Source organism: Aquitalea magnusonii, assembly GCF_003202035.1.
Classification (GTDB): Bacteria; Pseudomonadota; Gammaproteobacteria; order Burkholderiales; family Chromobacteriaceae; genus Aquitalea; species Aquitalea magnusonii.
The window spans coordinates 9,114-65,096 of the sequence record NZ_QJKC01000001.1 but is presented as its reverse complement, the minus strand read 5'-3'; the positions used below and the strand labels follow the sequence as shown (position 1 = coordinate 65,096).

Sequence of the window (55,983 nt, the reverse complement as noted above, 5' to 3'; positions counted from 1 at the left end):
GCAGCAAGGCTTGCTCGGCCTGCGCCGCCTGCCATTGCTGGCGGGCATGCTGGCTGGCTTGCAAAGCCTGCTGCCAGTGGCGGGCGGCGGCTTCGGCCTGCAGCAGTTGCTGCTGCAGCTGTTCCTGCTGCTGCAAGGCTGCCTGGGCAGCCTGTGCCAGTGACGCCGGCTGCTGCCATGCCTCTGGCTGCAGCGCCAGCGCGGTGGCCAGCGGCTGCCACTGTTGCCATTGCTGTTGCTGACTGTCCTGTTGTGCCTGCCATTGCTGTTGCAGGCTGTCCAGCTGCTGCTGCAGGGCAGCCAGTTCGCCACTGGCTTGCTGGCCCTGTGCCTGCAGCGCGTCCAGCGCCTGTTGCTTGTCCAGCACCGCCTGGCGTGCTGCCGTGGCATCCAGCGCCTGATAGTGCTGCACCAGCGGATGGCTGGCAGAACCGCACAGCGGGCAAGGCTGACCCGGCTGCAACAGTGCGCGCTGGGCTTCCAGATCCTGAATGCGCAGCTCCAGTTCCAGCAGGCGCTGCTTGTCGGCCAGTTGCTCCTGCAGTTCACGATACTGACTGCGCAGCGTGGCCAGCGCCGCCGTGCGCTGCGGCAGCAGCGCCTGTTGCTGCGCCTGTTGCTGCTGCAAGCGCTGTGCGGCCTGCCAGCCTTGCTGCAGCTGCCCGGCCAGCAAGATGGCTTGCTGCCACTGCTGGCTGTCTTGCTGGGCAGCCTGCCATTGCTGGCGCAGGCTGGCGACATCCAGCCGCTGGCTGGCGGCAGCGGCGGTCTGCTCGGCCTGCTGTGCCTGCAGGAAGGCGGCCTCGGCTTGCTGACAGACCAGGGTCTGCGCCTGCAGGCGCTGCTGCCCGTCGGCCACTGCCGCAGCCAGCTGGCTGCATTGTTGCCTGGCCTGTGCGCTGTCCTGCAGGCTGCGGGCATGCCGGGCAAACTGGCTGCGCCAGAGCGGCAGAGATTCCCCCAGCCGCGCAAGTTGTGGCTGGGCCTGTTGCCGTGCCTGCCACTGCTGCCCTTGCTGGCGTATCTGCTGCTGTTGCGCAAGCAGTGCCGCCAGCTGCTGACGGGCCAGCGCCAGCCCCTGCCCGTTGAGCTGCTGCCATTGCTGCCAGCTGTGTTGATAGCGCGCATTCAATGCCTGCAAGGCGGCCTCACCGGCAGCCAGCCGCTGCTGCTGGTTTTGCCAGTGCTGATGCATGGGCGCGATGCGCTGGGCCGGCTCGCTGGCGGCCAGTTGCTGCAATTGCGGCGCAGCCTGGGCAAGGGCGGCTTGCGCCTGTTCCAGTTGCTGGCTGGCCGCCTGCTGTTGCTGCTGTGCCTGCGCCAGTTGCTGCCGCCATTGCAGGGCCTGGCCAAGCTGTTGCTGCTGACCGGCCAGCCTGTGCTGTTGTTGCTGCAGCGCGGTCAGCTCTTGCTGCATGGCGCTGCGCTGCGCCTCGTCCAGCAGCTCTACCCCACCGGCCTGTGCCTGCAATTGCTGCAGCGCCTGGCGGCTGTCACGCGCCTGCTCGAACACCCGCTGGGAAATCTGGCCGTACAGCTCGGTGCCGGTCAGTTCTTCCAGCAGTTCGGCGCGTTCATTGGGGCTGGCATTGAGAAATGCCGCAAAGCCCCCCTGCGCCAGCAGCATGGACTTGGTAAAACGGGCGAAATCCAGCCCGGTGATGGCGGCAATGCGCTTCAGCTTCTCGCTGCTATGGGTCGTGATGATGGTGCCATCGGCCTCGGCCAGCTCCACCCGCGCCGCTTGCAGGGTGCCGTCCGCCTTGTCGCGCGCGCGGCGCTGGCTCCAGAAGGCGCGATAAGCCTTGCCCTTGACCTCGAACTCCACCTCGGCCAGGCAGTCGGCAGTGTGGCGGGTCATGATGTCGTTGCTGCTGGCGGAAATGGTCTTCAGCCGTGGGGTTTCGTGGTAGAGCGCCAGGCAGATGGCGTCCAGCAGCGTGGATTTGCCGGCGCCGGTAGGGCCGGTAATGGCAAACAGGCCGTTGTCGCGAAACGGCGGCCGGGTAAAGTCGATCTTCCATTCGCCCTTGAGCGAATTGAGGTTTTTCAGGCGCAGGGTAAGGATTTTCATGCCTGCTCCTCCTGCAGGGCCATCAGCACCTGCTGATAGCGCTGGCGCAGCTGCGCGGCCAGTGCATCATCCATTTCTTCCAGTTCCAGCCGGCGCTCGAACACCTCTTGCGGGCTCAGTTCGTCCAGCGTGCTGCGTTCGACCTGCAGCGTGGCGGATTGCTGGCTGCGGGCGCGGCGCAGGCGCAGCAGCTCGGCTGGCTGCCCGTCCAGCATGCCCTGGATGCGGGTTTGCAGATCGGACAGATAATCATCGCCTTCCACCACCACTTCCAGCCACAGCACCTGTCCCTGGTCGATGGCCGCGATGGCGGCGGGAATGCTGCGCTGCAGCTGGGCCAGCGTGCCACGCAGGCTGCACAGCGGTTGAAAACACGGCACGGCCAGCGGGCTGATGCCGGTAATGGCGGCGCCGGCCAGCTCCAGCAGCAGCATCTGCTTGCTTTGCCCCAGCTCATCAAAACTCAGCGCCAGCGGTGAGCCGCTATAGCGGACATGCGCCTGGCCAGCCACCATTTGCGGGCGGTGAATATGGCCCAGCGCGATATAGTCGAACGGCGGAAAGACATTGGTGGGGAAGGCGTCCAGCGCCCCGACATAGATCTCGCGCACCGATTCGCTGCTGCTGGCCCCCACCGTGGTGAGGTGGCCAGTGGCGAGAATGGGCAGTGGCAAACCGAGGCGGCTGCGCTCTTGCACGGCCAGCTGATACAGCGCCTGATAATGCGCGGCAATGGCCTGCTGCAGGCCCTGCTGTTTTTCCTCGGCACTCTGGCCGGCCTGGCTTTGCAGCACATCACGGGCGCGGATGAAGGGTACGGCGCACAGCAAGGCTGCGGGCTGGCCGTCCTGATCACACAATGTCAGCAACTGCCGCGAGATATCGTCCGCCACCGCCGGCACCACGGTGCAGCCCAGGTAGGCCAGCAGCGGCCGGCTTTCTTCCAGCGTGGCCACCGAGTCGTGATTGCCGCCCAGCAATACCAGCTGGCAGCCTGCCTCGTGCAGGCGCACCACCAGCTGGTTGTACAGTTCCCGCGCATAGCTGGGTGGTGCGCCGGTATCGAAGATGTCACCGGCCAGCAGCACCGCATCGATGGCCTGCTGCGTCACCTGCAATAGCAGCCAGTCGATCAGGGCCTGATGTTCCGCCTGCCGGCTACGGCCCATGAAATGCTGGCCCAGATGCCAGTCCGAAGTATGAAGAATGCGCATGCCATCACTCGTCAAGAGAAGTAGCGCGCATTCTAGCAAGCCCGGCGCAGCCCTGCCTGTCCGGGCTGGGCGGCAAACCGCGCGATAGTGCGTAAAATGGCAGGATGAAACCACTGCCACGCTATCTGCTGGCGAGCCTGCTCGCCGTCCAGCTGTCCTGCCTGCCGGCACAGGCCGCCGCCACGCCCGCCTCCAGCCAGACCGAAGCCGCCTTTGCACCGGACCCGGCTGCGCTGGAGCTGGTGTTGAAAGCAGTGCAGAGCGCCCGCCGCTCGATTCATGTGGCCGCCTATGTCTTTACCAGCAAGCCGCTGGCACAGGCGCTGCTCGCGGCTCAGCGTGCCGGCATCGAAGTGGCGGTGGTGGCCGACAGCAAGGAAAACACTGGTCGTTACAGCGCCACCCGATTTCTGGCCGATCAGGGCGTGGCCGTACGGCTGAATGCGCGCTATGCCATCTTCCACAATAAATTCATGATCATCGACGCCACCCATGTACAGACCGGCAGTTTCAACTACTCTGCCGCGGCAGCCAGCAAGAATGCCGAAAACGTACTGGTTGTGTGGAATGCGCCGGAGCTGGCGGCACGCTACGAGCAGCAATGGCAAAGACTATGGCAGGAAGCAGCAGCACTGCCCGATGCCACGCGCGCTGAGTAGCCCGGCGTCCGGTGAAAGCATGCGCCGTCCTGGCGGCTAGGCGGCCGTGGCCGCCAGAATCGCCGCCGCATCAGCGACCTGGCAGTACTCGCCATGCAGATTGGCCAGGCTCATCTCATGCACCTCGCCCGCCGTGCGCCAGCGGCCCGACCAGTCGGCACGGCCAAACGTGAAGCAGGCATCCTCTACCAGATAGACGGTAAAACCCAGATTGCCGGCCATGCGCACCGTCGCTTCCACCGAATTGCTGGTGGCCACGCCCAGCACCACCAGAGTTGAGCAGCCCATGGCGGCAAGCTGTGCTTGCAGATCGGTACCGATAAAGGCGGAATTGGTCTGTTTGGCCAGCACCCACTCACCCGGCAAGGGGGCTACTTCCGGCTTGAAGGCATGGCCGGGCTGACCGGGGCGGTAAGTCGATCCGGCTGCCAGTGAATCGTGGCGGACATGGCATAGCGGGCGTCGCTGGCTGCGCCAGTGCGCCAGCAACTGCGCGGCCACGGTTTCGGCTTGCGGATTATTGCGCTCGCCCCAGCTGGGGTGATCCACCGCCTGCTGCATGTCGATCAGCAGCAATACGGTATTGGCGGGAAGTGGCTGCAAGGTGGTGGCAGACATGACTATTTGGCAAAAAAATAATGCATCAGCATAGCAGGACGCCCACTGCCTGTATTTGCCTGGCAGTAAAATGCAAACAACCCACCGGACCTGAGTCGGGTGGGTTGTTGTCTGCCTGTCTGGCAGTCAGCAGCTTTTACAAGCCGCTGCTACAGACATGACAATCAGCAATTACAGCGGCTGAATGTTGGTGGCAGCCGGGCCTTTTTGACCCATTGCCTTGGTGTAGCTAACTTTCTGGCCATCATGCAGCGACTTGAAGCCGTCTACCTTGATTTCGGAGAAGTGAGCGAACAGGTCATCACCGCCGGCGTCCGGAGTGATGAAACCAAAGCCTTTAGCGTCATTGAAGAATTTAACGGTGCCGGTTTCCATAATACATCCCTAACAAAATAAAATTTAAACTGGGCAAAAGCCCGGAAACAAGAAATTCAAGCAATCGACATTTGAACAATTAGGCAACTCTTTTGGAGGGACGCACACTGTAACGAAATAGGCACAAAACTTGAAATCTTGCAGGACCGTTATACGCACCTTGTTCCATGCGGTCAAACAATATCTGTCAAATCAGCAAAATAATTTTTATCCCACTCATGGCATATTCATATTCATGACAAAAATATTGATGTGCCGAATAAAAACCGCATGGGCAAACAAGCCGCACAAGCATTGCTCATGAACAAGGCGGCAGTGCGGATCAAGAGCGCACAGCCAGCGCCTGCTGCGACTGCAATGCCGCCTGCAGGAATTCCAGCCAGGCCCGCAGCTTGGCCTGCTGCGGCTGTGCCGGCGGATACAGCGCATAAATGTCGGCCGGTTCCGACTGCCAGTCCGGCAGCACGCGCTGCAACTGCCCGCTGCGCAACAGCTCGCCCACATCCCACCACGAGCGCAATACCAGGCCCAGCCCCTGCATCGCCCACTGCACTGCTGTTTCGCCATCATTGCTGGACAAGGGGCCGCGCACCTTGACCGTTTCTTCCCGCTCACCCTGCTGCAGCACCCAGCTGCCGTGCGTGTCGTGATTCTCGCGGATCACGATGCAATCATGCCGCAGCAAGTCACGCGGCTGGGTGATCGGCGGACGCCCGGCCAGATAAGCCGGCGCCGCACACAATACCCGGCGGTTACGCAGCAGCAGGCTGGCATGCAGGCGCGCATCCGGCGGCTGGCCAAAGCGGATGGCCACATCAAAGCCTTCCTGTCGCCGCGGCGGACGGTCGCTCAGCTGCAGCTCGACTTCCAGCCGCGGGTATTGGCGGGCAAAGTCGGCCAGCAAGGGCGCGATATGGCGGCGGCCAAAGCCGAAACTGGCATTGACGCGCAGCAGGCCATGCGGCTGATTGGGGTCGCCCCGCACCCGCCCTTCCAGCTCGGCAATTTCAGCCAGCAGGCGACGTGCCTCGGCCAGATACAGCTGCCCGGCCTCGGTCAATTGCAGTGAGCGGGTGGTCCGCCGCAGCAGCACGATACCCAGGCGCGCCTCCAGCTCTTGCAGACGGCGGCTGATCACCGGCGGCGTGACACCCAGCTGCCGGGCAGTCGCCACCATGCTGCCGCACTGGTTCAGCTGCAGGAAGAATTCCAGATCAGACACCGCATTCATTATTGCACTCAGCTTAATAATGGTTTAGTTGAAACTGAATTATAGCCGCCAATTCACCTAGTAAACTGTGACACCGACAATCAAAGATGGAGCATGTGATGCTGGGGCAAATACTGGAAGCACTGGCCCTTGGCGGCCTGCTTGGCGGCATCGGCGGCCTGCTGGGCATCGGCGGCGGCATCCTCGCCATACCGGTCCTGGTCATGCTGTATGGCATGAACCAGGCTCTGGCGCAGGGTACGGCACTGGTGATGATGACGCCCAATGTGCTGATCGGCTTCTGGCGCTACCGCCAGCGCAATCCCTTTCCCCTGCATACCGCACTACTGATCGGCCTGTGCGCGGTGATCAGCACCTATCCGGCGGCCCGGCTTGCCGTCGGCATGGACAGCGGCCTGCTCAAGCAGTGCTTTGCGGGATTCTTGCTCTTGCTGGCGGTTTACTTCCTGCTCGACAGCCGCTTGCGCCAGGCTGCCGGACGCCCCGCCTGGCCTGAAGCGCTATTACCGCTGGTAGGCGTGATCGGCGGGCTGTTTGCCGGCCTGTTCAGCGTGGGCGCCGGCATCGTCGCCGCACCGATCCTGGTCAAGGGCTTTGGCAAAAAGCAGGCCGTCGCCCAGGGGCTGGCACTGGCGCTGGTGGTGCCAGGTGCGGTGGTGGCGCTGTGGACTTACGGCCGCGCCGGCCATATCGACTGGCAGCTCGGCCTGCCCATGGCCCTGGGTGGCGTATGCACGGTGTCGCACGGCGTGGCATGGGCGCACCGGCTGCCGGAAAGCCGGCTGAAACAACTGTTTGCGCTGATGTTGCTGCTCACCGCGCTGCTGATGTCGCGGCACGGGTGAGCAACTTGTCGTAAAAGCGCTTTTGTTTTGCCGGACGGATCTCTATCATCCGTCCATCCTTTCTGCATGGCCGCCATCATGATTACCCTGCACCACCTCAACAATTCCCGCTCGCAACGCATCATCTGGCTGCTGGAAGAGTTGCAGCTGCCCTACCAGATCAAGCACTACCAGCGCGACCCGCGCAGCATGCTGGCCCCGGCCGCCCTGAAGGCCGTGCATCCGCTGGGCAAATCGCCGGTGATCAGCGACGACGATATCGTGGTGGCCGAATCTGGCGCCATCATTGAATACCTGGTGGAAAAATATGGCGCCGGCCGTCTGAAACCGGCAGCCGACAGCAAGGCACTGCTGGACTATCGCTACTGGCTGCACTATGCCGAAGGCTCGGCCATGCCGCCGCTGCTGATGAACCTGGTGTTTTCCCGGCTGGACCAGCCCCCCATGCCCGCCCTGCTGCGCCCACTGGCGCGGCTGATTGCCAGGGGGGTGCGCAGCAATTACCTGAATCCGCAGCTGCAGCTGCATTTCGACCATATCGAACAGCAGCTGGCGCAAAACAGCTGGTTTGCCGGCAAGGACTTCTCCGCGGCCGACATCCAGATGAGCTTTCCGCTGGAAGCCGCCAGTCACAGCGGCATCCTGAGCGCCCGTCACCCGCACATCCACGCCTTCCTGTCGGCCATCCATGCCCGCCCGGCCTATCAGGCCGCGCTGCGCCAGGGCGGCCCCTACGACTTTGCCTGAACAGCGCAGCGCAAAAACGGCAAGGCGGGGGCTTGACGAAAAAATCCGGCTTGGCTATCATGCCGCTCTCTTTTGGAGGGGTTACCCCAGCGGTCAACGGGTCCGGACTGTAAATCCGGCGGCTCAGCCTTCGAAGGTTCGAATCCTTCTCCCTCCACCAGTTTTCATGCAAAAGGCCCGACACCGTGTTCGGGCCTTTTGTCATGGGTCCGCACCAGCCGCGCTCACACCACCGGAAAAGCAGCCATGGCCAGCAAAAACAGCAAGCACGACAAACCGCGCAGCAAGGCAGCGGCACGCACGCCCGAGCAGAAAAGATGGCTGCGCGCCGAGGAAGCCTGCCGCCACGCCATGGACCAGCTGTTTGCCATGCAGCGTGCCGAGCGCTTTGCCGACAACGAACTGGCCGGCAAATACGCGGTGATGGCGGGGATTCACTATCGCAAGATCCGCAATGGCAAGGTACTGGGCGCGGCCGACTTCAATGCCGCAGTAGAAGTCAGCACCGCCACCCGCCGCTGCCTGCAGCAGCTGGATGCCACCCTCAGCTTCAGCGCCCTGCAAGACGGCCCCGCCCTGCTGGCGGTGCTGCAACAGATCGACGGCGTACTGGCTGACTATCGCCAGCTGAAAGGCGGCAAGGACTAGCCCCTGCCGGCATAAGCATCAATGCAGATGGCGCGCCAGCATGGCCTGCAACTGGCCGCCGGCCTCCAGCCTGAGCAGTGCCCGATCCAGCTGCTCACGCAGCCTTTCCGCACCGGCCATTTGCCGGGAAATCATGAAATGCACCCGTACCGGGCTGCCACCAGGCAGCGGCCGCATCGCCAGCGGTGCAGCACCCGCAGCCACCCCCAGTTTTTGCAAGCCTTGCCACACCTCGCGGTACTCGACAAAGCCACGACAATGCCCAGCCTGCAGCTTGCGTAGCAGATCGGGATAATTGGCCGACCCGGCATCCACCTGCGCCGGACTCAAACCAAAAGCACGATAATTGAAACCGTTCAGGCCACACCAGGGCAGCCTGGTCGCAGCAGGCAGCGGGGTCTGCAAGGTCAGCTGCACCGGCTGCAGTTGCAAATACGAACGCGTGAACAAAAACCGCTGCGCGCGCTCTGGCGAATAGCTGGCCGCCATCACCAATTGCACCTGCCGCCCCTGCTCGGCAGCGGCAAGACAGCGGGCAAAGGGCATCAATCTGACCTCCACCCCAACCCGGTCGGCCAGGGCTGCACGCAGCACATCCGGCGAATAGCCCTGTACTGCGTCGCTGCCCGGCTGGCGATAGGACGAAGGCGGCCACTGATTGTCGCCACCACAAGCCACCACGGCTGCCCGCGCTGGCAAGGGCAGCATCGCCATGACCATCAGCAGCCCACCGCACCACCTGCTTGTTCGCCCCATCCGCCTCCCACTGGTCGGCCACGACAGCCGCCATCATCAAACTGCCATCCGAAACCCCAACAATACCATCATGGCAACTGGCTTTTCGAGTGGGGGCGGCCATGTTAGGCTGCCGCATGCCTCAAGCACTCTATGCCTTTCTGGCGGCACAGCACATTCACTACCAGCGCTTCGACCATGCGCCGGTTTTCAACTGTGCCGAAGCCAGCGCCATCATCCCCGACCTGCCGGGTGCGGAAACCAAGAACCTGTTTCTCAAGGCCGGCAAGAGCGGGCGCTATCTGCTGATCTGCCTGCCGGCCGCGCAGCGGCTCGACCTCAAAGCCTGTGCCGAGCAACTGCAGATCAAGGGACTGGGCTTTGCCTCGCCCGCGCGGCTACAGCAGGCACTGGGACTGACACCGGGCGCGGTCAGCCTGCTGGCCGTCATTAACGACCAGGCCAGCGTGGTGGATGTGATCATCGACCCGATCCTGCTGCAACAGCCGGCCATACTATGCCACCCGCTGCACAACAGCAGCACACTGGCCGTGGACAGGGACGATCTGCTGCGCTTTTTGCAGCTGACCGGTCATCCGCCACGCCTGCTGGCCCTGCCACTACTGCCATCCGACTGATGCACACGTAAAAAAGGCTGCAACGGGCGGCGTGAGCCACACTTCCCGTTACAGCCTTTTGCGGCACTGGCCGCGCTCAGTGCCGTAGAATCAGACGCCTGCCTCGTGCGCCTGCACATCAGCATGGTAGCTGGAGCGCACCATGGCACCGACTGCAGCGTGGGCAAAGCCCATTTCATAGGCTTTTTCTTCAAACATCTTGAAGGTGTCGGGGTGGACGTAGCGCAATACCGGCAGATGGCCATCGGACGGTTGCAGGTACTGGCCAATGGTCAGCATGTCCACATTGTGGGCGCGCAGGTCGCGCATCACTTCGAGGATTTCCTCGTCGGTCTCGCCCAGGCCCACCATCAGGCCGGATTTGGTGCGCACTTGCGGGTTCTTGGCCTTGTAGTCCTTGAGCAACTGCAAGGAATGCGCGTAATCGGCACCGGGACGGGCCTGCTTGTACAGGCGCGGCACGGTTTCCAGATTGTGGTTCATCACATCCGGCGGCGTGATGGTGAGAATGTCCACCGCGATATCCAGCCGGCCGCGGAAGTCCGGCACCAGGGTTTCGATCTGGGTATCCGGCGAAGCAGCACGCACGGCGCTGATGCAGTCGGCAAAATGCTGGGCACCGCCGTCGCGCAGGTCGTCACGGTCCACCGAGGTCACCACCACATACTTCAGGCGCATGGCGGCCACGCTCTCGGCCAGGTGCTTGGGCTCGTTTTCGTCCAGCGGATTGGGACGGCCATGCCCCACGTCGCAGAAGGGGCAGCGACGGGTGCAGATGTCACCCATGATCATGAAGGTGGCGGTACCCTTGCTGAAGCACTCGCCGATATTCGGGCAGGTGGCTTCTTCGCACACGGTATGCAGCTTCTGATCACGCAGAATCTGTTTGATTTCGTGAAAACGCTGGCCGGTGGGCAGCTTGGCGCGAATCCATTCCGGCTTTTTCAGCTTTTCATCCAGCGGCACGATCTTGATGGGAATGCGTGCGGTTTTGGCGGCGCCTTTATGCTTGACCCCTGCCTCGTTGTCCAACTTCATGCTGTCTCCTTCACCACGGTCAGGTGTTTTTCCAGCTGGGGCAGCAGCAGCTCGGCTACTTGCGCCAGGGTTTTATCCACCCCCAAATCCTTCATTTGCGTCACCCGCAGGCCTTCATAGCCGCAGGGATTGATCCAGCTGAACGGGGTCAGGTCCATGTCCACATTCAGTGACAGGCCGTGATACACCGCTCCGTTCTTGATGCGCAAGCCCAGCGAGGCAATCTTGGCACCATCCACATACACGCCGGGGGCATTGACGTCGCCATTGGCGCTAATGCCCTGTTCGGCCAGCATGTCGATGACCGACTGCTCGATGCGTCGCACCAGTTCGCGCACGCCAATATGCATGCGCTTGAAATCGATCAGCAGATACACCACCAGCTGGCCGGGGCCATGATAGGTAACCTGGCCACCGCGATCGGTCTTCACCACCGGAATATCAGTCAGCCGCAGCAAATGCTCCGGCTTGCCGGCCAGGCCCTGGGTATACACCGGATGGTGCTCCACCACCCACAGCTCGTCCGGGGTTTCGGCGCTACGGCTATCGGTAAAGGACTGCATGGTGCGCCAGGTCGGTTCGTAATCCACCAGACCCAAATGCTTGATCAGACGCTGCACGCGCGAGGCTCCTGTTGGGTTTAAAGCACCATCTTGACCATGGGGTGGCCAGTGAGCGACAGATAGATATTGTCCAGCTGCTGGCGCGAAGTGGCGTTCACGGTAATGGTCAGCGCATAGAAACGTCCACCCGAGCTTTCCCGCAGCGTGACATCGTGCTCGGCCAGATCCGGCGCATGCACCCGCACCACTTCGGTCATGGTGAGGACAAATTCATCGTGACGCTCACCCATCACCTTCAGGGGAAAGCGACAGGGAAATTCAATGATTTCCTGCTTTTCAGTGCTGTTTTCAGCCATGTTCCACTCGATTCTGCAAAGGCAAAAGGCCCGCATCACCCGATGCAGGCCATTGCCCGGCCCCGTCACACGGGGCGGTCAATCAAAAGCCGGATTACTTCCAGCCCAGCATCAGCTTGATGCTGTCCCACAGGCGGCTGAAGAAGCCACCCTCTTCCACGGTTTGCAAGGCAACCACCGGACGCTCCAGCAGCGGCTTGCCATCCAGGCTCACCACCAGCTTGCCTACGGTCTGGCCGGCCTTGATCGGCGCGATCAAGGGCTGCATGGTGGACAGGTCGGCCTTCAGCTGAGCGGCCTGGCCCTTGACCACGGTGGCGTAAACATCCTGACTGAAACCAACCGGCACCGACTTGGCCGCGCCCTTGTACACCGGAACATCGGAAACCGGCTTGGCTGCCGAGTAAAGTTTGGGCGTATCGAAAAACTGCAAGCCGTAGTTAAGCAACTTCGAGCTTTCCACCGCACGCGCTTCCGGGCTGGCGGTCCCCACCACCACCGAAATCACCCGCCGGCCGTCGCGATGGCTGGAGGTGATCATATTGTAGCCTGCGGTATCGGTGTAGCCGGTTTTCATGCCGTCGACGTTGGGGTCGCGGTACAGCAGCAGGTTACGGTTGGGCTGGGTGATGTTGTTATAGGTGAAAGACTTGATGGAGTACGTGGGATAGAACTCCGGAAAATCACGGATCAGCGCGGCGGACAGGATGGCCAGATCATGCACCGTGGTGTAGTGATCGGCATGCGGCAGGCCGGTGGCATTGCGGAACTGGGTGTTCTTCATGCCCAGTTTCTGCGCCTGCTGGGTCATCAGCTGGGCGAACACGTCTTCACTGCCGGCAATGGCTTCAGCCAGGGTGACGCAGGCATCGTTGCCGGACTGCACGATCATGCCCTTGATCAGGTCATCCACCTTCACCGGCACTTTCGGGTCGAGGAACATGCGCGAACCGTCGGTTTTCCAGCCACGGCTGGACACGGTCAGCATCTGGTCCAGCGTCAGGCGCTTTTCCTTGACTGCCTTGAAAGTGAGATAGGCGGTCATCAGCTTGGTCAGCGAGGCCGGCTCGACACGTGCGTCCGGGCCCTGTGCAGCCAGCACCTGGCCGCTATTGAAATCGACCAGATAATAGGCCTTGCCGGCAATTTCCGGCACCGGCGGTACAAAGGCAGCAGTGGCAGAGGCAGCAACGGGCAGGGCAAGCGTGGCAGCAAGCAGAATTCGGGAGATGGTGGTTTTCATTGAGATCGACAACTGGGTGAGGGCTACAAACAATAGCCGTTGATTATACACGCCCACGCTGCTGCGTTGACCGTAAATGGCCGGTTTTTGCAGCAGTGCATGGCCTGTCGCCAATGTGGTTGCGGCAATGCAGCATGAAAATGGCGACACGGCTTCCCGCCGGCTTGGAGTTCCTGCTACTCTGACAGTTCAATAAGAAAGAACGACAAGGACATCGGCATCACCATGCAAGACAAGCAAGACTATCTGGAGCGCATCCTCACCTCGCGCGTCTATGACGTCGCGGTGGAAACCCCGCTGGAAACGGCGAACAATCTCAGCCGCCGCACCGGCAACACCATTCTGCTGAAACGCGAAGACCTGCAGCCGGTGTTCTCCTTCAAGCTGCGCGGCGCTTACAACAAGATGGCCAAGCTGACCCCCGCGCAGCTGGCCAACGGCGTGATTACCGCCAGCGCCGGCAACCACGCCCAGGGCGTGGCGCTGTCGGCCAAGAAAATCGGCTGTGAAGCCATTATCGTGATGCCGGTCACCACCCCGCAGGTGAAGATTGACGGCGTGACCAGCCGTGGCGGCAAGGTGGTCCTGCATGGCGAATCGTTCAGCGACGCCTATCAGCACGCCATGCAGCTGGTGGCCGAAACCGGCAAAACCTATATCCCGCCGTTTGACGACCCGGACGTGATCGCCGGCCAGGGCACCATCGGCATGGAAATCCTGCGCCAGCACCCCGGCCATATCGATGCCGTGTTCGTGGCGATTGGTGGTGGCGGTCTGGCAGCTGGCGTGGCCAGCTTCATCAAGCGCCTGAAACCGGAAATCAAGATCATCGGCGTGCAGCCGGTGGATTCGGACGCCATGAAGCAGTCCATCGAAAAAGGCGAGCGTGTCGAGCTGAAAGATGTGGGCCTGTTTGCCGATGGCGTGGCGGTGAAGCTGGTGGGCGAAGAAACCTTCCGCATCTGCCGCGAGCTGCTGGACGAAATCATGCTGGTGGATTCGGACGCCATGTGCGCCGCCATCAAGGATATTTTCGAAGACACCCGCTCCATCGTGGAACCGGCCGGAGCGCTGGCCGTGGCGGCCGCCAAGGCTTATATCGAGCGCGAAGGCTGTACCGGTCAGACCCTGGTGGCCATCAACTGTGGCGCCAACATGAACTTCGACCGCCTGCGCCATGTTTCGGAACGCTCCGAACTGGGCGAGCGCCGCGAAGCCATCATCGCCGTCACCATTCCGGAAAAACCGGGCAGCTTCAAGCAGTTCTGTGCGGTGATCGGCAACCGCAACATCACCGAATTCAACTACCGCTTTGCCGACCCCGGCACCGCCCATGTGTTTGTCGGGGTGCAGATCAGCGGCAAGCAGGATTCGGAACGCATCATCGCCGAACTCAAGGCCAATAATCTGGACGGTCTGGACCTGACCGACAACGAACTGGCCAAGCTGCACATCCGCCACCTGGTGGGCGGCCACGCCCCGCAACTGAAGGACGAGCGCGTGCTGCGCTTTGAATTCCCGGAACGTCCGGGCGCGCTGATGCGCTTCCTGGAGGGCATGCGTACCCACTGGAACATCAGCCTGTTCCACTACCGCAACCACGGTGCCGATTATGGCCGCGTGCTGGTTGGCATCCAGGTTCCCGCCAGCGACAATGCCGAGTTCCAGCACTTTCTGGATGGCCTGGCCTATCCCTATGTGGAAGAGACGGATAATCCGGCCTACAAGCTGTTCCTGGGCAAGACCATCCGCTAAACTCTGCCGGCCAGCCAGCACGGCTGGCCGCAGAACTTCCCGTACAGGCAACCCACATGATCAAGGCAGTACTGTTTGACCTCGACGGCACCCTGGCCGATACCGCGCGCGACCTGGGCGCCGCCCTCAACCGCTTGCTGGCCGAGGAAGGCCTGCCGCCACAACCCTATGCCGCCATCCGGCCACTGGCCAGCCATGGCGCACGCGGGCTGGTGAGCCTGGGTTTTGGCATTGATCGCCAACATCCGCGTTTCGAAGAATACCGCCTGCGCTTTCTCGATCACTACGAGCACAGCTTTGCCGACGAAACCGTGCTGTTTGACGGCATCAACCACATGCTGGACGGCATCACCGCCAAGGGTCTCACCTGGGGCATCATCACCAACAAGCCGATGCGCTTTACCGACCGACTGGTGCCGGCCCTGCCCTTTAGCAGCCGCCCGGCGGTCACCGTCAGTGGCGATACCGTCGGCGTGCCGAAGCCGGACCCTGCGCCCATGCTGCATGCCGCCAGCCAGATTGGCATCGACCCGGCACATTGCCTGTATGTGGGCGATGCCGAGCGTGACATCCAGGCCGGCCGCGTGGTGGGCATGAAAACCGTGCTGGCCAACTGGGGCTATATCTCGGAACAGGACCAGCCGGAGCAATGGGGTGCCGACATCAGCATCAACCATCCGCTGGAATTGCTGCAACACTTGTAAAGCGACCTGGACTGCGCCGTATAAAAAAACTGCCGCCAGAATACTCTGGCGGCAGTTTCATGTCAGGCAGGCTGTACCAACAAGCCGGATGTGCGTTCAGAAGGGGTAAACCACTTCTGCCGGCTTGAATTCGCAAGGCTTGTCGGACGGTGCCGCATCATGCATTTCAGCCTTGCTGTCGGAAATCTTCTTCCAGGAACCGCCCAGGCTACAGGCAAAATCCTGTCCCAGTTCCAGCTCACCAAACGTCGATGGCAGTACCGGTTCTTCGCAGTGCGGGCACAGATTGGCCGCGGGGCCTGTCAGCTGTGCCCGGCTGGATACCTTGTCGCACCAGCAACATTTGATTTGATCTTCAGTCATCTTCACTTCCCGTTACCTAAGCTTGCCATGTCGAAATGACGCGAATGCAGCCGGCCATTATACCCTGTCTGGGCCAAACCGCCGAATGAGGGTGAAGCGACTCATGCCGCGCAGCGCGTCAGCCCGGCGTGATGCAGGCTGGCTGCGGGTCGGGCGTAGTAAAAACCCTGCAGCAGATCAGCCCCGCCCTGCCATGCCATGCCATGCGGTGCTGGGCCTCGGTCTCGATGCCTTCGCACACCACCTGGCCGCCCAGGTCGTGAATGATGTCGATCAGCTTGGGAAACACCATGCGCGCCCGCTCATTCAGCGCCGGCTGCGTCAGCAGGCTGCGATCCAGCTTGACCAAATCGGGCGTCAACTGCCACAGCCGGTCAAAATTGGAATGTCCGGCACCGAAATCGTCGATGGCAATGCGAAACCCTTTGCGTTTGTAACTGTGGATGGCCGCATCCAGCAGTTGCAGATCGGCAATTTCCGATTCGACGATTTCCAGCACCACCTGTTGCGCTTGCAAGCCGCAATAGCCCAGCAGGGTTTCGAAAGTGGAACCATGCCGGCCACTGGCAATGCTCAGCAGATGCTGGCCATGCACATTGAGAAACAGCAGCTCGCCCGGCTCGGCCTGGGCGGCAAAATTCAGCGCATGGATCACCCGGCTCAAGCGGTCGAGATAGACAAACTCTTCGGCGCAACCGGCCTGGGCAAAAAAGTGTTCCACCGCCAGCGGCTGGCCGGCCTTGTCGCTTACCCGCAGCAAGGCTTCATGCGCCACCGGCCGCAGGCCGCCGCCCTGGCGCTGCATGATGGGCTGGAACACGCTGTCCAGCCGCAACCCGCCATACAGGGCAAAGGTGCCGTGATCGGAAAACTTGAGTGTAGGCCGCTGTCTGGCCACGGCAGGTGGCCATTGATGGAAATAGCCAAGCAAACGATTCAACTGCATTGCACATCCCATTCTGTCTGGATAAGCCCTGGCACGGGAAGATCCGCCGGCTTGCAGGCTGAACGCGGGGCCTGCCTAGCAGCCGTCATCCAGCCGCTGCAATACGGCAGCCCCCTGCCCGGTGGGCAGGAAAGTGGCAAAGCCATGGCGGGCGTAATTGGCGCGTAGCGCGGCCAGCCGTGCTGGCTGTGCCGCATAGGTGGCCGGCAACAGAAAGCCGATGCGCGGCGCCGGCCCGGCCAGCCGGTCGACAATCTGGCGAAACACCCGGCCATGCTCCTGGCTGACCGCCTCCAGCAACAAGGCGGATACCGGCAGGATCAGCCCCTGCCCGCCATAGCCGGCTTGCAGGTAGTTGAGCAAATGCAGGCTGCGGATAAAGCGGTCCAGCACTACCGGCGTTTCACTGACGCGGGTCAACCGTGTCAGCGCCTCGTCCGCCATGATCTCGCCACCCGGCGCAACAGCCTGCAGCCGCGCCAGCATACCCAGCGACTGGCCGGCGCCATCGCAGGCCGGCTCAAACTGGCTGGACAGGCGCACCTTGATGAATTCACCCACCACCTGCCCATCCGCCGTGCTCCATAGCGGAAATTCCATGAAGTAATCGGCATGGACAGTGTGTAAAAAACGGGTGAGCAATGCATTCATGACAAGCCCGACCATCTGCAGGCAATACCGGATGAAAGATGAAAGAGAACGCCGCCCTGGCTCCTGCCAGCAATGGCCACCCGCACGCGATAGCAGGCCAACAGGCATTTGCGCACTGCAGGCATCACTCTAGCCCGACAGCAGCGGATTGATAAATGCCCATTGCTGATATCGCTATTCGCCACACAGATAAGCCGCTGGCGACCAGCCGGTATTGATATGGCACAAACCAGGGGAAAGTTGCACTGGACCGCAAGAAATGCCCACCAGATACTAGGCAGCGTTAATCCTCCTCCATCCTTATGGAACTTGCGCCCACCCCTTGCCGGGTGGGCGATTTTTATTCCCCCGCCGCCCTGACTCGCTGCCACAGCAGCCCGCCCCCTCCGCGCAGCGGCGGCATGCCCGCGACCCGTCCTGTCAGACAGCTGCCGACGCCTCCCTGCCAGCAATCCGCCTTGCCCGCATACAAACCATCTTGATAACAGCTTTAAACAAATTTGGAGTAATCTGCCAAGACATGACCACCATGCGCCTGTGCGGCGGGCTGGTGGGTAGTGATGGGCAGCGCGGCACTGCGGCAATTTTTGAACAGAAGCTTATTTATGCAATAACAACGACTCGATATACTGCATAAAACAGCTTAATTGATGTCACTTTTTATAGCTTTAATTTAAAACGACGTCATATGCAGAAAGAAACAACGTGATTGACCTTACGCCCTCCTCCTGGTTGACGCAGCGCTTTGGCACGGACAGCCCGCGCTGGAGACTGCCGCCGGACTCCAACGCGCTTTATCTTTCCGATGCCGACGACCGGATGATCGTCGCCATCGCCCTGAGCAATGCCCAGGCCGAAGACGTGCGCAAACTGGAAGGCTCCACCGCCACCGTGGCCATCGAAACCCAGCTGGAAGGCATACCGCTGGGCCTGATCCTGATTGGCCGCCGCACCGACCATGACGAATGGCGCGGCGTGGCCACCTGGTGCAATGACACCGCCGCCGTGCGACGCGAGATGGAGCGCGGGCTGAATTTCTCCGAACAGGTCATTTCCGAAGTCAGCTCGCTGATCGTGATCGTGGACGACCAGGGCAATATCAAGCGCTTCAACCGCGAATGCGAACGGCTGTCCGGCAAGACCGAGGCCGAAGTCATGGGCAAGAACGCGCTGGAACTGTTTTTCTCGGCGGAAGAGTCGGAAAAGATCCGCGCCAATCTCACCACCTTTTTCCGCAGCATGCACAGCTGGGAAACCGAGCGCCACATCCTGACCAAGGATGGTCCGCGCCTGATCTGGTGGCGCAACCGGCTGGTGCGCAATGCCACGGTGGACCAGTGGTTTCTGGTCTGCTCCGGCACCGACATCACCGAGCAGCGCCGTGCACAGGCACGGCTGGAGGAACAGGCCAGCACCGACAGCACCACCGGCCTGCCCAATCGCCATGCCATCCAGAGCATCATCAATCTGGCCGTTGCCACCAGGCCGGTCAAACCCTTCGACCTGCTGTTCCTCGACCTGGACAACTTCAAGAACATCAACGATCACTATGGCCATGCCATCGGTGACCTGCTGATTGCCCGGGTCGGCCAGGCGCTGCGCGAGCAGATCGGCCCTGGCGACGTACTGGCACGCTTTGGCGGCGATGAATTCTTGCTGCTGCTCTACGATGCCACCCCGGAAAAAACCGCCAGCGTATGCCGCCAGATCCGCACGCTGATGGAAACGCCGTTTACCCTGCAACACATCCAGGTGTATTCCGGCTGCTCCATCGGCGTGGCCAGCTTTCCGGCCGACGGCGAGAGCCTGAGCGAGCTGGTGCGCAACGCCGATACCGCCATGTATGCCGCCAAGGCCGCCAACAAGGGCGGCGTGATGCATTTTTCGCGGGAGATGAACAACCACCTGCAGGAAAGCATGTGGCTGGATGGCGGCTTGCGCCAGGCGCTGCAGGAAGGCCAGTTCAGCCTGCACTACCAGCCGCAGGTCTGCCTGCGCAGCCGGCGCGCCACCTCGGTGGAGGCGCTGATCCGCTGGCAATCGAGCGAGCGCGGCATGGTGCCGCCGCTGAGCTTCATCCGCTATGCCGAAGATTCCGGCCTGATCAAGCCGATTGGCCGCTGGGTGATCCGCGAAGCCATGGCCCAGGCCAGGCGCTGGAGCAGCCTGCCGCAGCCGCTGCGCATTTCGGTCAATCTGTCGGCCCGCCAGCTGGGCGACCCCGAGCTGCTGTCCGACTTCATGGCCGCCATGCAGCAGCACGGTTTTAAGCGCTCGCCGCTGGATATCGAGCTGACCGAATCCTGCATCGCCTCGGACGAGGGGCGTACCATCGAGATCATGAGCGCGCTGCGTGCGCTGGGTGTCAACATCCACCTGGACGACTTCGGCACCGGCTATTCCTCGCTGTCGCAGCTGACCCGGCTGCCCTTGCAAGTCATCAAGATGGATCAAAGCTTTATCCGGGCCATTCCGGCTGATGCCCGTTCCATGGCACTGCTGCGCTCCATGGTGGCGGTGGCGCAGCAGCTGGATTTCCAGATCGTGGCCGAGGGGGTGGAAACCGACAGCCAGCTGGACTTCATCAGTGAGATAGGCGTCGACCTGGCCCAGGGCTATCATTTTGCCCGCCCCATGCCTGCCGACCAGCTGGAGCAATGGCTGCAGCAGCATGGCAAACCCTGAAGCGGGCCTGCCATGCCACTGGCTCAGCTGCCGCTACTCAGGCGCGAGCGCGCTTGTTCTGCAGCTGAACCAGTCTTTCCATATAGGCAATATCCTTGTCCTCCACTGACAGCGCGGTATCCACCCAGTCCTGGGTGATGTCCATCAACTCTTCGCGGTGGATGGGAAACACCCGGTGACGGGTGCGCAGCATGGCACGGATGCCGTTCAGCCTGGGCTGCAGGGTGTCGATGAAGGTTCTGGCAGCCATCACCCCCTCGCCCGGCTCGAACAGCTGGTCGGCCAGCCCCACTTCATGGTGCCAGGGCGCTCGCGGCGCCTCGCCCGAGGCAATCAGCTGCTCGGCCACCCTTTGCCCTGCCTTGCGCCCGACAAAGGAATAAGCCCCCATGCCGGGGAAAAGATTGAAGGAAATCTCGGGAAATCCCATTTTGGCATCCCGCTGCGCCAGCAGGAAATGATGGGCCAGCGCCGCCTCGAAACCACCGCCCAGGGCACTGCCCTCCACCAGCGCCAGGGTGATGACATTGCGGCCAAAGCCGCCGTCCAGATGGCACAGGATATCAATGCAACGGGTGGCATAGCTGGACAGCACAGCGCGCTGGCGCTGGCGTATTGCCTGGGAAAACAGGCTCAGATCACCGCCGGTGTTATACATGTGCGGCACGGTTGAGCCGGAAATGAAAAAATCAATCGGCAGCTTGCTGTCGCGCACCGCGCGGAACACCGCCTCCACATCGTCCAGCAAGGCCGGGTTGAAACTGGGGCGCGGGTGGGTATGCATCATCAGCCAGACAATGCGGCGGCTGCTTTCGTAGTAGGCGGTCAGTTGCGATGTGTGACCAGCTTCGGTAAAAATCTGGCAGTCTTTGTGGAATGCATCAGTCATGTCGGCTCCTTCATGAGCGTGGTGGAAAATCGATGGAACGTTTGATTTTCCAGCTTTGCCGCCAGCATAAACAGTGACCTCGGTTCATTCCATATGTTTTGAAAAATTTCAGCCATTTCGATTTATTTAAAGAAAACAACTGAAAATGCTGATTTTTGCCTATTCCTCCAGCTTTCCACCCATCATGATATTTATGCTGTTTTTTTCAAAAACCAGCTTGAACGCCAGACCGGCCACCGTGGCAGCTGGCGCTCATCACCCCTGAGCGGCAAGGCCAAGCCATGATCAGTGAAGAAATCACCCTGCGCAAACTGCAGATCCTGGCCGCCTTTGTGGCCAGTGGCAGCCTGGCACGCACTGCCGAACGCATGCAGATGAGTACCGTCAGCGTGCACCGCGCCCTGCATTCGCTGGAAGACGCCATGCGCTGCCCCCTGTTCCGCAACGAAGGCCGCCGGCTGATTGCCTTGCCCGCGGCGCTGGCACTGGCCGAGGCAGCCGAGGACGCCGGACGGACCCTGGAAGCCGGCATCCGCAAAGCGCGGGAAAAAGCCGGTTTTGGCGCGGCCCAGCTGAAAATCGGCGCCATGTACTCGCTGACGGTGGAACTGATTCCGCGGCTGGTGATGGGGGTCAAGCTGCGCCGGCCGGAACTGGCCATCGAGTTGCAGCTGGGCTCCAACGCCCAGTTGCTGGACAAGCTGCAAGCCCAGGATGTGGACGCCTTGCTGATGTCGCTGCCAGCCGATGGCAACCTGCCGGGCTTGCTGGCGGTACCGCTGTTCGAAGACCAGCTGTTTCTTGCCTCCTCGCTGGCCGGCCCGGCACCGGCAGCCGCCATGGCCGATCTGGCCGCCTGCCGCCATGAAAAATTCGTCGCCCTCAGCGACGGTTTTGCCACCAGCCGCGACTTCCAGCGCCTGTTCGAGCAAGCCGGTTACCAGCCGGATGTGGTGATGCGGGTGGATGACATTTTCTCGCTGATGAACCTGGTGGCCGCCGGCGTGGGCCTCAGCTTGCTGCCCGGCCGGGTCAGCTCGCTGTTTGCCGGGCGCATCCGCTTCACCCCGCTGACCCCGGAGTGGCGCTGCACCCAGCATATCGGCCTGTTGCTGCAGGAATGCCGCGAGCGTGACCCCAACCTGCTGGCCTTGCTGGCCGAAGCGCGCATGCTGGGACAGCAGATATCGGCCAGTGGCCTTGCCGCCAAACCATTAGCCTCAGGCTAACAATTCGACAGCCAGCTTGATTGATGGCCAGCCTGCCAGCGCCTACCTTGCAGACATTCTCATCTGCGATATGGAGCACCCATGCTGGCAGCCTCACCCCCCTCCCCGGTCTGGAATCGCCGCCGTAATGAAAAGCGCCGCCGCATCGAGCTGGCCAGCCACCTGGCCAGCGGCCGCATCCTGCCCACCGACCAGCTGACGGCTGCGCTGGAAATCCTGATCGCCCCCGGCGACCGCGTGGTGCTGGAAGGCAATAACCAGAAACAGGCCGACTTCCTGTCGCGCAGCCTGGCCCGCACCAATCCGGCCCGGCTGCACGATCTGCACATGATCATCCCCAGTGTGGGCCGGCCCGAGCATCTGGATATTTTCGAAAGCGGCATTGCCCGCAAGCTGGACTTTTCCTTCTCCGGCCCGCAAAGCCTGCGTATCGGCCAGCTGCTACAGGATGGCTGTCTGGAAATCGGTGCCATCCATACTTATGTCGAGCTGTATGCGCGGCTGTTTGTCGACCTCACCCCCAATGTCGCGCTGGTGGCCGCCTATCAGGCCGACCGCCACGGCAATCTCTACACCGGCCCCAGCACCGAGGACACCCCGGCGCTGGTGGAAGCCACCGCCTTTCGCGACGGCATCGTCATTGCCCAGGTCAATGAAATTGTCGACGACCCGTCCGAACTCACCCGCGTGGACATTCCAGCCGACTGGGTGGATTTCGTGGTACTGGCCGACCGCCCCTTCTTTATCGAACCGCTGTTCACCCGCGACCCGCGCCTGATCAAGCCGGTACACGTGCTGATGGCCATGATGGCCATTCGCGGCATCTACGAGCGGCACCAGGTGCAATCGCTCAACCACGGCCTGGGCTTCAATACTGCCGCCATCGAACTGCTGCTGCCCACCTACGGCGAGCAACTGGGACTGAAAGGCAAGATCTGCCGCCACTGGACGCTGAACCCGCATCCGACGCTGATCCCGGCCATCGAAAGCGGCTGGGTGGACAGCGTGCACTGCTTTGGCGGCGAACTGGGCATGGAAGCCTATGTGGCGGCCCGCTCCGATGTGTTCTTTACCGGCCGGGACGGCTCGCTGCGCTCCAACCGCGCCTTCTGCCAGATGGCCGGACAGTACGCGGTGGACATGTTCATCGGCTCCACCCTGCAAATGGATGGCGACGGCCACTCCTCCACCGTCACCCATGGCCGGCTGTCCGGCTTTGGCGGCGCACCCAATATGGGCCACGACCCGCATGGCCGGCGCCATGCCAGCCCGGCCTGGCTGGACCTGATCCAGACCGACAGCCTGCTGGCCCGTGGCCGCAAGCTGGTGGTGCAAATGGTGGAAACCTTCCAGGGCAACGGCCAGCCCACCATCGTGGAAAGCCTGGACGCGGTGGAAGTGGCGCGCAACAGCGGCATGCCGCTGGCTCCGGTGATGATTTACGGCGACGACGTCAGCCATGTGCTGACCGAAGAAGGCATTGCCTATCTGTACAAGGCCGAATCACTGGAACAGCGCCGGCAGATGATTGCCGCCGTGGCCGGCATCACCCCCATCGGCCTGCGCCACGACCCGGCCAGCACCGCCGCCCTGCGCCAGGCCGGACTGGTGGCCCTGCCGGAAGACCTGGGCATCCGCCGCAGCGAGGCCAGCCGTTCGCTGCTGGCCGCCAAGAGCATGGCCGAGCTGGTGAGCTGGTCGGACGGGCTGTACCAGCCGCCGGCCCGCTTCCGGAGCTGGTAATGCGGCGCGCCCTCGCACCCGATCCGGCCGGGCAACTGGCCAGCCAGCTGGCGGCACTGGCCTGCCAGTCGCTGCTGGATGAAGCCCGGCTGGCACCCAAGCCCGGACTGGTGGACAGCCGTGGCAATGGCGCCCACAGCGACCTCAACCTGGAACTGATGTGCCGCTCGGCCCGCGCCTTGCAGCCGGCCTTTTTCGCCATGGCCAATGCCGCCTGGCGGCAAACACCATCGACCACCCTGCGCGAACAGCTGGGCAGCCTGGGCCGCAGCGGCGAACAGGCCATGCTGCAGGCCAGTGGCGGCGTCAACACCCATCGCGGCGCCATCTGGGCCATCGGCCTGCTGGTGGCGGCTGCCGCCATGGATGCCAGCCAGCTGCAGGCGGCTGCGGTATGCCAGCGCGCCGCCGCACTGGCCAGGCTGCCGGACCGCCTGCTGCCGGCACAGCCGCGCAAGGGCGAGCTGGCCTGCCAGCGCTACGGCGTGGGCGGTGCCCGTGGCGAAGCGCAGCAGGGCTTTCCACACATCACCCGGCTGGCCCTGCCCGCCTTGCAGGCCAGCCGCGCGCGCGGCGACGGCGAAGTGAATGCCCGGCTCAATGCCCTGCTGGCCATCATGAGCCGGCTGGACGACACCTGCCTGCTGTCGCGTGGCGGCATGCCGGGGCTGACCCTGGTGCAGGCCGGGGCAGCAAAGGTACTAGCTGCCGGTGGCGTGGCCACCCTGCCCGGCCGCCGCCGGCTTTATCAACTGGAAAAAGACATGCTGGCGCAGCGCCTGTCACCGGGTGGCGCGGCCGACCTGCTGGCCGCCACCCTGCTGCTGGACCGGCTGCCCGCCATGGCCGCCAACTGACACCTAGCAATGAAGGAGGAATCATGGAAAAACTGCACCTGGACTACCCGGCCGGTGCGCCGGCCACCCGCCGTGTGCTGGCCGGCGTGGTGGCCTCAGGCGACCTGGAAGTGCTGATCACACCAGCCGCCGCAGGGCTCTGCCACATCGTGATACACAGCGCCGCCGATGGCAGTGCCGCGCGCTGGCGCGCCCAGCTCGACCGCTTGTTTGCCAACGGCAAGGCTGCTGCCATGCAGATGGAAATCAATGATTTTGCGGCCACCCCCGGCGTGATCAGCCTGCGGCTGGCCCAGGCCCTGGAGGAACTGTCCGCATGAGCCATCAACAAGACATCGCCCGCCTGCTGCAAGGTCACAGCTTTATCGAGCTGAGCGCCCGCGAACGCGCCCACAGCCTGCTGGATGCCGGCAGCAGCCGCGAACTGGCCGGTCCATTTGACCGGCAATACTCACCCTGGCTGGGGGCGCAGGGCATCGTGGCCCAGGCCGATGACGGCGTGGTCATCTGCAAGGGCCTGCTGGATGGCCAGCCGGCGGTGATTGCCGCCATCGAAGGCGGTTTCCAGGGCGGCAGCCTGGGCGAAGTGGGCGGGGCCAAGCTGGTCTCTGCACTGGAGCTGGCGGCGACAGACAATCGCCAGGGCATTCCCACCCGTGCCGTCATCCTGTTTGAAACCGGCGGCGTGCGCCTGCAAGAGGCCAATCTCGGCCTGGCCGCCATTGCCGAAATCCATGCCGCCATTGTCGACCTGGCCCGCTATCAGCCGGTGATCGGCATCATCGCCGGCACCGTGGGCTGCTTTGGCGGCATGTCGATTGCCGCCGGCCTGTGCAGTTATCTGATCGTCACCCGCGAAGCGCGACTGGGGCTGAACGGCCCGCAAGTGATCGAACAGGAAGCCGGCGTGGCGGAATACGACTCGCGCAACCGGCCCTTCATCTGGAGCCTCACCGGCGGCGAACAGCGCCGGGTCTGCGGACTGGCCGATGCCCTGCTGGACGACGACAGTGTGCTGATCCGCCAGCAACTGCTGGACTTCATCGCCCGCGGCCTGCCCGAGCAGCCGCGTCACCGGCGCAGCCAGCACATGTTGCAAAGGCTGCTGGCCATGGACAGCACTAGCCAGGCCGATGCCGCTTCAGCCCGTCAGTTTTTCCAGTCAGGAGCCAAGCCATGAGCCAGCCCTCCATCAGCCAGCGCGGCCGCGACTGGTTTAACGCCCTGTGTGGCCAGTCCCCGCTGCAGCAAGGCTTGCCGCCATCCCTGCTGGTGACGGATGCCGAACTGGCCGGGCAGCCGGCACGCTATATCGCGGTAGTGGCCGACCCGCACAACCCGTTTGAACGCGCCCGCCATGGCGAGGTGGGCCTGCTGGAAGGCTGGGCACTGGCCGCCGCCATCGACGCCGCGGTGGAAGCCGACCGTCTGCAGCCCGGCAAGCGCGCCATCGTCGCCATCATCGATGTTCCCAGCCAGGCCTATGGCCGGCGCGAAGAAGCCTATGGCATCCACCAGGCGCTGGCCGCCGCCGCGGCAGCCTATGCCGGCGCCCGGCTGGCCGGCCACCCGGTGATCGGGCTGATTGTCGGCAAGGCCATGTCCGGCGCCTTCCTGGCCCACGGCTACCAGGCCAACCGCCTGCTGGCGCTGGACGATGCCGGGGTGATGGTGCATGCCATGGGCAAGCAGGCCGCCGCCCGCATCACCCTGCGCACGGTGGAAGAGCTGGAAAAGCTGGCCGCCAGCATCCCGCCCATGGCCTATGACATTGCCAGCTACGCCAGCCTGGGCTTGCTGTGGCGACTGCTGAAGACCGCACAGCCGGACCAGCCCACCGCGGCCGACCTGCAGCTGGTGCGTGACGCGCTGGCCGCGGCACTGCTGGACATCCAGGCCGACCCGCAGCGCGACCTGCACCAGCGCTTGCACGGCGAACACCGCCTGGCCACGCGCAAGGTCCGTACGCTGCTGCAAGCGCAATGGGCAGAAATAGGAGGCTAAAACCAGCAAACATCAGGGCGCATGGCCAATACTGCGGTAACAGGTGAACACAATATGACAATACAAAGGAGAGACACACCATGATCATCTACGGAACTGCCTTGCTGGCAGCCTGCCACTTGCTGGGCCTGTTTCTGGGCGACCTGCTGGGCAGCCTGATCGGCGTCAAATCGAATGTCGGCGGCGTGGGCATTGCCATGTTGCTGCTGATTTTCGCCCGGCTCTACCTGCACAAGCGTGGCCTGCTGCCACAGGAAACCGAACAGGGCGTCGCCTTCTGGGGTGCCATGTACATTCCGGTGGTGGTGGCCATGGCCGCCACGCAGAACGTGGTTGCCGCCCTGCGCGGCGGGCCGGTGGCCGTGCTGGGTGCACTGGGCGCGGTCGTGGTATGCGGCTGCGTCATCGCCCTGCTCAATCGCGGCGGCAGCCAGCAGGCATGGCAGCCGGAAGCCGAAACCCCACAAGACCCACTGGCCTGATACAGGAGCAACATCATGCAAATGCTGGAAAAAGTATTGGCACACAACGGGCTGGTAACGGCCTTCCTGCTGGTGGGCATCATCACCTGGCTGTCCGCCCGGCTGTCGCGCCGGCTGACGCTGGGCCGGGTGCATGGCTCGGCCATTGCCATCCTCATTGGCCTGGGCCTGGCCTATTACGGTGGCGTGCTCACCGGCAAGCAAAGCGGCCTGGCAGACATTTCGCTGTTTTCCGGCATCGGGCTGATGGGCGGCGCCATGCTGCGCGACTTCGCCATCGTGGCCACGGCCTTTGAAGTACAGGTCACCGAAGCACGCAAGGCCGGGCTGATCGGCGCCTGCTCGCTGCTGCTGGGGACGGTGCTGCCGTTTATCGTCGGCGCCAGCATTGCCCATGCCTTTGGCTACCGTGACGTGGTGAGCATGACCACCATCGGTGCCGGTGCCATCACCTATATTGTCGGCCCGGTAACCGGGGCGGCACTGGGGGCCAGCTCGGACGTGATGGCGCTGAGCATTGCCACCGGCCTGCTCAAGGCCATCATGGTGATGGTGGGCACACCGTTTGCCGCCCGCTTCCTCGGCCTGAACAATCCGCGCTCGGCCATGGTGTTCGGCGGGCTGGCCGGCACCGTGAGCGGTGTCTCGGCTGGCCTTGCCGCCACCGACCGCCGGCTGGTGCCCTATGGCGCGCTGGTGGCCACCTTCCATACCGGGCTGGGCTGCCTGCTGGGGCCATCGGCACTCTACCTGGCCACCAAGGCCATCATGGCCTGATAGCAACCTCCTCTTTACTTCAGCTGCTGAAGTAAAGTCTTGTCGCGGCAGCGCTGGTCGCTGCCGTCTTTTTTTTCAGGAGTTTCCGATGGGCCATCCCTGTCTCCCGCACGATCTGCTCTGGCTGGACAGGGCTGCGGCGCTCATGGCCGACAGCACGCTGCCGGACTGGCTGCCACGGCACTGGCACCCCGGCCTGCCGGTGGTGGTGCGCCGCGCCGCCGCCAGACCCGGCCTGATTGCGGTCGGGGTGCGCGGTCCGCTGCGTACACAGCGCTCTGCCTTGTGGGCCAGCAGCCAGCAACTATGCCGGGTGCTCAGCCCGGAGCAAGTGGCGGCACAACAAGGCTGGCGGCAACATCCGCGCCTGGCCGAGCTGCCGGCATTGCAGGCGCTGCAGCAGGCCCACGCTGCCCTGCAAGACTGCGGCCTCGTCTGGGGCATTACCGGCAGTGCCGGGTTCGAGCTGGCTACCGGCCAGGCCACCCTTAGCAGCAACAGCGATCTGGACCTGCTGCTGCGCTGTCCGCAGCCCCCGGCGCGTTCGCGCATGCAAACACTGGCGGCAACGCTGGCAGGGCTGCCTTGCCGCGTGGATGTCCAGCTGCAGACCCCCACTGGCGGCGTGGCACTGGAGGAGTGGCTGCGCGGGGGCCGGGTGCTGGTCAAGACCGCCAGCGGCCCGCTGCTGCTGGATGAGCCGCTGGCAGCATGGCCGGGCAGCCGGCTTAACGCGATGGAGCAATGCCGATGAGCATCCTGTTTGTCTTTCCCGGCCAGGGCAGCCAGCGCCCCGGCATGTTGCAGCAGCTGCCAGCGCATGCCGCCTGTCAGGCCGTGCTGGCCGAGGCGGAAGCCGTACTGGGCAGCTCGCCGTACTTGCTGGACTCTGCCGCCGCGCTGCGTTCCACCGTGGCGGTGCAGCTCTGCCTGCTGATTGCCGGCGTGGCCTCGGCCCGCCTGCTGCAAGCAGAAGGCATCCAGCCACAGATGGTGGCCGGTTTGTCGATTGGCGCCTTTGCCGCCGCCGTGGTGGCCGAGGCACTGCCGCTGGCCGCCGCCCTGCGCCTGGTACGGCGGCGCGGCCAGCTGATGGAACAGGCTTATCCGCAGGGCTATGGCATGAGCGTGGTATCCGGGCTGGCCCTGCCGCAGCTGGACAGCCTGCTGGCGCAGCTGCGGGCTGCCGGCAGCCCGCTTTATCTGGCCAATATCAATGCCGAGCGCCAGCTGGTGGTGGCCGGCAGCGAGATTGGCCTGCAGCAGCTGGCCAGCCTGATCCAGACCGGAGGAGCCGGCCGCTGCCAGCGGCTGGACATCAGCGTGCCCTCGCATTGCAGCCTGCTGGATGAAGCCGCCAGCGCGCTGCGCCAGGATGTCGCCCGCATCAGCCTGGCCACACCGCGGCTGGACTACCTCAGCGCCAATGCCGCCCGCGTGCTGCGGCGGCCCGAGCAGATTGCCGATGACCTGGCCGGCAATATGGCACGGCTGGTGCGCTGGCACGACTGCAGCCGGCTGGCTTATGAACGCGGCGCGCGGCTGGCGGTGGAAATGCTGCCGGGCAGCACGCTCAGCCGGCTGCTGAAGCCGGTGTTTGCCCAAGGGGTGGTGATGAACATGGCACAGGACCGGCTGGACAGCCTGCAGGCCCAGGCGCGCCGGGCCCAGGCCGAGGACTAGTACCGGCTACAAGGCAGCCAGCACCGCATCCAGCGCATCCAGCAGCAGGTCGGCATGTTCACGGGCAAACGGCAGCTGCGGCCGCAGCTTGAGGATATTGCCGGCCGGGCCGGTGGCACTGAGCAGGATGCGCCGCTCGCGCAGTGCATTGACCACACGGGTGGCGGCGGCCGTGGCCGGCTGTTTGCCGTGGCGGTCGGTCACCAGCTCCACGCCAAGGAAAAAACCGGCGCCGCGCACATCGCCAATCAGCGCATGCTTGCCGGCCAGCGCCTGCAGCCCGGCCTTGAGATACGCCCCGGTGACATGGGCATTGTGCTGCAAACCCTCCTGTTCGATGACCTCCAGCACTGCCATGCCGGCAGCGCAGGACACCGGATTGCCACCAAAGGTATTGAAGTAGCGCACCCGGCTGCCAAAGGCATCGATGATGTCGGCGCGTGCCGCCAGCCCGGCCAGCGGGTGACCATTGCCCATGGGCTTGCCCATGGTGACGATGTCCGGCACCACGCCATGACGCTGAAAGCCCCAGAAATGGCTGCCGCTGCGGGCAAAACCGGCCTGCACCTCGTCGGCAATGAACAAGCCGCCTGCCGCGTGAATGGCATCCACCGCACCAGCCAGGAAACCGGGCGGATCGGCAAAGACGCCATCGCTGGTAAACAGCGTATCCACCAGCAGCGCTGCCGGGCGGACGCCGTGGCGCTGCAAATCGGCAATCGCCGCCTGAACATCACAGGTAAATTGCTCTGCCACTTGCTGCGCGTTACCACGATAGCCATCCGGCGACGCCACGGTACGCACATTCGGCCCCAGCGCCACGCCTTCGCCAAAGGCTGGCGAACAGGCTGCCACACTGCTGGTAACGCCATGGTAGGCATGGGAGCTGACAATCACCCCTTGCCCACCGCTGAAATTGTTCGCCAGCCGCAAGGCCAGGTCGTTGGCCTCGCTGCCGGTGCAGGTAAACATGGCCTGATAACCGGGCATGGCCAGCGTGGCCAGCAGGCGCTCGGCGTAATCGACAATGCCTTGGTCAAGGTAACGGGTATGGGTGTTGAGGGTGGCCGCCTGGCGGGCAATGGCCGCCACCACCTGCGGGTGGCTGTGCCCCACCGAGGCAACATTGTTATACACATCCAGATAGGGCTGGCCGGCCGCGTCGTACAGCCACACGCCCTCGCCGCGCAGCAGATGCAGGGGCTGCTGGTAAAACAGGCGGTAAGCCTGACCCAGCGCCTGTTGCCGACGGCGGATCAGCGCCTGCTCGCTGGCAGGCAGGCTGGCCAGCGTGTTCGGGTCAAAGGCATTGGCCATGCGTTGGTCTGGGGGATTCATGCTTGTCCTTTCGTCTGGCACAAGGGCTGCAGATAGGCACTGGCGCGCGCCGGGCCAAAGGCGGCCAGCCGTTGCAGGCCGTCCCAGCTCAGGCCGTTATTGCGCAGGATGTAACTGCGGTTTTCCGGATAACGCGCCGCCCGCCAGCCGGTAATGGTGACCGTCATGCACAGCCGGGTCATGATCAGTGGGTAAAGCAGATCGATTTCGCCCGGCAGCAAGGGACAGACGGCGTGATAGCCGGCAATCAGCTCACCGGCGCCATCCAGCGGGTTTTCACTGCTGGACAGCTGGTAGGAACAGGCCACCGCCAGCTCGTTGATCAAGGGCGCTTGCACCATGTCGCCAAAGTCGATCAGGCCGGCGGTGCGGATCTGGTCTTGTGGATCGACCAGCACATTGTGCGGGTTCAGGTCATTGTGAATCACCTGGCGGCGCAAACCGGCCAGCTGCGGCTGCACCTGCTGCATGAAGTGGGCCAGCCAGTCGGCCAACAGCGTTTTTTGCGCGCTGTCCGGCGTTTCGTCCAGCAGGGGCTGTAGCCGCTGGGCATGCTGGATATCCCACAGCAACGGGTGATGGGCCGCCGGGTGGGCATAATCGCGCAAGGCATTGTCCAGCCGCCCCAGCGTCTGCCCCAGATGACGGCGCTGGGCCGCACTACGCTGAATCTGGTGCAAGGGCTGGCCAGCCAGATAGCTGAGCAGGCGCAGCACGCGCTGGCTGCCATCGGCCAGCGCCACCACGGCATAAGGCTGGCCGTCGTGGCGCGGCAGCAGCTGCGGAATGGGCAGGCTTGGGTCCGCTGCCCGCGCATGCAGCAAGGCACGGCTCTGGAAATCGGTAACGGCACGGTTTTCCGCCGGATGGCTCAGCTTCAGCACATATTCGCGGCCATCGTAGCCGCGGATATGGAAGTTGGCATCGCGCTCGCTATTGAGCGGGCTGGCCACACCGCGCAGGCGGTAATGCTGCCACAGCAGTGCGGTGGCCTCGCTGCACTCCACCGGCGCGGCGGCGGTGGCAAACAGCTGGTCGATCACACCTTGGGACACGGCTGGGGACACGGTTTCACACATGCTGGCCACCGTTGATGTGGATTTCCGAGCCATTGATATAGGAAGAGTGGCCGGAGCAGAGAAAGTAAATGGCCTCGGCCACTTCGTGCGGCGTTCCCAGACGGTGCATCGGCACATCGCGCTCCACGATGCGGGCGGTATCCGGCGACAGGATGGCGGTGTCGATTTCCCCCGGCGCAATGGCATTGGCACGGATGCCATGCGGGCCAAACTCGTGCGCCAGCTCGCGGGTCAGCGCCGCCAGCCCGGCCTTGGAGGCGGCATAGGCCACGCCGGCAAACGGGTGCACGCGCGAGCCGGCGATCGAGGTGACATTGACGATGGAGCCCTGCCCCTTTTTCAGCTCGGCAAACAGGCCGCGTGCCAGCAAGGCGGTGGAGACCAGATTGACATTCAGCACCCGGCTCCAGACATCGGCATCGCTGGCCAGAATGCCCAGCCGCTCGCCCTGCGGCCCCTTGGGCGAGATACCGGCATTGTTCACCAGCGCGTGCAGCTCGCCATTGGGCAGGCGGCTTTGTACTTCGGCAATCAGCTGCTCGAGGCAGGACAGGTCGGACAGATCGGCCTGGATATGGCTTTGCCGTGCCGATGGCCACAGGCAGGCTTCGGAAAACGGCTGGCGCGACACGGTGAAGATCTGCCAGTCATGCTCCTGAAACAGCTTGACCGTGGCATGGCCGATGCCGCGACTGGCACCGGTCAACAGCATATAGCGGGTGGATGGGGACATGGCATGACTCCTGTCAGCAGGATGGCGGCAGCAGCACGCGGCTGCATCAGATTATGATTCATCAAATTATGATGCATCATATTTGCTGCATTTCATTCTGACAAGCCGCAGTGCTAAGATGTGGCCCTTGTCACCCTCGCACACCGGCCTGCAACGCATGGACTACCAACTCGACACCCTGGAACACGACAATCTGGGCAGCACGGTCTACCAGCTGCTGTGCAATGACTTGCTGCAAGGCCGGCTGCAACCCGGTGCGCGCCTGAAAATACGCGAGCTGGCAGAACAGCTGGGCACCAGCGTCACCCCGGTGCGCGATGCCATCCTGCGGCTGGTACAGGAACAGGCATTGGCCATGCAGTCGCCACGCGATATCCGCGTGCCGCACATGACGGTGGAGCGCTATCTGGAAATCCGCGCCATCCGCATCCGGCTGGAGGGCCTGGCGGCCGAAACCGCCGCAAACAAGGCAGAGCCTGCCGCTATCGCCCGGCTGGAGGACATCGTACAGCGCAATGCCGTGGCCATGGCCGCGCAGGACATCGCCCTGGGCTGCGCGCTGAACCAGCAGTTTCACTTTGCCCTGGTCGACATCGCCGGCCTGCCCTTCCTGCATGGCATCCTCTACCGTATCTGGCTGCAGATGGGCCCGCTGATCGCCGCCGTCTACCAGCAGGGTGGCAGCGCCATGCTGGACTACCACTACCCGGTGCTGCAGGCCATGCGCCAGCGCGATGGCGCGGCGGCGGCGCTGGCCATTGGCGACGACATCCTCAGCGGCGGCCAGGCCATCCTGCTGCATCTGCAGGCCCGCCAGCGCGCCGGCTGACGGATTTCCGCACGGCGGGCGCAGCCCTATCGGCGGCCCACCGTACCGCCATTAAAAAACACCAGCCATTTCAACAACTTGAAGCAATCAAGCCAGGCACGATGTTTGCACTATCCAGCAGCCTACCCTCTTGCCCAAAGCTGCTGCCATGACCTTCAAACTGCTCTCTACCCTGCTTGCTGCCTCGCTGCTGGCCGGCGGCTTTCACAGCGGCGCCCTGGCCGCGCCATCCAGCCTGTCGCTGCCGGCCATCCTGCTGCTGATGACGCTGCTGAATGCCGTGGTCTATCTGCTGGTGCGCCTGCTCTTTCTCAAGCTGAGCCCGCGCGGCAAATAGCCGGCAGCGGCCCAGACGTGACAAGGCCCGGCAATGCCGGGCCTTGTCACACACCACGCTGATTGCAGCGCACATCGTCAAGCCGGGCGCTGGCTGCCTTGGCGTGCTGCGGCCAACCTGGCCAGAGCCAGCTCAGGCCATCAGGTAGATCAGCGCCGCCTCGCCAAACACCCCGATCACCGTCCCCACCAGCACCGAGTGCGAGGCATGCAGGGCGTAAGTCTGGTTGCGCACGGCAAACATCGAGGCGGCAATGGCGGTGGGCACCGCCCCGATAATCAAGGCCTGCCTGGCAAACTCGGCATCCACGCCAAACAGGAAGATGCCCAGCAGCATCAAGGCCGGTTGCAGGAAGTTTTTCATCGCCACATTGCCCAGCACATGGCCGTTGAACGCCGGCTTTTCACCGCAGAACATCAGGCCCAGCGCCAGCAAGGACACCCCGCCGGCCGCCTTGGCCAGCATGTCAACACCTTCCTGCAGCGCAGCAGGCAGATGCAGATGATTGAAGCTGAGGATCACCCCCAGAATCGGCAGCCAGACAATCTGGTTGGACAGGGTCTTGACCAGGCTTTGCCTGAGCATGCTCACCACGCCGTCATCCGCACCGGCATCCGCCATTTCACCACAGCGGCACAGCACGATGGTCAGCGGCAGGATGACAAAGCTGGTGATCAGATTGCCGATCAGCACCCCGATAAAGCCTTGCGGCCCGCATACCTGCTGCAGGATGGGCGCGCCAAAATAGGCCATGTCGGGAAAGGTACAGACCAGCGCCTGGATGGCACTGCTTTTCAGATCACTGCGGTAGTAATAGCGCCCGGCCAGCAAGGCGATGACATAGCTGCCGACAAAGCCGAAGCCCAGGCACAGGATGAAGGGCAGATTCTGGATGCGCTCCGGCGGCGTTTTCAGCGCGCCGACAAACAGCGCACAAGGCAGGGCATAGCGCATCACCAGCGTGGCCAGCACGCTGACATCCGCCTGGCGAAAATAAGCGCGCTGGCCGCCAAACCAGCCCAGCATCATCAATAGCACCACTGGCAGCAGTGCTGTACTCATGGTTCCCCACATGGTCTTGCTCCTTGATTTCTGTAGTGTGTCTCCCACCCACCTCAGAGCAAGCCCCGTGCCACGCCACAGTCATTGCAAGCCATTGATTAAACAGGGTAATGACGGCAGCAATACGGTGAAAGTACGGCCCGCCGCGAATCCGCTGTTTAAAAAGTACGGAAATCCGCACTTTGCCTGTCCGCCAGCACAACGGCACAAATCACTGGCCGGCGTAAGGTTTTCCGTAAACCACCGCCCTGCCGGCGCGCGGTTTTCCGTCCATGGCAAGTACCCCGGCCATGGCGCAATGGCAAATACTCCTTCCATTTCAATCACTTGCGCAAAACCATCCCGGTGGCACGCTCCTTGCAGTAGCACGGTTAACGGCCCGGCCAGTGGCAGCCCCCAGCCGCCGCTGGCCGCAACCCAAGCTTGAGGACAATCCCATGAGTGAAACCATCCGCATCAGCATTGACGGCAAGGTGATGGCCGCGCAGCCAGGCGACTCCATCCTGCAAACCCGGCTGCACGGCCCCGACGCCGTTACCGCCAATATCGGCTGCATGGGCCAGGGCGTGTGCGGCTCCTGCCGCTGCCTGGTCCGCAAGGCCGGCGAGCGCGACACCGTCAGCCGGCTGGCCTGTGAAACCGTGGTGGAAGACGGCATGCAGGTCAGCTTTATCGACTACTACCAGCCCGACCACGTCCACCACTACCGCCCGCATGATCTGCGCGACGGCTGGCAGACACTGCCACAACTGCAGCAGACCTTTCCCGAAACCGCCCACTGCCGCCATTGCGGCGGTTGCGACCGCGCCTGTCCGCGTGGCATCCCGGTGCAGCAAGGCATTGCCCTGGCCAGCCGTGGCGAGCTGCCCGCCGCTGCCGCGCTGTTCGACCCCTGCATCATGTGCAATCTGTGCACCCTGGCCTGCCCGGAAAACATCCGTCCCAACCATGTCGGCCTCTACCTGCGCCGCGCCCAGGCCATCCAGAACCTGCGCCCCGGCGAGCTGTTGCGCCGGCTGGACCAGCAAGCCCGCGGCCAGCTGGCCATCGACACCACGGCCTATCTGGCGAGGAGCAGCTCATGAACGCCGCCATTGAATATCAGCAGGCCAGCCAGAACCGCGCCAGCCATGCCACCCCGCCACGGCGGGCAGACGATCTGTCAGTCGCAGCCCTGCTGGCGCAATACCACCCCGACCACGCTGCCGATGCCAGCACCCTGCTGCACATCGGCCCCAGCCGTGGCCAGCCCTGCCACCCGCGCCTGGCGCAACTGCTGCAAAGCAATGCCCTGATTGACGGCTTTGATCTGGCCGGCGCCGAACAACGCAGCACCGATGTGCTGGTACTGGGCGGTGGCGGGGCCGGGGCTGCCGCCGCGCTCACCGCCGCCCGCAGCGGGGCCGCTGTCATGCTGGCCAGCAAGCTGCGGCTGGGCGACAGCAATACCGTGATGGCCGAAGGCGGCATCCAGGCCGCACTGGCCGCCAGCGACAGCCCGCAACAGCACTTCGACGACGCCATGCGCGGCGGCCACCACGCGGCTGACCCACAATTGCTGGCGCAGCTGGCCAGCGATGCGCCCGGCGTCATCCGCTGGCTGATCGAACTGGGCATGCATTTTGATTTGGCAGACCCGCTCAGCGACGGCGGCAAGCTGCGCTACAAGCAGGCCGGGGGCTGCAGCCAGCCACGCATCCTGTGCTACCGCGATTACACCGGACTGGAAATGATGCGCGTGCTGCGCGAAACGGTGGAACTGGAGCCCGGCATCCAGCTGCTGAACCGCTGCCCGGTGGTGGAACTGCTGTCACACCAGGACGGCAGCTGTGCCGGTGCCGTGCTCTACGACCTGGAATACCAGCGCTTTATCGTGGTGTCGGCCCGGCAAACCATCCTGGCTACCGGCGGCTGCGGCCAGCTGCATCTGCAAGGTTTTCCTACTTCCAATCACTACGGTGCCACCGCCGACGGGCTGGTGCTGGCCTACCGCCTGGGCGCGCAACTGCGTGACATGGATGCCTTCCAGTACCACCCCACCGGGGTGGCCTGGCCGCCGCGCCTGCGCGGTGGGCTGATCTCCGAAGCCGCCCGCTCGGCCGGTGCCCTGCTGCTGAACGGCCTGGGCGAGCGCTTTGTCGACGAGCTGGCCCCGCGTGATGTGGTCACCGCCGCCATGCTGCGCGAATGTGCCGCCGGCCGCGGCATCGAGCGCGACGGCCAGCTGGGCCTGTTTCTCGACCTGCGCCCGCTATGCGGCCCCGGCCTGCCAACACTGGCCAGCCAGCTGCCGGCACTGCAACACCTGGCCGACAAATGCGGTATCGACCCGACACGCGACCCCCTGCTGGTCTACCCCACCCTGCACTACCAGAACGGCGGCGTGGTGATCGACAGCCAGGGCCAGAGCAGCGTGCCCGGCCTGCTGTGCGCCGGGGAAATCACCGGCGGCATTCATGGCCGCAACCGGCTGATGGGCAACGCCCTGCTCGACATCCTCGCCTTTGGCCGCCGCGCCGGGCGCCAGGCGGCACGGCAGGCCCAGGCTGCCCGCAACAAATCATCGCTGCCGCACCTGCGCGGCGGTATCGAACACGTTTATCGCTGGCAACGCCAGCTGGCCCTGGCCGGGCTGGACGCCAGCCAGCCAGCCCCGCTGCTGTATCCGGGCCAGGCCAGGCTGACACTGCACCGCCCCGCCAGCGCACGCGCCTAAGAGAACACAATCATGGAAAAACTCAATCAGGTATTGCTCAACCCGGCCGTACAGGTCGGCCCCGATCTGGCCGCCTGGCTGCACGCGGGCGGCGGCCTTGGCCTGCAAGCGGCCCTTGGCGCCCCCAGCGCCATCATCCGCTGCATTGCCGATGCCGACCTGCGCGGCATGGGCGGCGCCGGCTTCCCCGCCTGGCGCAAATGGGAAGCCACCGCCAATGCGGTGGGCGACTGCAAATACGTGGTATGCAATGGCAATGAAGACGAACCCGGCACCTTCAAGGACCGCACCCTGCTCAGCGCATCGCCGCACCAGGTAGTGGAAGGCGCACTGATCGCCGCGCTGGCCGTGCGCGCCCGCTGCCTCATCTTCTACCTCAACCCGCACCAGGACAGCAGCCTGCACACCATGCAGCAGGCGGTCAGCCAGTGGCAGGACAGTCCATGGCTGGACAAGCTCAGCCACGCCCTGGGCCACCCGCTGGACATCAAGGTGGTGGCCAGCTCCGGCCGCTATATCGGCGGGGAAGAAACCGCCGTGGTCGCCTCGCTGGAAGCCGGCTTCCCCTTCCCGCGCAAAAAGCCGCCCTTCCCGGCCGAGCAAGGCATCAATAACCAGCCCACCTTGATCAACAATGTGGAAACCCTGGCCAATGTCAGCCACATCCTGCGCCACGGTGCCGGCTGGTACCGCGCCCTGGGCGTGGGCAAGGCCTGCGGCACCAAGCTGTACTCGCTATCCGGCGACGTACTGCGCCCCGGCCTGTACGAGCTGCCCATGGGCTCCAGCCTGCAAGAGCTGGTGTTCCACTACGGTGGCGGCATGTTGCAGGGCAAGGCTTTCAAGGCGGTGTTCACCGGCGGCCCCTCCAACACCCTGCTCACCGCGCGCGACCTGGACGTGGCGCTGGATTTCGACTCGGTATGGCTGCGCCACTCGCGCCTGGGCACCGGCGCCATGATCGTCATCTCCGAAGGCAGCAGCATCATCCGCAAGGTGGCCGAATACATCGACTTCTTCGCCAAAGGCTCCTGCGGCCAGTGCCCCTCCTGCAAATGCGGCACCTTCCAGCTGGCCCGCCTGCTGGACCGGGTGGATGGCGGCCGCCACAGCCCGGCCGATCTGGATGCGCTGCAACACCTGTGCCAGATCCTGCCCGGCAGCGGCCGCTGCGGCCTGATCGACGGTGCCGTCACCGTGGTGAAAAGCTCGCTGCACACCTTCCCCGAGGAATACGGCCTGCTCGTCCAGCAAACCGCCTGATACCGCCAACACGCCCGGCGGCGTACACCGGCCGCCGGCTGCGCCCCATGACCGATGGAGTCAACCATGCCACACCCGACCATTGCCGGCAGCACCCCGGCACTACGTTTTCTGCTGGAGCACAAGGTGGATTTCAGCTGCCACGCCTACCACTACGAAGAACACGGCGGCACCGCCACCCCGGCCCGCGAACTGAAGGTGGACGAACACGCCGTCATCAAGACCCTGCTGTTTGAAGACCAGGACGGCCTGCCGCTGGTGGTGCTGATGCACGGCGACTGCAAGGTATCGGCCAAGGAACTGGCCCGCCAGCTGCCCTGCAAGAAAGTGCAGCCGTGCAAGCCCGATGTGGCCAACCGCCACTCCGGCTACCTGGTGGGCGGCACCAGCCCCTTCGCCACCCGCACCCCCATGCCGGTATATATGGAAGCCAGCATCCTGCAACTGCCACAGGTATACATCAACGGCGGCCGCCGCGGCCTGCAGGTGGCGATGTCGCCGGTAGACATCGGCCGCCTGCTGCAGGCGCGCTGCGTGGAAGTGGCGCTGGCGAAGTGAGGACCGGCCAACAACAGGGCAGCCTCCTCCACCCGGGGGGGCTGCTCACCGCAGCCGTGCCACGCCCCCGCAAGCACGCAGTCGCCACCCACCTTACCTTGCGGCAGCGCTGCCACGCATCACGCATACGCCAGCGCAATGATTTCCGGACTAGCCATGCTCCATGCCCCGCCTTGCCAATCACCAAACCATTGCAGCGGGCCAAAGCCCGCCCGTTGCAAATGTTCGGCAATAGCCGCTTGCGGCATGAAACGCAGCACACTGTGACTCATCAAGCGCCAGCCTGAACGCTGGAAATGGAAATGGGTGTCAAAGCGCAGCAGCTCCCCCTGCATGGACTGGGTGTCATGGTAAATCGCCACTGACTCGCCATCCGGCTTGGACAGTACCCTGTGCGAATGTGCCGGCACCCAGCGTTGCCATGGCTGGGTAGCCGGATTCCGGCTTTCGAACATCATGCGGCCGCCAGGGCGCAGGTGGGCATGCGCAGCGCGCAATGTTTCCTGCACCGCCGCATCGGTCAGCAGGCATTGAAAGGCATGCCCTGTCATGACGATCACGTCAAAAAGCAGCTCAGCCGGTAGCCGGCTTGCATCGCCGTGCAGCCACCGTACCTGATGCTGTCGATCACGTCGGCCGGCATGATCGAGCATGGCCTCGGCAGGATCAATGCCAACAACAGCATGCCCCTGTTGCGCCAGGCGCATGGCAAACACACCGGTTCCACAGCCGACATCGGCAATGCAAAGGGCTTTGCGGCCAATCAGCTGTTCATAAAACCGGTAATCATCCACCCCGGTATTCTGCAGATCATACAGTTCGATCAGTCGCGGATCGGTGTATTGGGCATTCTCAGCATTGCTCATCGAGCTGGCTTCGCTTTAGTGAGGTGAAACAACAGGCGGTTTTCGCCACCCGCCCTGCCCCCGCAGCCGGCGGGCATGGTCGCGGCAAAACGTCGCGTGGGATACGCCACGCCGCCACGACATGACTTTTGCATGAAAAGTAGCATAAGCTGCTGCCTATTGCATGTTCCCACCCATTGGAGCCGCCATGGATGATATTTCAGCTGCCGATCTCAAAACCATTCTGCACTCCAAGCGGGCACATCTCTATTACCTGGAACACTGCCGCGTCCTGGTCAACGGTGACCGGGTCGAATATGTGACCGAGCAAGGCAAACAATCGCTGTACTGGAATATTCCCATTGCCAACACCACCACCCTGCTGCTGGGCACCGGCACCTCCATCACCCAGGCCGCCATGCGTGAACTGGCCAAGGCGGGGGTGATGGTGGGCTTCTGCGGTGGTGGCGGTACGCCGCTGTTTACTGCGGGGGAGCGCGAACTGGATATCGCCTGGCAATCGCCGCAGTCCGAATACCGGCCAACCGAGTACTTGCAGTACTGGGTGGGCTTCTGGTTTGACGAATCCAAACGGCTGGCTGCGGCCAAACAGCTGCAACAGGCCAGGCTGGAACGCATCCACCAGCAATGGACGGGCAAGCGCCAGCTGCGCGAAGCCGGCTTTGTCATAGACGAAACCCGCCTGAGCGCTGCACTGCAAGCCTCGGCACAGGCCATCACCCAGGCGGTGGACCACACTGCGTTGCTGACAGAAGAAGCCCGCCTGTCCAAACTGCTGTTTCGCCTGGCCGCACAAGCCGCCTGCTATGGCGACTTTACCCGTGCCAAACGCGGCAGCGGCAGCGACCCGGCCAACCGTTTTCTGGACCATGGCAATTATCTGGCCTATGGCCTGGGAGCCAGCGCCACCTGGGTGCTGGGCCTGCCGCATGGCCTGGCCATCCTGCATGGCAAAACCCGTCGTGGCGGCCTGGTGTTTGATGCCGCCGACCTGGTCAAGGACGCCATCATCCTGCCGCAGGCTTTTGTCAGCGCCATGCGTGGTGACGATGAACAAACCTTCCGCCAGTGCTGCATCGAGCAGCTACTGCGCAGCGAGGCGCTGGATTTCATGATTGATCAACTGAAAACCATTGCCGAAACACAAGGCCGCGCCAGCGCATGAATATCCTGCTGATTTCCCAATGTGACAAACGCGCGCTGACTGAAACCCGCCGCATCCTGGACCAGTTTGCCGAACGCAAAGGCGACCGCAGCTGGCAAACCCCCATCACCCAGGCCGGGCTGGACACCCTGCACCGCCTGCTACGCAAAACGGCGCGCAAGAATACCGCCGTAGCCTGCCATTGGCTGCGGGGCCGCGACCACGCCGAATTGCTGTGGATTGTGGGCGATGCCCGCCGTTTCAATGCCCAAGGCACTACCCCGACCAATACCACCGTGCATGATGTACTGCGCAGCCAGGACGAAAATGATTGGCATAGTGGCGAGGACATCCGGCTGCTGGCCGGGCTGGCGGCCTTGTTTCACGACCTGGGCAAAGCCTGCCAGGCTTTTCAACAGCGGCTGCGCAGTGACAAGCCACAGCCCGCCAATCTCTACCGGCATGAATGGGTGTCCTTGCGCCTGCTACAGGGTTTTGTCGGCAGCGATGACGACGCCGGCTGGCTGGCACGGCTGCAAGACCCCACCCGGATGACAACATCAGTCTGGATAGACTGCTTGCACCAAGCCGGTTTGCGCGATGGCCTGGACCCAGGCGCGGCAGACAAAAAGCCATTTCAAGCGGGAGCATTGCCACCGCTGGCGGCAGCCATTGCCTGGCTGGTAGTCAGCCACCATCGCCTGCCGCTCACCAACACCGTGCCCATTACCGCCAGTCAGCTAAGCACCGGCCTGCAAGCGCTCGACCACCAGTGGAATCAGCCTTGCGACCCGGTTACCCAGGCCGAAGCCAAGCCGTATTGGCACTTCCCCCATGGCCTGCCCTGTGACGACAGCACATGGTGTGCACGGGTGGCCAAACTGGCCGGACAACTCGCCGCCAGGGCAAGCGGCACCGTCTGGCTGGACGAGGTATACCCGCTGCATCTGGCACGCCTCAGCCTGATGCTGGCCGACCACCACTTCTCCAGCCAAACCGTCAAGCAAAGCTGGCAGAGCGCACAGGAAAAACGCATCGCCTTTGCCAACACCCTGCGCCGCGACCCTTCCTTACCCGCCGGAACCAGCCGCCGTTTCAACCAGACCCTGCCGGAACACCTGACTGGCGTTGCCCGCCACGCCTTGCATGCCGCGGCGGCCTTGCCCGACCTGGCCCGTGCCCTGCCCACACTGGGGCGCTGCCGGGCCTTGCAAAAGCGCAGCACCGATGCACGCTTTGCCTGGCAAAACAAGGCCCATGACCTGGCCAGTAGCCTGCGCGAGCGCGCGGCCAGCCAAGGGGCATTCATCGTTAACCTAGCCTCCACCGGCTGCGGCAAAACCCTGGGCAATGCCCGCATCATGCACGCCCTCGCCGCGCCAGGCAGCGGCATGCGCTGTGCCTTTGCACTGGGTTTGCGCACCCTCACCCTGCAAACCGGCCAGGCCTTCCGCGAACGGCTGCAACTGGGCAGCGATCAGCTGGCCATTCGCGTTGGCGGCAGCGCCAGCCGTGAATTATTTGAACAGCAAGCCCGGCAGGCCGAAGCCAGTGGCTCGGCCTCGGCCCAGGCGCTGCTGGACGAAGAAAGCCCGGTGCTGTTTGAAGGCCAGCCCGATCACCCTCTGCTACAGCAGCTTAGCCACGACCCGCAATTCAACGCCCTGCTGGCCGCTCCGGTCTTGGTGTGCACCATCGACCACCTCACCCCGGCCACCGAAGCCACCCGTGGCGGGCGACAAATCGCTCCCATGCTGCGGCTGATGAGCTCCGACCTGGTGCTGGACGAACCGGATGATTTCTCGGTGGAAGACTTGCCAGCCCTTACCCGGCTGGTTTACTGGGCCGGCCTGCTGGGCAGCCGGGTGCTGCTGTCCTCCGCCACCCTGCCCCCGGCGCTGGTGCAATGCCTGTTTGCTGCCTACCGGGCAGGACGCCGCCAGTTTCAGCGTCATCGTGGCCTGCCCGGCCAACCGCTGAATATTTGCTGCCTGTGGGTGGATGAGCAAAGCTGCCACGCCACAGACTGCCCGGACAGCGCCAGTTTTGGGGCCAGCCATCAGCAATTTGCCGCCAACCGTGTCAGCTGGCTGGCAGGCCAGGCCGTACGGCGCAACGCGGAACTGCTTGCCCTCAGCGGCATACCGCACCAACACCAAGACATGGCAGACCCGCTGGCCAGCCTGCTGCGGCAACACGCGCTGCAATTACACCGCCACAACCACGATGCTGACCCGCTTACCGGCAAGCGGGTCAGCATCGGCCTGATCCGCCTGGCGCACCTGGACGACATCATCCCGCTGGCGCAGGCCCTGTACCGGCAAGACGCCCCGGCTGGTGTACAGCTGCATCTTTGCGTCTACCACGCGCAATACCCGCTGCTGCTGCGCTCCGCCATTGAACGCCAGCTGGACGCCGCCCTCACCCGGCACGATCCACAAGCACTGTTCCAGCTGCCGGACATCCGCCGCCGACTGGATGGCAGCCCGGCGGCCGATCATGTATTCATCGTGCTGTCCTCGCCGGTCAGCGAAGTGGGCCGCGACCACTGCTATAACTGGGCGATTGCCGAACCCTCCTCCATGCGCTCGCTTATCCAGCTGGCGGGCCGGGTGCGCCGCCACTGGCCACAGCCGTGGAGCGTATGCAATCTGTTGCTATTGCAATACAACCTGGCCGCCTGGCAGGGCAAGAAACCAGCCTATTGCCGCCCCGGTTTTGAAAACAAAGACTTCCCCCTGGATGAAAAAGACCTGTGCCTTTTGCTGCGCGCCGACGAGTACCAGCACCTGGACTCCCGCCCACGCCTGCTGGCCCGCCCGGAGGCAGAACTGCGCCCACGCGGCAGCCTGATCGACCTGGAACACCACCGCCTGGAGGTAGAACTCAATCGCAGCCACATTGAAGGGTTCAGCCGCAAACAACCCACGATACCCAATCTATGCGCCGCCACCTGCTGGCAATGGCCACACGCCATGCTGCACGCCGTCCTGCAACGCACACAGCCCTTCCGCCTGAGCCATGGCGAGGAATGGGAGCTGGCATTGCTGCCGGATGAAGACAGCGCCAGCGGCCTCAGCCTGTTGCGGCTGGAACAAGGCCAGCAGCGCGGCCAGATCGACTGGCTGAAAAGCAATCACCTGCTACACCATCTTGCCGATAGCACCCTGCTGGGCGGCACCGGCGTCCGCCCCTGGGGCAGCAGCGACTATCTGACCGAGCTGGAACAGCTGGCCAATGCGCTGGACATGTCGCAGGAAGACTGCGCGCGCCGCTACGGCAGGCTGCGTTTGCGCGTGCATAAAGAGGGCAGTCAGCAGTGGCTGTTTCATCCGGCACTGGGGTTTGGCCGTTTGCGCTCAGCAGATTCGCGTAGCTAGCAAGTAGGCAGGCGTTTTAATCCACATCAAATCTGATCCTGATACAGATTGATCGCGCTTGAGAACATGTCATTCGAATGATATTTTCACCTGCCAATGCCAAAGTCATTGGCAGCAACACTGGCTTATCCGTCATAACCAACAGGTGGAGGATATGGAGCAAGCAACCCCGCGCAGTCTGGCCTTGCAACAATTGATTGCTGCATTTATCGGCAGCCGCCTTAACGACAAACAGCAGCAGACTGCTGAAAGCAACACGGCAGCACACTCCACCCTCACGCAAGAAGACGTCAGTGCGTGGTTAGCCAAGGCTGTTGCAAACTTGAGGTCGCAAAAGAAAAATCCACTGCGGCTAGCAACTCACCCTGCCAAGGCGACTCACTCAGCAACCGAGGGAAGTAGCATTTTTTCTTTGCCAAGTAGCTTGCCACGCCGCTTGGAAATTGGGAGTCATGATTCACCTGATGATCAGGTAGATGCTGTAGGCAATGCCGCCGTACTTGGCATATATAAATTCCTGCTACTCGATTTTGGTGGCGAAAGCCTGCTGTCACTTCTGAATAAAGCCGATCAAGATTTGTTGTCGGCTTTTGGCGTGGACAGTACGCTGGCAGAAGATTGGCGCACAGAGTTTTGCAAAGTGCTTCCCCAAACAGTAACGCATCATGCTGGGTCGCTAAGCAAACAAATCTACTGGCCGGTATCGCCAGACAACTACCCTGCCGACGCCACTGACGACAGCCATTACCATCTGCTGTCCATCCTCAACTCCAGTGCGCTCAGCCATTGGCTGTATGGCCGCATTCAGGAACACCGCTTTGGCGATGCGGCCAAGGCGGCGCGGCAGGCGAAGCGCGACGGCAGCCACCATCCGCACGGCTACCACGACTACCCGCAACTGGCGGAAGAGAAAAAAGGCGGCACCAAGCCACAGAACATCTCGCAGCTCAATAGCGAACGCCGTGGCAGCAACTACCTGCTGGCCAGCCTGCCGCCACAGTGGGACAGCAGTGAAACCCAGCCGCTTTACCATCTGGACAACGCCTTCCGCCGCTTTGGCCAGCGCAAGGCCGTGCGCAGCCTGCTACGCGAGTTCGGCCAGTTCCTGGGCAAGCTCAAGCCGGAACACAACACCATTCATATCCGGCAGCGGCGGGAAAACTACCTGGCCGGGCTGTTTGGCGAACTGCTGCAATTTGGCGCCGCCTACAGCAACGCCCTGCCCCCCGGCTGGACTGACCACCCCGACTGCCAGCTGCCCCTGGCCCAGCAATGCTGGCTGGACCCCTACCGCGCCGGGCAGGACGCCGATTTCAATCTGCAATTCCAGTGGCAAGACTGGCCACAACAACTGGCCGAAGACTTTGCCCACTGGCTGAACAGCCGCCTGGAAGGCAAAAACCTGCATCTGGCCGAAACCGAATTCGACTTCTGGCGCCGCCAGCTGGCCCAGGACGCTGGCTGGCAAGGCCAGCTGGACCACCTGCAACAAGGAGCACCGGCATGACGCAAACCCGCCTGCCCCGCATCAACGCCCTGCTGCACCTGCCCCATCTGCGCGTGCAAAACGCCAACGCCATCAGCGGGCCGCACAGCTGGGGCCACCCCGGCCCCACCGCCTTTACCGGCCTGATGACCGCACTACGGCGCAAACTGGGGCCGGAACTGGAGCTGGACATGATTGGCGTGGGCATCATCAACCACCACTATCAGGCGCAAACCAATGGCGACTACACCCAACGTTTCAACCTTAGCCGCAATCCGCTGAACAAGGACGGCAGCACCGCCGCCATTGTGGAAGAAGGCCGCATTCACCTGGAGCTGTCCCTGGTCATTGGCCTGGCACTAGGAGAAACCCTTGCCAGCGCCAGCCAGCCCACGCTGGACCAACTGGCCAACACCATCCAGCAGTGCCTGCACAGCTTGCGTGTGGCCGGCGGCAGCATCCTGCCCGGCCATGGCCGCTGGCAGCCCAGGCTGACCCACCTGCCAGAAAATACCGAAGATCAACAGCACCAGTTTCGTCAACTGCGCCGCTGGCTGATGCCCGGCTATGCACTGGTGGCCCGCGACGACCTGCTGCCGCCCCAACCGCCATCCGGCGAGGCCGCCGACAGCAGCCGACTGGACGCCTGGCTGGACCAATGCCGCCTGAATCATTATCCAGTCGCCGATGAACAAGGCCAGGTGAGCTGGCAGCATTCCCGCCAGCAAGGCCACGGCTGGATTGTGCCGCTACCGGTGGGCTACGGAGCCCTGTCGCCACTGTACCCTGCCGGCAGCGTGGCCCATTGCCGTGACGAAACCACCCCGGTGCGCTTTGTTGAAAGCCTGTATGGATTGGGCGAATGGCTCAGCCCGCACCGCCTCACCGACTACCGACAACTGCTGTGGTACCCCAGCCACGACGCCAGCAGCGGCGTATACCGCTGCCACAACGATTACCCCGCCACCCGTCCTACCGCACCCGCCATTTTGGGAGAACTCGCATGAGCAAACTGGAAAACGCCTCCGTCCTCGCTTTCGAACGCAAACTGGACCCGTCCGATGCCCTGTTTTATGCCGGCCAATGGGAAGAACGCACAGCAAGCCAGCGCTGGCCCCATGTGGAAGTACGGGAAAAATCGGTGCGCGGCACCATCTCCAACCGCCTGAAAACCAAGGATCAGGACCCACTCAAGCTGGATGCCATGATCGAGAACCCCAATCTGCAAACCGTGGACGTGGCCACCCTGCCCCACGACGCCGACACCCTGAAAGTCAGCTTCACCCTGCGCGTGCTGGCCGGCGTGGGCGAACCATCGGCCTGCAACAAGGCGGACTACCGCAGCAAGCTGCTGCAAACCATAGACGGCTACCGCCAGGAACACGGCTTTGGCGAACTGGCACGCCGCTATGCCACCAACCTGGCCAATGGCCGCTTTTTGTGGCGCAACCGCGTGGGCGCCGAGCAAGTGGAAGTGCACATTGCCCAATGGCAAGACGGCAAGGCCGTGCGCCACTGGCAATTTGACGCCCTTGCCCTCAGCCTGCGCAGCCTGGAAAGCAATGAAGAAATCGACAAGCTGGGCGCCTTGATCGCCGAAGGGCTGGCCGGCAGCCAGCACGTACTGCTGCACATCGACGCCTATGTGCGCAGCGGCAACGGCCAGGAAGTGTTCCCCAGCCAGGAACTGATTCTGGACCGTGGCCGTGGCGACAAAAGCAAAACCCTCTACCTGGTGCAACAAGGTGATGCCCGCATCGCCGCCATCCACTCGCAGAAAATCGGCAACGCCCTGCGCACCATCGACACCTGGTATCCGGAAGCTGCCGACAACGGGCCCATCGCCATCGAACCCTACGGCTCCGTCACCACCCAGGGCAAAGCCTACCGCCAGCCCAAGCAAAAGCAGGACTTTTACACCCTGCTGGACAACTGGGTGCTGAAAGACAGCAAACCGGACACCGAACAACAGCACTTTGTCATCGCCACCCTGATTCGTGGCGGCGTATTTGGCGAGGCCGGCTGATGGACCACTACCTGGATATCCGTCTGCTGCCGGATGCCGACTTCACCGCCCCGGTATTGCTCAATGCCCTGTACGCCAAGCTGCACCGCGTACTGAGCGCCCAGCAACGCTGCGACATCGGTGTCAGCTTTCCCGGTTACAGCACCGGCAGCCAGCAAGACGACAAGCACACGCCACCCGGCCTGGGACAAACCCTGCGGCTGCACGGCAGCGCCGCCGCACTCGATAGCCTGATGGCCAGCCACTGGGCAAGCGGCTTTGCCGACTACGCGCTCATCGGCAATATCCGCCCGGTGCCCGCCACCACCCAGGCCATTCGCGTACAACGGCGGCAAGCCAAAAGCAACCCCGCCCGCGAACGCGCCCGGCTGATGCGACGCAGGAATATGGATGCTGCCGAAGCATACCGGCGCATCCCGGACAGCAAAGCACGTCGCCTGTCGCTGCCCTTCCTCACCCTGGACAGCAGCAGCACCGGCCAGCGCTTCTTGCTGTTTATCGACCAGCATGCGGCAGCCCAGCCCGCCAGCGGCACCTTCAACAGCTACGGGCTAAGCAGCAGCGCCACCCTGCCCAGCTGGTAAAGGTAAAGGGTAGCGGCAAACGGTTTGCCGCTACCCTTTTTTTCGCCAGCCAGACCGCTCCTTAAAAATCAAACAGTTAGCACAACACCTCAACCAAGGGTTTGCGCGGCTAAAATGGCCAACAGCCTGACCAGCCAAGCAAACCCGCCAGAGGATGTCTAGTTCACTGCCGGATAGGCAGCTCAGAAAATTCTTCCCAGCCCGGCCCGTCGCCTTCTTCGGTTCACTGCCGGATAGGCAGCTCAGAAAATCGGAAGCCGATCTGAAGGCTGGCCAGCGTAGTTCACTGCCGGATAGGCAGCTCAGAAATGACCATGTGGTCGTGCTAGACGACGGCTTGCGTTCACTGCCGGATAGGCAGCTCAGAAAACGATGACAGCAGGCTTTCCGTGCTTCCGGGTGTTCACTGCCGGATAGGCAGCTCAGAAAACTCCCATCACGCCGAGCTTTCTTCTGAAATCGTTCACTGCCGGATAGGCAGCTCAGAAAGCTAATGCAAAAGGCCCTGAGTTTCCCCAGGGGTTCACTGCCGGATAGGCAGCTCAGAAAGTATCGATGAAATGAAGAAAGCGGAGAGCCAGGTTCACTGCCGGATAGGCAGCTCAGAAAATGATCTGCTCCAGGCAAAAAGAAACCCGCACGTTCACTGCCGGATAGGCAGCTCAGAAATCGATGCAAAAAATGCCGCATCAAGCGACATGGTTCACTGCCGGATAGGCAGCTCAGAAAAAGCCGATCAAGAGCGCCTTGCAGTTCAGTTTGTTCACTGCCGGATAGGCAGCTCAGAAAACAGCCCGGCACGCGGCAAGGAACGGCCGCAGGAGATCTGCGCGTAAGTTCACTGCCGGATAGGCAGCTCAGAAATGATCCAGTTCGCCATCTATTCCGGCCTGCGGGTTCACTGCCGGATAGGCAGCTCAGAAAAGAAAGCCCAAAGCAAATACAACGAATACGGCGTTCACTGCCGGATAGGCAGCTCAGAAAAGCGTTGTCTTGCACATGCGGCGGCAAAGGGGGTTCACTGCCGGATAGGCAGCTCAGAAAAAAGGGACGGCGCTGGCCCGGCTCTCCATAGCGTTCACTGCCGGATAGGCAGCTCAGAAAATCCGGGCAAGGATTGGTGACAGCATCACCAAGTTCACTGCCGGATAGGCAGCTCAGAAATCGACCGTCCACCCACAGGGTCAGATTTTTTAGTTCACTGCCGGATAGGCAGCTCAGAAATCAGAGTCATATGCAGCACGGTCTAGCTTATGGTTCACTGCCGGATAGGCAGCTCAGAAACTGTCCGGCGTCCTGCTGCCGGAACTGACCGGGTTCACTGCCGGATAGGCAGCTCAGAAATGGACGGTGCTGACGATTACTGGGATTGAGAGGTTCACTGCCGGATAGGCAGCTCAGAAAAACAAGATCGACTTCGATGGCCTGGCGCTGGCGTTCACTGCCGGATAGGCAGCTCAGAAAATGATCCGCACCACACGCGCGGTGTCGTAAATCGTTCACTGCCGGATAGGCAGCTCAGAAAAGCATCAGCCGCAAAGACTACGTGAGCCAGTAGTTCACTGCCGGATAGGCAGCTCAGAAATGAGCACGGGCAGCAGGATCGATGTCCTCTTCGTTCACTGCCGGATAGGCAGCTCAGAAATACGGGTTCGCCGTCCCGGCGAGGTTTGGTAAGTTCACTGCCGGATAGGCAGCTCAGAAAAGCAGCGCGTTGCATTCGTTGAAGTCCTGCGCGTTCACTGCCGGATAGGCAGCTCAGAAAACATGTGCGAATGGCTGATATATGGGATATCCGTTCACTGCCGGATAGGCAGCTCAGAAAAGGTAGCGCACGTCGTAGTGATAAATCTGCGTGTTCACTGCCGGATAGGCAGCTCAGAAAACGATGAGGAGGATCGATGGCGTGGCGCGTCGGTTCACTGCCGGATAGGCAGCTCAGAAAATCTATGGCGCAGCCCAGCTTGCCCAGGCCGGCGTTCACTGCCGGATAGGCAGCTCAGAAATTGTCGACGCCCGTGACCGGCATCAGGTCGCCGTTCACTGCCGGATAGGCAGCTCAGAAATTCGGTGTGGCCGGAGATGGCGCAAGGCAGCTGTTCACTGCCGGATAGGCAGCTCAGAAAAGCAGCCTCCGCCGCCAGCTCCAACATTTCACGTTCACTGCCGGATAGGCAGCTCAGAAAAAAATTGCTGAGTGTTACCAGCTGGACCCGGAGTTCACTGCCGGATAGGCAGCTCAGAAAAGCTCGGCAGATCCCCCAGCGGCCAGCCAAATGTTCACTGCCGGATAGGCAGCTCAGAAATTCAAACAAGCGCGCCAGCATCATATAAGCCAGTTCACTGCCGGATAGGCAGCTCAGAAAATTGAGCAGGTCAATCTTTTTAAAAGTGCAGCGTTCACTGCCGGATAGGCAGCTCAGAAATCCCCGTGGGGCGTAGCCCCTTCCGTGTCGGCGTTCACTGCCGGATAGGCAGCTCAGAAAAGATGCAAGCGCAGATGGCATGCACTGGCCGTGTTCACTGCCGGATAGGCAGCTCAGAAACCGGCTGGGAGTGGGGAGGCGGTGGCTTTAACGTTCACTGCCGGATAGGCAGCTCAGAAATCGACCGTCCACCCACAGGGTCAGATTTTTTAGTTCACTGCCGGATAGGCAGCTCAGAAAATGTCGTTTGGCTTGGCGTCGATGGTCATCTTGTTCACTGCCGGATAGGCAGCTCAGAAAAAGTAGGCTTGCAGCCGGTGAATCTTCTTTCGGTTCACTGCCGGATAGGCAGCTCAGAAAGTGTCACCCTGCACTGTACCGATAACCGCCATGTTCACTGCCGGATAGGCAGCTCAGAAATTGGTGGCCGTAGCCGCCCTGGACAGCTCGGCGTTCACTGCCGGATAGGCAGCTCAGAAAGCCCTCGATGGCCACCGCCCCGGCCGCCACCAGTTCACTGCCGGATAGGCAGCTCAGAAATAGCCTCATCCTGGCCTTGACCTGGGCAGCATGTTCACTGCCGGATAGGCAGCTCAGAAAAGGCCGGACAGAAATATGGGATTGACCCCAGTGTTCACTGCCGGATAGGCAGCTTAGAAATCAGTAGTGAGGAAGTCATAAAGCCGCTTTTCGTTCACTGCCGGATAGGCAGCTCAGAAATACATCTTGGCGAAAGGGCGGCCGCCGCTACCGTTCACTGCCGGATAGGCAGCTCAGAAATGCAGTCGCGGCCGGGCAAGGTCTCAGATAGTCGTTCACTGCCGGATAGGCAGCTCAGAAATGAAGTCGATGCCTTTTCCTCGTTCACCGTGGGTTCACTGCCGGATAGGCAGCTCAGAAATGTCTTGCCACCTGATGCATGAGTTCAGAATTGTTCACTGCCGGATAGGCCGCTCAGAAACAAGGGTCAACCGGCCACGGCGTGACGGTATGGTTCACTGCCGGATAGGCAGCTCAGAAAGAGTGGTTTAAGGCACTTGCCTTGAAAACAAGGTTCACTGCCGGATAGGCAGCTCAGAAAATGGTGACCCTAGGAGCTTTCAGGATGTACTTGTTCACTGCCGGACAGGCAGCTCGTAGCATTTGATTTTCAAAGATAAATTCATGTACCCCGCCGCCATCGCGGATGGTGATGGCGCGCGACGCCCCCTCCCCTTCGAGCAGTTTCCGCCCGCTTCTTCCATCGCTAGAGTGTGCCGCTGGTGCTCAACACACCCTCAACAGCGGCTGCCGCATCCGATAGTCTTGCGGCATTTCTACTTCCATCGGTTTTGTCATTGTCCGTTTTTATGGACAATGCGCAGCTTATGGTCGGGTAGCGCGCAGCCATACAATACCCGGGCATCCGGGAAAAACTGCGGGCCGTTACTGTTGGCGGTGTTGAAGTGCCTGACCACCCTCTCAACAGGGGTGACTTTCAACGACTCAACAGAAGGCCATTTCCATGACCAAGCAAACCCCTTCGCATTCCCAACACCCCCCTCCCCTTTGTTTCCACTACCACGGCAAGCCCCTGCATGTGCAGCGCCATGACGGGCAATGGTGGCTGTACGCCGCCGATGTGCAGGCTGCCGTCGGCCGCCGCCTGGGGCAGCGCTTGCAGCATGTGCTCGCCGTCGATAGCACCACCAAGCTCACAGCGGATAAGGATGCACTGCCGGAATGCTGGCCCGCACAGGCTTTGCTGCGGGCCTTGCGCCGCAGTGGCAAGCCACAGGCGCGGCAGCTGCGTGACTGGCTTTCCCTCGGTGTGCTGCCGGCACTGGCACAGCTGCCGCCGACCGCGCCACGCTGGGAGCAAGCCTTGGCGCTGGCGGCGGAGGCCGGCGTGCAGGTGAGTCATGCCGTATTGCAGGCGCTGCTGCAGCAGGAGATGCGCTGGCAGCATTCTCACTGGTTGCTGACGCTGGATTACACGCCAGACAATCGGCTACGTCATGCTCATGGCCGTTTGCAAGGGCTGAACAGCACGGTGACGCCGGTGCAGGCGCTGGCACAGCAGATTGCCGCGCCGCAGGGATTGTCACTGGATAACGGGGAGTTGTTGCGGCTGGCGGCGGCATGTCATCAGCAGCTACGCGGCCGTTTGCAGCGGCAGGCACGGCGGGTGGCACAGCCCGCGTGATGTTCGGGCAGCAGTAAACAACCGGCAGCGCGATACGCCAGGCTGCCGGTTTGCTTGTGCCGCCTACTTTTCTTCCAGATCGTATTTGCGGATCTTGTCGAATAGCGTGGTCTTGGCGATTTTCAGCACTTCGGCGGTTTTGGAGACATTGCCGCCCTGCTTGCGCAGTTCTTCGGCAATCATGCCTTTTTCAAACGATTCCACCGCCGCGTGCAGGGTAGGCTGGCTGTCGGCGGCGGCGCTGCCCGGCACCATTTTCAAGTCCAGCACAAAGCGGTCGGCCTGCTTGTGCAGTTCGCGTTCTTACCGTTCCAGCCGGCGCGCTCCATCGCTCGCTGTCGGATAGGCAGCTCAGAAGGTCAAGGTCTGCACCGATGCTGGGGTCTGCCCTGCGGCCCATACGCTCAATTCAGCTTGCCTGTCCGCTTATGGCTGGCATGGAGTGCATGGCACACACCGATCAGGATATTTGCAATGATGCCGGGCAGAGCGCTACCCTAGTCTCAATATATTTATTACTTGGCGTGTTTTATGCCATTGATATAAATTAAATTTGCATGACAGGTTTACCCTGTACATGCAAAGCCATATTCTCCTGATACCCCGTCTTGCCGTTGGCACCGGCATCAATTGGGCTATGCTTTTTTTGCGCAAATGCTATAACCATGAAAAAACATCTCCGCATTCAGCATCCACCGCCTTGCAAACATTCAAATCGAATCAAAGCAATCATGCAGCGACCCAAATCTTTTAATTTCATATTTTTAATAAATTTATGAGTGCATTCACTTACAATCAATCGGTGCAGGAAGCTGCCACCAGCAAAGCCCTCAAGCAATGTGTAGAGTCCTTGCAACAGACCTTGTTCCTGACACCACTGGGCTGGGGGCTGGTGGTATGGCTGTGCCATGAGCACATCCCGTTGCGTAATATAAGCGTATGGGTATTGATCTTTTTTGCCGAATGGCTTGTTGCGCACGGGGTAATTCTATATATCAAGTCAGCCAGCTTGAGTAACAAGAAAATAACCCTGCTATTGAATTTAATCTGTGCCACAGACGGGCTGGCATGGGGCGCCATCGTTCCCTTTCTGTTTCTTTATAACCAGCTGATCGATTCCTGGCTGGTGGTTGTACTGTGCGGGGTGGCTGCCATCAATGCCCCGGTATACGTAACCTGCATGTCTGCATTCCGTTTTTTCGCAGCCGGGCTTTGGCTGCTTGCGGTTCCACCGGCACTAGGCTGGGGAGCAGAGGTTTTTGCCGCATCGGAATTTTCAATTGGTTTTACAATATATCTGTTTATCTTGCACTACAATATAAACATATTATCCAACAAGATCATTCTTGGTATAAAACTACAACTGGAAAATGATAATTTTGCCAAAGACCTGGCAGAATCGCTTAAACAGGTCGAAACTCTGGCTAATAATGATGCCTTGACCAATCTGGCAAATCGCAGATCGCTTAATGCAATGCTGGCCCATCTCCAGCAAAAGAAAGACCATGAGCAGGAAAGCTCCTGCCTGATCATGTTTGATATTGATTTCTTCAAGAAAATCAATGACGTTTATGGCCACGCCATAGGTGACAAGGTGCTGTTTTGCTTTGGCCAGCGCGTGCAATCCAGGCTACGGTCATCCGATGTGCTATCGCGCTATGGTGGCGAAGAATTCATTGCCATTCTGCCCGGTGCCGATTTGAAAACAGCGCTGGAAATTGCCGAACGGATCAGAATGGATATCGAGCACCACGAACTGTTGGCAGACCCACCCATTTCCATCACGGTTTCCCTTGGCGTATCGGTATTTGAGCAGAACGAGTCAATCGATGATTTGATCAACAAGGTGGATGCCTGTCTTTACCGGGCAAAAAATAATGGCAGAAATCAGGTATGGTTCAATATCAATGGCACAGAGCATCAGCACCAGCCATCCCTGCAAGTCTGACTATTGATTTGACGCTGACCACGCCTCCCTGCCCTCCCTGCCATGCCACGGCATGGCCTGACTTGTGCTCCCGCACCATAGACAAAGCCGGCGACCGGCTACTGTTCTGCCCGGTCACCAGCTTTGTCGGTTAAAACAGCGTGCCGCCTACTTTTCTTCCAGATCGTATTTGCGGATCTTGTCGAATAGCGTGGTCTTGGCGATTTTCAGCACTTCGGCGGTTTTGGAGACATTGCCGCCCTGCTTGCGCAGTTCTTCGGCAATCATGCCA

At 62.3% G+C, this 55,983-nt stretch carries 53 protein-coding genes, 1 tRNA gene and 1 CRISPR repeat array (1 of these 55 cut by a window edge); of the genes, 33 read left to right on the top strand and 21 right to left on the bottom strand.

The genetic code is table 11. From position 1 onward, the window contains the following. Positions 1–2,074 carry the 5' portion of an AAA family ATPase gene (locus DFR38_RS00295; RefSeq protein WP_110312831.1) on the bottom strand. Its footprint begins 1,355 nt before the window's first position, so the window shows 2,074 of its 3,429 coding nt (coding positions 1–2,074); the start codon lies at positions 2,072–2,074; its stop codon lies beyond the left edge, outside the window. Then, on the bottom strand, positions 2,071–3,288 hold the full coding sequence (sbcD, locus tag DFR38_RS00290) for an exonuclease subunit SbcD (RefSeq protein WP_059287213.1): 1,218 nt from the start codon (positions 3,286–3,288) through the stop codon (positions 2,071–2,073). Before sbcD ends, DFR38_RS00295 begins: the two co-directional genes overlap by 4 nt. A gap of 104 nt (positions 3,289–3,392) precedes the next feature. Between sbcD and DFR38_RS00285 the strand changes: the two genes are divergently transcribed. Continuing rightward, positions 3,393–3,947 carry a phospholipase D family nuclease gene (locus DFR38_RS00285; RefSeq protein WP_110312830.1) on the top strand — a complete coding sequence of 185 codons (555 nt, stop codon included), beginning with the start codon at positions 3,393–3,395 and terminating at the stop codon, positions 3,945–3,947. 36 nt (positions 3,948–3,983) lie between these two features. On the opposite strand, the gene DFR38_RS00280 is transcribed toward DFR38_RS00285, so the two are convergent. The 3 genes from DFR38_RS00280 to DFR38_RS00270 form a co-directional block, all read right to left on the bottom strand. Beyond that, on the bottom strand, positions 3,984–4,565 hold the full coding sequence (locus DFR38_RS00280) for a cysteine hydrolase family protein (RefSeq protein WP_110312829.1): 582 nt from the start codon (positions 4,563–4,565) through the stop codon (positions 3,984–3,986). A gap of 171 nt (positions 4,566–4,736) precedes the next feature. Next, a complete protein-coding gene (locus DFR38_RS00275; protein ID WP_059287215.1) occupies positions 4,737–4,940 on the bottom strand; it encodes a cold-shock protein in 204 nt (67 codons plus the stop codon). A gap of 322 nt (positions 4,941–5,262) precedes the next feature. Continuing rightward, positions 5,263–6,171, bottom strand: a complete 909-nt coding sequence (locus DFR38_RS00270; protein WP_110312828.1) for a LysR family transcriptional regulator — start codon at positions 6,169–6,171, stop codon at positions 5,263–5,265. A gap of 98 nt (positions 6,172–6,269) precedes the next feature. Here DFR38_RS00270 and DFR38_RS00265 point away from each other — a divergent pair, with 98 nt between their 5' ends. The 4 genes from DFR38_RS00265 (at position 6,270) to DFR38_RS00250 (ending at position 8,411) form a co-directional block, all read left to right on the top strand. Beyond that, complete coding sequence (locus DFR38_RS00265; RefSeq protein WP_233170262.1) at positions 6,270–7,016, top strand: sulfite exporter TauE/SafE family protein; 747 nt, start codon at positions 6,270–6,272, stop codon at positions 7,014–7,016. 78 nt (positions 7,017–7,094) lie between these two features. Further along, on the top strand, positions 7,095–7,763 hold the full coding sequence (locus DFR38_RS00260) for a glutathione S-transferase family protein (RefSeq protein WP_110312906.1): 669 nt from the start codon (positions 7,095–7,097) through the stop codon (positions 7,761–7,763). Between the two features lie 74 nt (positions 7,764–7,837). Then, positions 7,838–7,923, top strand: a tRNA-Tyr gene (locus DFR38_RS00255). An 86-nt stretch (positions 7,924–8,009) separates the two neighbouring features. Then, on the top strand, positions 8,010–8,411 hold the full coding sequence (locus tag DFR38_RS00250; protein WP_059286384.1) for a hypothetical protein: 402 nt from the start codon (positions 8,010–8,012) through the stop codon (positions 8,409–8,411). An 18-nt stretch (positions 8,412–8,429) separates the two neighbouring features. On the opposite strand, the gene DFR38_RS00245 is transcribed toward DFR38_RS00250, so the two are convergent. After that, positions 8,430–9,125 carry a substrate-binding periplasmic protein gene (locus DFR38_RS00245; protein WP_158527663.1) on the bottom strand — a complete coding sequence of 232 codons (696 nt, stop codon included), beginning with the start codon at positions 9,123–9,125 and terminating at the stop codon, positions 8,430–8,432. Between the two features lie 158 nt (positions 9,126–9,283). Between DFR38_RS00245 and DFR38_RS00240 the strand changes: the two genes are divergently transcribed. Further along, positions 9,284–9,784, top strand: a complete 501-nt coding sequence (locus DFR38_RS00240; protein WP_059286386.1) for a prolyl-tRNA synthetase associated domain-containing protein — start codon at positions 9,284–9,286, stop codon at positions 9,782–9,784. A gap of 90 nt (positions 9,785–9,874) precedes the next feature. Here DFR38_RS00240 and lipA read toward each other — a convergent pair whose 3' ends face one another. The 4 genes from lipA to DFR38_RS00220 form a co-directional block, all read right to left on the bottom strand. After that, positions 9,875–10,822, bottom strand: coding sequence for a lipoyl synthase (gene lipA / locus DFR38_RS00235; RefSeq protein WP_059286387.1), 948 nt, complete (start codon positions 10,820–10,822; stop codon positions 9,875–9,877). Continuing rightward, positions 10,819–11,442 carry a lipoyl(octanoyl) transferase LipB gene (gene lipB / locus DFR38_RS00230; RefSeq protein ID WP_059286388.1) on the bottom strand — a complete coding sequence of 208 codons (624 nt, stop codon included), beginning with the start codon at positions 11,440–11,442 and terminating at the stop codon, positions 10,819–10,821. The genes lipA and lipB overlap by 4 nt, the downstream gene beginning before the upstream one ends. 20 nt (positions 11,443–11,462) lie before the next feature. Then, a complete protein-coding gene (locus DFR38_RS00225) occupies positions 11,463–11,741 on the bottom strand; it encodes a YbeD family protein (RefSeq protein ID WP_059286389.1) in 279 nt (92 codons plus the stop codon). Between the two features lie 94 nt (positions 11,742–11,835). After that, on the bottom strand, positions 11,836–12,984 hold the full coding sequence (locus tag DFR38_RS00220; protein WP_059286398.1) for a D-alanyl-D-alanine carboxypeptidase family protein: 1,149 nt from the start codon (positions 12,982–12,984) through the stop codon (positions 11,836–11,838). Between the two features lie 225 nt (positions 12,985–13,209). On the opposite strand from DFR38_RS00220, the gene ilvA reads away from it, so the two are divergent. Further along, positions 13,210–14,739: a threonine ammonia-lyase, biosynthetic gene (ilvA, locus tag DFR38_RS00215; RefSeq protein WP_059286390.1), complete on the top strand. Its 1,530-nt coding sequence runs from the start codon at positions 13,210–13,212 to the stop codon at positions 14,737–14,739. A 56-nt stretch (positions 14,740–14,795) separates the two neighbouring features. Continuing rightward, the gene (locus DFR38_RS00210) at positions 14,796–15,443 is read left to right on the top strand and encodes an HAD family hydrolase (protein WP_110312825.1); all 648 of its coding nucleotides are present in this window, start codon (positions 14,796–14,798) and stop codon (positions 15,441–15,443) included. A gap of 96 nt (positions 15,444–15,539) precedes the next feature. Here DFR38_RS00210 and DFR38_RS00205 read toward each other — a convergent pair whose 3' ends face one another. The 3 genes from DFR38_RS00205 to DFR38_RS00195 form a co-directional block, all read right to left on the bottom strand. Next, positions 15,540–15,806 carry a hypothetical protein gene (locus DFR38_RS00205; RefSeq protein ID WP_059286391.1) on the bottom strand — a complete coding sequence of 89 codons (267 nt, stop codon included), beginning with the start codon at positions 15,804–15,806 and terminating at the stop codon, positions 15,540–15,542. 118 nt (positions 15,807–15,924) lie between these two features. Further along, positions 15,925–16,752, bottom strand: coding sequence for an EAL domain-containing protein (locus DFR38_RS00200; protein ID WP_059286392.1), 828 nt, complete (start codon positions 16,750–16,752; stop codon positions 15,925–15,927). A gap of 75 nt (positions 16,753–16,827) precedes the next feature. Further along, positions 16,828–17,403, bottom strand: coding sequence for a hypothetical protein (locus DFR38_RS00195; protein WP_059286393.1), 576 nt, complete (start codon positions 17,401–17,403; stop codon positions 16,828–16,830). A gap of 705 nt (positions 17,404–18,108) precedes the next feature. Here DFR38_RS00195 and pdeR point away from each other — a divergent pair. Then, positions 18,109–20,088 (top strand): cyclic di-GMP phosphodiesterase, encoded by a 1,980-nt coding sequence (pdeR, locus tag DFR38_RS00190; protein ID WP_059286394.1) that lies wholly within the window; start codon positions 18,109–18,111, stop codon positions 20,086–20,088. A 37-nt stretch (positions 20,089–20,125) separates the two neighbouring features. Here pdeR and DFR38_RS00185 read toward each other — a convergent pair whose 3' ends face one another. Continuing rightward, the gene (locus DFR38_RS00185; RefSeq protein WP_059286395.1) at positions 20,126–20,977 is read right to left on the bottom strand and encodes a crotonase/enoyl-CoA hydratase family protein; all 852 of its coding nucleotides are present in this window, start codon (positions 20,975–20,977) and stop codon (positions 20,126–20,128) included. Positions 20,978–21,258: 281 nt separating this feature from the next. On the opposite strand from DFR38_RS00185, the gene DFR38_RS00180 reads away from it, so the two are divergent. The 10 genes from DFR38_RS00180 (at position 21,259) to mdcH (ending at position 29,752) form a co-directional block, all read left to right on the top strand. Continuing rightward, positions 21,259–22,206, top strand: a complete 948-nt coding sequence (locus DFR38_RS00180; protein WP_059286396.1) for a LysR family transcriptional regulator — start codon at positions 21,259–21,261, stop codon at positions 22,204–22,206. Positions 22,207–22,287: 81 nt separating this feature from the next. After that, on the top strand, positions 22,288–23,949 hold the full coding sequence (mdcA, locus tag DFR38_RS00175) for a malonate decarboxylase subunit alpha (RefSeq protein ID WP_110312823.1): 1,662 nt from the start codon (positions 22,288–22,290) through the stop codon (positions 23,947–23,949). Further along, complete coding sequence (locus tag DFR38_RS00170) at positions 23,949–24,806, top strand: triphosphoribosyl-dephospho-CoA synthase (RefSeq protein ID WP_110312822.1); 858 nt, start codon at positions 23,949–23,951, stop codon at positions 24,804–24,806. Before mdcA ends, DFR38_RS00170 begins: the two co-directional genes overlap by 1 nt. 23 nt (positions 24,807–24,829) lie before the next feature. Further along, the gene (locus DFR38_RS00165; protein WP_059287673.1) at positions 24,830–25,126 is read left to right on the top strand and encodes a malonate decarboxylase subunit delta; all 297 of its coding nucleotides are present in this window, start codon (positions 24,830–24,832) and stop codon (positions 25,124–25,126) included. Then, entirely contained in the window at positions 25,123–25,986 is an 864-nt protein-coding gene (locus tag DFR38_RS00160) for a biotin-independent malonate decarboxylase subunit beta (protein ID WP_059287672.1), read from the top strand. The genes DFR38_RS00165 and DFR38_RS00160 overlap by 4 nt, the downstream gene beginning before the upstream one ends. Then, complete coding sequence (mdcE, locus tag DFR38_RS00155) at positions 25,983–26,810, top strand: biotin-independent malonate decarboxylase subunit gamma (protein ID WP_110312821.1); 828 nt, start codon at positions 25,983–25,985, stop codon at positions 26,808–26,810. Before DFR38_RS00160 ends, mdcE begins: the two co-directional genes overlap by 4 nt. A gap of 80 nt (positions 26,811–26,890) precedes the next feature. After that, positions 26,891–27,292 carry a malonate transporter subunit MadL gene (madL, locus tag DFR38_RS00150; RefSeq protein WP_110312820.1) on the top strand — a complete coding sequence of 134 codons (402 nt, stop codon included), beginning with the start codon at positions 26,891–26,893 and terminating at the stop codon, positions 27,290–27,292. Between the two features lie 15 nt (positions 27,293–27,307). Then, positions 27,308–28,069, top strand: a complete 762-nt coding sequence (madM, locus tag DFR38_RS00145) for a malonate transporter subunit MadM (RefSeq protein ID WP_218645235.1) — start codon at positions 27,308–27,310, stop codon at positions 28,067–28,069. A gap of 88 nt (positions 28,070–28,157) precedes the next feature. Further along, positions 28,158–28,823, top strand: coding sequence for a malonate decarboxylase holo-ACP synthase (locus tag DFR38_RS00140; RefSeq protein WP_110312818.1), 666 nt, complete (start codon positions 28,158–28,160; stop codon positions 28,821–28,823). Further along, entirely contained in the window at positions 28,820–29,752 is a 933-nt protein-coding gene (mdcH, locus tag DFR38_RS00135; RefSeq protein ID WP_110312817.1) for a malonate decarboxylase subunit epsilon, read from the top strand. The genes DFR38_RS00140 and mdcH overlap by 4 nt, the downstream gene beginning before the upstream one ends. 6 nt (positions 29,753–29,758) lie before the next feature. On the opposite strand, the gene DFR38_RS00130 is transcribed toward mdcH, so the two are convergent. From DFR38_RS00130 to DFR38_RS00120, 3 genes are read right to left on the bottom strand one after another with little or no spacing between them, the layout of a single operon-like run. Then, positions 29,759–31,090 (bottom strand): aspartate aminotransferase family protein, encoded by a 1,332-nt coding sequence (locus DFR38_RS00130; protein ID WP_204377595.1) that lies wholly within the window; start codon positions 31,088–31,090, stop codon positions 29,759–29,761. Next, positions 31,087–32,169 (bottom strand): phosphotransferase, encoded by a 1,083-nt coding sequence (locus tag DFR38_RS00125; protein ID WP_158527662.1) that lies wholly within the window; start codon positions 32,167–32,169, stop codon positions 31,087–31,089. The genes DFR38_RS00130 and DFR38_RS00125 overlap by 4 nt, the downstream gene beginning before the upstream one ends. Next, positions 32,162–32,902: an SDR family NAD(P)-dependent oxidoreductase gene (locus DFR38_RS00120; protein WP_110312815.1), complete on the bottom strand. Its 741-nt coding sequence runs from the start codon at positions 32,900–32,902 to the stop codon at positions 32,162–32,164. The genes DFR38_RS00125 and DFR38_RS00120 overlap by 8 nt, the downstream gene beginning before the upstream one ends. Positions 32,903–33,020: 118 nt before the next feature. Here DFR38_RS00120 and DFR38_RS00115 point away from each other — a divergent pair, with 118 nt between their 5' ends. Together DFR38_RS00115 and DFR38_RS00110 are read left to right on the top strand one after the other, a co-directional pair. Further along, on the top strand, positions 33,021–33,731 hold the full coding sequence (locus tag DFR38_RS00115; protein ID WP_244909876.1) for a GntR family transcriptional regulator: 711 nt from the start codon (positions 33,021–33,023) through the stop codon (positions 33,729–33,731). A 148-nt stretch (positions 33,732–33,879) separates the two neighbouring features. Further along, the gene (locus DFR38_RS00110) at positions 33,880–34,068 is read left to right on the top strand and encodes a hypothetical protein (protein ID WP_059287508.1); all 189 of its coding nucleotides are present in this window, start codon (positions 33,880–33,882) and stop codon (positions 34,066–34,068) included. A 132-nt stretch (positions 34,069–34,200) separates the two neighbouring features. On the opposite strand, the gene DFR38_RS00105 is transcribed toward DFR38_RS00110, so the two are convergent. Further along, on the bottom strand, positions 34,201–35,130 hold the full coding sequence (locus DFR38_RS00105) for an AEC family transporter (RefSeq protein ID WP_204377584.1): 930 nt from the start codon (positions 35,128–35,130) through the stop codon (positions 34,201–34,203). 437 nt (positions 35,131–35,567) lie between these two features. Here DFR38_RS00105 and DFR38_RS00100 point away from each other — a divergent pair, with 437 nt between their 5' ends. The 4 genes from DFR38_RS00100 to DFR38_RS00085 all read left to right on the top strand — a co-directional run bounded on the left by DFR38_RS00100 (position 35,568) and on the right by DFR38_RS00085 (position 39,667). Beyond that, a complete protein-coding gene (locus tag DFR38_RS00100) occupies positions 35,568–36,215 on the top strand; it encodes a ferredoxin (RefSeq protein WP_110312813.1) in 648 nt (215 codons plus the stop codon). After that, positions 36,212–37,846: an FAD-binding protein gene (locus DFR38_RS00095; RefSeq protein ID WP_110312812.1), complete on the top strand. Its 1,635-nt coding sequence runs from the start codon at positions 36,212–36,214 to the stop codon at positions 37,844–37,846. The genes DFR38_RS00100 and DFR38_RS00095 overlap by 4 nt, the downstream gene beginning before the upstream one ends. 12 nt (positions 37,847–37,858) lie before the next feature. Next, entirely contained in the window at positions 37,859–39,109 is a 1,251-nt protein-coding gene (locus tag DFR38_RS00090; protein ID WP_110312811.1) for a complex I 51 kDa subunit family protein, read from the top strand. Positions 39,110–39,175: 66 nt separating this feature from the next. Beyond that, complete coding sequence (locus DFR38_RS00085) at positions 39,176–39,667, top strand: aminoacyl-tRNA deacylase (protein WP_059286864.1); 492 nt, start codon at positions 39,176–39,178, stop codon at positions 39,665–39,667. A 119-nt stretch (positions 39,668–39,786) separates the two neighbouring features. Here DFR38_RS00085 and DFR38_RS00080 read toward each other — a convergent pair whose 3' ends face one another. Next, complete coding sequence (locus DFR38_RS00080) at positions 39,787–40,533, bottom strand: class I SAM-dependent methyltransferase (RefSeq protein ID WP_110312810.1); 747 nt, start codon at positions 40,531–40,533, stop codon at positions 39,787–39,789. Between the two features lie 187 nt (positions 40,534–40,720). Here DFR38_RS00080 and cas1f point away from each other — a divergent pair, with 187 nt between their 5' ends. From cas1f to DFR38_RS00045, 7 genes are all read left to right on the top strand, one after another. After that, positions 40,721–41,698, top strand: a complete 978-nt coding sequence (cas1f, locus tag DFR38_RS00075; RefSeq protein ID WP_059286866.1) for a type I-F CRISPR-associated endonuclease Cas1f — start codon at positions 40,721–40,723, stop codon at positions 41,696–41,698. Continuing rightward, the gene (gene cas3f, locus DFR38_RS00070) at positions 41,695–45,057 is read left to right on the top strand and encodes a type I-F CRISPR-associated helicase Cas3f (RefSeq protein WP_059286867.1); all 3,363 of its coding nucleotides are present in this window, start codon (positions 41,695–41,697) and stop codon (positions 45,055–45,057) included. The genes cas1f and cas3f overlap by 4 nt, the downstream gene beginning before the upstream one ends. Positions 45,058–45,211: 154 nt before the next feature. After that, entirely contained in the window at positions 45,212–46,564 is a 1,353-nt protein-coding gene (gene csy1, locus DFR38_RS00065; protein ID WP_082693582.1) for a type I-F CRISPR-associated protein Csy1, read from the top strand. Beyond that, the gene (gene csy2, locus DFR38_RS00060) at positions 46,561–47,550 is read left to right on the top strand and encodes a type I-F CRISPR-associated protein Csy2 (protein WP_059286869.1); all 990 of its coding nucleotides are present in this window, start codon (positions 46,561–46,563) and stop codon (positions 47,548–47,550) included. Before csy1 ends, csy2 begins: the two co-directional genes overlap by 4 nt. Then, a complete protein-coding gene (csy3, locus tag DFR38_RS00055) occupies positions 47,547–48,569 on the top strand; it encodes a type I-F CRISPR-associated protein Csy3 (RefSeq protein ID WP_110312809.1) in 1,023 nt (340 codons plus the stop codon). Before csy2 ends, csy3 begins: the two co-directional genes overlap by 4 nt. Further along, a complete protein-coding gene (gene cas6f, locus DFR38_RS00050) occupies positions 48,569–49,153 on the top strand; it encodes a type I-F CRISPR-associated endoribonuclease Cas6/Csy4 (protein WP_059286870.1) in 585 nt (194 codons plus the stop codon). Before csy3 ends, cas6f begins: the two co-directional genes overlap by 1 nt. 161 nt (positions 49,154–49,314) lie before the next feature. Then, positions 49,315–52,720: direct repeats of the CRISPR family, unit length 28 nt; unit sequence GTTCACTGCCGGATAGGCAGCTCAGAAA. 363 nt (positions 52,721–53,083) lie between these two features. Further along, positions 53,084–53,764, top strand: coding sequence for a BRO-N domain-containing protein (locus tag DFR38_RS00045; RefSeq protein WP_146215875.1), 681 nt, complete (start codon positions 53,084–53,086; stop codon positions 53,762–53,764). A 63-nt stretch (positions 53,765–53,827) separates the two neighbouring features. On the opposite strand, the gene DFR38_RS00040 is transcribed toward DFR38_RS00045, so the two are convergent. Continuing rightward, on the bottom strand, positions 53,828–54,034 hold the full coding sequence (locus DFR38_RS00040) for a helix-turn-helix domain-containing protein (protein ID WP_059286806.1): 207 nt from the start codon (positions 54,032–54,034) through the stop codon (positions 53,828–53,830). A 505-nt stretch (positions 54,035–54,539) separates the two neighbouring features. Between DFR38_RS00040 and DFR38_RS00035 the strand changes: the two genes are divergently transcribed. Next, the gene (locus DFR38_RS00035) at positions 54,540–55,712 is read left to right on the top strand and encodes a GGDEF domain-containing protein (RefSeq protein ID WP_059286807.1); all 1,173 of its coding nucleotides are present in this window, start codon (positions 54,540–54,542) and stop codon (positions 55,710–55,712) included. A 147-nt stretch (positions 55,713–55,859) separates the two neighbouring features. On the opposite strand, the gene DFR38_RS21810 is transcribed toward DFR38_RS00035, so the two are convergent. Beyond that, positions 55,860–55,979 carry a helix-turn-helix domain-containing protein gene (locus DFR38_RS21810; RefSeq protein WP_425320041.1) on the bottom strand — a complete coding sequence of 40 codons (120 nt, stop codon included), beginning with the start codon at positions 55,977–55,979 and terminating at the stop codon, positions 55,860–55,862. Positions 55,980–55,983 lie beyond the last annotated feature (4 nt).

What these genes read in the sequence shown, in the direction of transcription:
- sbcD (WP_059287213.1), bottom strand. Translation starts at nt 3,288, where the DNA reads ATGCGCATTCTTCATACTTCGGACTGGCATCTGGGCCAGCATTTCATG.
- DFR38_RS00285 (WP_110312830.1), top strand. Translation starts at nt 3,393, where the DNA reads ATGAAACCACTGCCACGCTATCTGCTGGCGAGCCTGCTCGCCGTCCAG.
- DFR38_RS00280 (WP_110312829.1), bottom strand. Translation starts at nt 4,565, where the DNA reads ATGTCTGCCACCACCTTGCAGCCACTTCCCGCCAATACCGTATTGCTG.
- DFR38_RS00275 (WP_059287215.1), bottom strand. Translation starts at nt 4,940, where the DNA reads ATGGAAACCGGCACCGTTAAATTCTTCAATGACGCTAAAGGCTTTGGT.
- DFR38_RS00270 (WP_110312828.1), bottom strand. Translation starts at nt 6,171, where the DNA reads ATGAATGCGGTGTCTGATCTGGAATTCTTCCTGCAGCTGAACCAGTGC.
- DFR38_RS00265 (WP_233170262.1), top strand. Translation starts at nt 6,270, where the DNA reads ATGCTGGGGCAAATACTGGAAGCACTGGCCCTTGGCGGCCTGCTTGGC.
- DFR38_RS00260 (WP_110312906.1), top strand. Translation starts at nt 7,095, where the DNA reads ATGATTACCCTGCACCACCTCAACAATTCCCGCTCGCAACGCATCATC.
- DFR38_RS00250 (WP_059286384.1), top strand. Translation starts at nt 8,010, where the DNA reads ATGGCCAGCAAAAACAGCAAGCACGACAAACCGCGCAGCAAGGCAGCG.
- DFR38_RS00245 (WP_158527663.1), bottom strand. Translation starts at nt 9,125, where the DNA reads ATGGCGATGCTGCCCTTGCCAGCGCGGGCAGCCGTGGTGGCTTGTGGT.
- DFR38_RS00240 (WP_059286386.1), top strand. Translation starts at nt 9,284, where the DNA reads ATGCCTCAAGCACTCTATGCCTTTCTGGCGGCACAGCACATTCACTAC.
- lipA (WP_059286387.1), bottom strand. Translation starts at nt 10,822, where the DNA reads ATGAAGTTGGACAACGAGGCAGGGGTCAAGCATAAAGGCGCCGCCAAA.
- DFR38_RS00225 (WP_059286389.1), bottom strand. Translation starts at nt 11,741, where the DNA reads ATGGCTGAAAACAGCACTGAAAAGCAGGAAATCATTGAATTTCCCTGT.
- DFR38_RS00220 (WP_059286398.1), bottom strand. Translation starts at nt 12,984, where the DNA reads ATGAAAACCACCATCTCCCGAATTCTGCTTGCTGCCACGCTTGCCCTG.
- ilvA (WP_059286390.1), top strand. Translation starts at nt 13,210, where the DNA reads ATGCAAGACAAGCAAGACTATCTGGAGCGCATCCTCACCTCGCGCGTC.
- DFR38_RS00210 (WP_110312825.1), top strand. Translation starts at nt 14,796, where the DNA reads ATGATCAAGGCAGTACTGTTTGACCTCGACGGCACCCTGGCCGATACC.
- DFR38_RS00205 (WP_059286391.1), bottom strand. Translation starts at nt 15,806, where the DNA reads ATGACTGAAGATCAAATCAAATGTTGCTGGTGCGACAAGGTATCCAGC.
- DFR38_RS00200 (WP_059286392.1), bottom strand. Translation starts at nt 16,752, where the DNA reads ATGCAGTTGAATCGTTTGCTTGGCTATTTCCATCAATGGCCACCTGCC.
- DFR38_RS00195 (WP_059286393.1), bottom strand. Translation starts at nt 17,403, where the DNA reads ATGAATGCATTGCTCACCCGTTTTTTACACACTGTCCATGCCGATTAC.
- DFR38_RS00185 (WP_059286395.1), bottom strand. Translation starts at nt 20,977, where the DNA reads ATGACTGATGCATTCCACAAAGACTGCCAGATTTTTACCGAAGCTGGT.
- DFR38_RS00180 (WP_059286396.1), top strand. Translation starts at nt 21,259, where the DNA reads ATGATCAGTGAAGAAATCACCCTGCGCAAACTGCAGATCCTGGCCGCC.
- mdcA (WP_110312823.1), top strand. Translation starts at nt 22,288, where the DNA reads ATGCTGGCAGCCTCACCCCCCTCCCCGGTCTGGAATCGCCGCCGTAAT.
- DFR38_RS00170 (WP_110312822.1), top strand. Translation starts at nt 23,949, where the DNA reads ATGCGGCGCGCCCTCGCACCCGATCCGGCCGGGCAACTGGCCAGCCAG.
- DFR38_RS00165 (WP_059287673.1), top strand. Translation starts at nt 24,830, where the DNA reads ATGGAAAAACTGCACCTGGACTACCCGGCCGGTGCGCCGGCCACCCGC.
- DFR38_RS00160 (WP_059287672.1), top strand. Translation starts at nt 25,123, where the DNA reads ATGAGCCATCAACAAGACATCGCCCGCCTGCTGCAAGGTCACAGCTTT.
- mdcE (WP_110312821.1), top strand. Translation starts at nt 25,983, where the DNA reads ATGAGCCAGCCCTCCATCAGCCAGCGCGGCCGCGACTGGTTTAACGCC.
- madL (WP_110312820.1), top strand. Translation starts at nt 26,891, where the DNA reads ATGATCATCTACGGAACTGCCTTGCTGGCAGCCTGCCACTTGCTGGGC.
- madM (WP_218645235.1), top strand. Translation starts at nt 27,308, where the DNA reads ATGCAAATGCTGGAAAAAGTATTGGCACACAACGGGCTGGTAACGGCC.
- DFR38_RS00140 (WP_110312818.1), top strand. Translation starts at nt 28,158, where the DNA reads ATGGGCCATCCCTGTCTCCCGCACGATCTGCTCTGGCTGGACAGGGCT.
- mdcH (WP_110312817.1), top strand. Translation starts at nt 28,820, where the DNA reads ATGAGCATCCTGTTTGTCTTTCCCGGCCAGGGCAGCCAGCGCCCCGGC.
- DFR38_RS00130 (WP_204377595.1), bottom strand. Translation starts at nt 31,090, where the DNA reads ATGAATCCCCCAGACCAACGCATGGCCAATGCCTTTGACCCGAACACG.
- DFR38_RS00125 (WP_158527662.1), bottom strand. Translation starts at nt 32,169, where the DNA reads ATGTGTGAAACCGTGTCCCCAGCCGTGTCCCAAGGTGTGATCGACCAG.
- DFR38_RS00120 (WP_110312815.1), bottom strand. Translation starts at nt 32,902, where the DNA reads ATGTCCCCATCCACCCGCTATATGCTGTTGACCGGTGCCAGTCGCGGC.
- DFR38_RS00115 (WP_244909876.1), top strand. Translation starts at nt 33,021, where the DNA reads ATGTGGCCCTTGTCACCCTCGCACACCGGCCTGCAACGCATGGACTAC.
- DFR38_RS00110 (WP_059287508.1), top strand. Translation starts at nt 33,880, where the DNA reads ATGACCTTCAAACTGCTCTCTACCCTGCTTGCTGCCTCGCTGCTGGCC.
- DFR38_RS00105 (WP_204377584.1), bottom strand. Translation starts at nt 35,130, where the DNA reads ATGAGTACAGCACTGCTGCCAGTGGTGCTATTGATGATGCTGGGCTGG.
- DFR38_RS00100 (WP_110312813.1), top strand. Translation starts at nt 35,568, where the DNA reads ATGAGTGAAACCATCCGCATCAGCATTGACGGCAAGGTGATGGCCGCG.
- DFR38_RS00095 (WP_110312812.1), top strand. Translation starts at nt 36,212, where the DNA reads ATGAACGCCGCCATTGAATATCAGCAGGCCAGCCAGAACCGCGCCAGC.
- DFR38_RS00090 (WP_110312811.1), top strand. Translation starts at nt 37,859, where the DNA reads ATGGAAAAACTCAATCAGGTATTGCTCAACCCGGCCGTACAGGTCGGC.
- DFR38_RS00085 (WP_059286864.1), top strand. Translation starts at nt 39,176, where the DNA reads ATGCCACACCCGACCATTGCCGGCAGCACCCCGGCACTACGTTTTCTG.
- DFR38_RS00080 (WP_110312810.1), bottom strand. Translation starts at nt 40,533, where the DNA reads ATGAGCAATGCTGAGAATGCCCAATACACCGATCCGCGACTGATCGAA.
- cas1f (WP_059286866.1), top strand. Translation starts at nt 40,721, where the DNA reads ATGGATGATATTTCAGCTGCCGATCTCAAAACCATTCTGCACTCCAAG.
- cas3f (WP_059286867.1), top strand. Translation starts at nt 41,695, where the DNA reads ATGAATATCCTGCTGATTTCCCAATGTGACAAACGCGCGCTGACTGAA.
- csy1 (WP_082693582.1), top strand. Translation starts at nt 45,212, where the DNA reads ATGGAGCAAGCAACCCCGCGCAGTCTGGCCTTGCAACAATTGATTGCT.
- csy2 (WP_059286869.1), top strand. Translation starts at nt 46,561, where the DNA reads ATGACGCAAACCCGCCTGCCCCGCATCAACGCCCTGCTGCACCTGCCC.
- csy3 (WP_110312809.1), top strand. Translation starts at nt 47,547, where the DNA reads ATGAGCAAACTGGAAAACGCCTCCGTCCTCGCTTTCGAACGCAAACTG.
- cas6f (WP_059286870.1), top strand. Translation starts at nt 48,569, where the DNA reads ATGGACCACTACCTGGATATCCGTCTGCTGCCGGATGCCGACTTCACC.
- DFR38_RS00045 (WP_146215875.1), top strand. Translation starts at nt 53,084, where the DNA reads ATGACCAAGCAAACCCCTTCGCATTCCCAACACCCCCCTCCCCTTTGT.
- DFR38_RS00035 (WP_059286807.1), top strand. Translation starts at nt 54,540, where the DNA reads ATGAGTGCATTCACTTACAATCAATCGGTGCAGGAAGCTGCCACCAGC.
- DFR38_RS21810 (WP_425320041.1), bottom strand. Translation starts at nt 55,979, where the DNA reads ATGATTGCCGAAGAACTGCGCAAGCAGGGCGGCAATGTCTCCAAAACC.